The 55,539-nt window shown below is 69.1% G+C and carries 54 protein-coding genes and 4 tRNA genes (1 of these 58 only partly in view); 34 read left to right on the top strand and 24 right to left on the bottom strand.

Features of this window, described 5'->3' with window-relative positions; translation table 11 throughout:
- Positions 1 to 316, bottom strand: the 5' end (the start) of a protein-coding gene (locus ACIHFD_RS47300; protein WP_397372482.1) for a hypothetical protein. Its footprint begins 641 nt before the window's first position; the window shows 316 of its 957 coding nt (coding positions 1-316); it begins with the start codon at positions 314 to 316; its stop codon lies beyond the left edge, outside the window.
- A 706-nt stretch (positions 317 to 1,022) separates the two neighbouring features.
- On the opposite strand from ACIHFD_RS47300, the gene ACIHFD_RS47295 reads away from it, so the two are divergent.
- Positions 1,023 to 1,262 carry a hypothetical protein gene (locus tag ACIHFD_RS47295; protein ID WP_397372481.1) on the top strand — a complete coding sequence of 80 codons (240 nt, stop codon included), beginning with the start codon at positions 1,023 to 1,025 and terminating at the stop codon, positions 1,260 to 1,262.
- A gap of 487 nt (positions 1,263 to 1,749) precedes the next feature.
- Here ACIHFD_RS47295 and ACIHFD_RS47290 read toward each other — a convergent pair whose 3' ends face one another.
- Both ACIHFD_RS47290 and ACIHFD_RS47285 read right to left on the bottom strand, forming a co-directional pair.
- Complete coding sequence (locus ACIHFD_RS47290) at positions 1,750 to 2,859, bottom strand: hypothetical protein (protein WP_397372480.1); 1,110 nt, start codon at positions 2,857 to 2,859, stop codon at positions 1,750 to 1,752.
- Positions 2,860 to 3,043: 184 nt separating this feature from the next.
- Positions 3,044 to 3,574 (bottom strand): profilin, encoded by a 531-nt coding sequence (locus ACIHFD_RS47285; protein WP_397372479.1) that lies wholly within the window; start codon positions 3,572 to 3,574, stop codon positions 3,044 to 3,046.
- 289 nt (positions 3,575 to 3,863) lie between these two features.
- Here ACIHFD_RS47285 and ACIHFD_RS47280 point away from each other — a divergent pair, with 289 nt between their 5' ends.
- The gene (locus ACIHFD_RS47280) at positions 3,864 to 4,142 is read left to right on the top strand and encodes a hypothetical protein (RefSeq protein ID WP_397372478.1); all 279 of its coding nucleotides are present in this window, start codon (positions 3,864 to 3,866) and stop codon (positions 4,140 to 4,142) included.
- A gap of 76 nt (positions 4,143 to 4,218) precedes the next feature.
- Here the strand turns inward: ACIHFD_RS47280 and ACIHFD_RS47275 are convergent.
- From ACIHFD_RS47275 to ACIHFD_RS47260, 4 genes are all read right to left on the bottom strand, one after another.
- Positions 4,219 to 4,295 (bottom strand) — tRNA-Phe (locus ACIHFD_RS47275).
- Between the two features lie 5 nt (positions 4,296 to 4,300).
- Positions 4,301 to 4,375: transfer RNA gene (locus ACIHFD_RS47270), tRNA-Asp, on the bottom strand.
- A gap of 98 nt (positions 4,376 to 4,473) precedes the next feature.
- Positions 4,474 to 4,546, bottom strand: a tRNA-Glu gene (locus tag ACIHFD_RS47265).
- Positions 4,547 to 6,064, bottom strand: coding sequence for a metallophosphoesterase (locus tag ACIHFD_RS47260; protein WP_397372477.1), 1,518 nt, complete (start codon positions 6,062 to 6,064; stop codon positions 4,547 to 4,549).
- A gap of 75 nt (positions 6,065 to 6,139) precedes the next feature.
- Here ACIHFD_RS47260 and ACIHFD_RS47255 point away from each other — a divergent pair, with 75 nt between their 5' ends.
- Both ACIHFD_RS47255 and ACIHFD_RS47250 read left to right on the top strand, forming a co-directional pair.
- On the top strand, positions 6,140 to 6,490 hold the full coding sequence (locus ACIHFD_RS47255; RefSeq protein WP_397372476.1) for a metallopeptidase family protein: 351 nt from the start codon (positions 6,140 to 6,142) through the stop codon (positions 6,488 to 6,490).
- 110 nt (positions 6,491 to 6,600) lie between these two features.
- Positions 6,601 to 7,881 (top strand): MFS transporter, encoded by a 1,281-nt coding sequence (locus ACIHFD_RS47250; RefSeq protein ID WP_397372475.1) that lies wholly within the window; start codon positions 6,601 to 6,603, stop codon positions 7,879 to 7,881.
- Here ACIHFD_RS47250 and ACIHFD_RS47245 read toward each other — a convergent pair whose 3' ends face one another.
- Entirely contained in the window at positions 7,882 to 8,166 is a 285-nt protein-coding gene (locus tag ACIHFD_RS47245) for a PspC domain-containing protein (RefSeq protein WP_350737558.1), read from the bottom strand.
- Positions 8,167 to 8,257: 91 nt separating this feature from the next.
- Here ACIHFD_RS47245 and ACIHFD_RS47240 point away from each other — a divergent pair, with 91 nt between their 5' ends.
- Positions 8,258 to 9,412: an acyl-CoA dehydrogenase family protein gene (locus ACIHFD_RS47240; RefSeq protein WP_397372474.1), complete on the top strand. Its 1,155-nt coding sequence runs from the start codon at positions 8,258 to 8,260 to the stop codon at positions 9,410 to 9,412.
- Positions 9,413 to 9,461: 49 nt separating this feature from the next.
- A tRNA-Lys gene (locus tag ACIHFD_RS47235) sits at positions 9,462 to 9,537 on the top strand.
- Positions 9,538 to 9,823: 286 nt separating this feature from the next.
- On the opposite strand, the gene ACIHFD_RS47230 is transcribed toward ACIHFD_RS47235, so the two are convergent.
- The 3 genes from ACIHFD_RS47230 to ACIHFD_RS47220 are packed head-to-tail and all read right to left on the bottom strand — an operon-like array spanning position 9,824 to position 11,835.
- Positions 9,824 to 10,849 (bottom strand): hypothetical protein, encoded by a 1,026-nt coding sequence (locus tag ACIHFD_RS47230; protein ID WP_397372473.1) that lies wholly within the window; start codon positions 10,847 to 10,849, stop codon positions 9,824 to 9,826.
- 13 nt (positions 10,850 to 10,862) lie between these two features.
- Entirely contained in the window at positions 10,863 to 11,213 is a 351-nt protein-coding gene (locus tag ACIHFD_RS47225) for a hypothetical protein (protein ID WP_397372472.1), read from the bottom strand.
- Between the two features lie 13 nt (positions 11,214 to 11,226).
- Positions 11,227 to 11,835 carry a TetR/AcrR family transcriptional regulator gene (locus tag ACIHFD_RS47220; RefSeq protein WP_397372471.1) on the bottom strand — a complete coding sequence of 203 codons (609 nt, stop codon included), beginning with the start codon at positions 11,833 to 11,835 and terminating at the stop codon, positions 11,227 to 11,229.
- A 192-nt stretch (positions 11,836 to 12,027) separates the two neighbouring features.
- Between ACIHFD_RS47220 and ACIHFD_RS47215 the strand changes: the two genes are divergently transcribed.
- On the top strand, positions 12,028 to 12,243 hold the full coding sequence (locus ACIHFD_RS47215; RefSeq protein ID WP_397372470.1) for a helix-turn-helix domain-containing protein: 216 nt from the start codon (positions 12,028 to 12,030) through the stop codon (positions 12,241 to 12,243).
- Positions 12,227 to 12,427, top strand: coding sequence for a hypothetical protein (locus ACIHFD_RS47210; RefSeq protein WP_397372469.1), 201 nt, complete (start codon positions 12,227 to 12,229; stop codon positions 12,425 to 12,427). The genes ACIHFD_RS47215 and ACIHFD_RS47210 overlap by 17 nt, the downstream gene beginning before the upstream one ends.
- Here the strand turns inward: ACIHFD_RS47210 and ACIHFD_RS47205 are convergent.
- Positions 12,409 to 13,263: a helix-turn-helix transcriptional regulator gene (locus ACIHFD_RS47205; protein ID WP_397372468.1), complete on the bottom strand. Its 855-nt coding sequence runs from the start codon at positions 13,261 to 13,263 to the stop codon at positions 12,409 to 12,411. The two genes, ACIHFD_RS47210 and ACIHFD_RS47205, sit on opposite strands and share 19 nt — an antisense overlap.
- 93 nt (positions 13,264 to 13,356) lie before the next feature.
- On the opposite strand from ACIHFD_RS47205, the gene ACIHFD_RS47200 reads away from it, so the two are divergent.
- Positions 13,357 to 14,298, top strand: a complete 942-nt coding sequence (locus ACIHFD_RS47200; RefSeq protein WP_397372467.1) for an SDR family NAD(P)-dependent oxidoreductase — start codon at positions 13,357 to 13,359, stop codon at positions 14,296 to 14,298.
- 124 nt (positions 14,299 to 14,422) lie between these two features.
- On the opposite strand, the gene ACIHFD_RS47195 is transcribed toward ACIHFD_RS47200, so the two are convergent.
- From ACIHFD_RS47195 to ACIHFD_RS47180, 4 genes are all read right to left on the bottom strand, one after another.
- On the bottom strand, positions 14,423 to 14,914 hold the full coding sequence (locus tag ACIHFD_RS47195) for an SDR family oxidoreductase (protein ID WP_397372466.1): 492 nt from the start codon (positions 14,912 to 14,914) through the stop codon (positions 14,423 to 14,425).
- A gap of 327 nt (positions 14,915 to 15,241) precedes the next feature.
- Entirely contained in the window at positions 15,242 to 16,453 is a 1,212-nt protein-coding gene (locus ACIHFD_RS47190; RefSeq protein ID WP_397372465.1) for a cytochrome P450, read from the bottom strand.
- Between the two features lie 95 nt (positions 16,454 to 16,548).
- A complete protein-coding gene (locus ACIHFD_RS47185; RefSeq protein WP_397372464.1) occupies positions 16,549 to 17,751 on the bottom strand; it encodes an NAD(P)/FAD-dependent oxidoreductase in 1,203 nt (400 codons plus the stop codon).
- Positions 17,748 to 17,945 (bottom strand): ferredoxin, encoded by a 198-nt coding sequence (locus ACIHFD_RS47180; protein ID WP_355207470.1) that lies wholly within the window; start codon positions 17,943 to 17,945, stop codon positions 17,748 to 17,750. The genes ACIHFD_RS47185 and ACIHFD_RS47180 overlap by 4 nt, the downstream gene beginning before the upstream one ends.
- 149 nt (positions 17,946 to 18,094) lie before the next feature.
- On the opposite strand from ACIHFD_RS47180, the gene ACIHFD_RS47175 reads away from it, so the two are divergent.
- Positions 18,095 to 18,715, top strand: a complete 621-nt coding sequence (locus ACIHFD_RS47175; RefSeq protein WP_397372463.1) for a TetR/AcrR family transcriptional regulator — start codon at positions 18,095 to 18,097, stop codon at positions 18,713 to 18,715.
- 144 nt (positions 18,716 to 18,859) lie between these two features.
- The gene (locus tag ACIHFD_RS47170) at positions 18,860 to 21,571 is read left to right on the top strand and encodes an ATP-binding protein (RefSeq protein ID WP_397372462.1); all 2,712 of its coding nucleotides are present in this window, start codon (positions 18,860 to 18,862) and stop codon (positions 21,569 to 21,571) included.
- Positions 21,572 to 21,594: 23 nt separating this feature from the next.
- Here ACIHFD_RS47170 and ACIHFD_RS47165 read toward each other — a convergent pair whose 3' ends face one another.
- Positions 21,595 to 22,629, bottom strand: a complete 1,035-nt coding sequence (locus ACIHFD_RS47165; protein WP_397372461.1) for a medium chain dehydrogenase/reductase family protein — start codon at positions 22,627 to 22,629, stop codon at positions 21,595 to 21,597.
- Positions 22,630 to 22,661: 32 nt separating this feature from the next.
- Positions 22,662 to 23,597 carry a helix-turn-helix domain-containing protein gene (locus ACIHFD_RS47160; protein ID WP_397372460.1) on the bottom strand — a complete coding sequence of 312 codons (936 nt, stop codon included), beginning with the start codon at positions 23,595 to 23,597 and terminating at the stop codon, positions 22,662 to 22,664.
- Positions 23,598 to 23,713: 116 nt separating this feature from the next.
- On the opposite strand from ACIHFD_RS47160, the gene ACIHFD_RS47155 reads away from it, so the two are divergent.
- Positions 23,714 to 24,355 (top strand): TetR/AcrR family transcriptional regulator, encoded by a 642-nt coding sequence (locus tag ACIHFD_RS47155; RefSeq protein ID WP_397372459.1) that lies wholly within the window; start codon positions 23,714 to 23,716, stop codon positions 24,353 to 24,355.
- Here the strand turns inward: ACIHFD_RS47155 and ACIHFD_RS47150 are convergent.
- Positions 24,341 to 25,042 carry a DUF2306 domain-containing protein gene (locus ACIHFD_RS47150; protein ID WP_397372458.1) on the bottom strand — a complete coding sequence of 234 codons (702 nt, stop codon included), beginning with the start codon at positions 25,040 to 25,042 and terminating at the stop codon, positions 24,341 to 24,343. The two genes, ACIHFD_RS47155 and ACIHFD_RS47150, sit on opposite strands and share 15 nt — an antisense overlap.
- A 338-nt stretch (positions 25,043 to 25,380) precedes the next feature.
- Here ACIHFD_RS47150 and ACIHFD_RS47145 point away from each other — a divergent pair, with 338 nt between their 5' ends.
- From ACIHFD_RS47145 to ACIHFD_RS47070, 16 genes are all read left to right on the top strand, one after another.
- Positions 25,381 to 25,758: a Dabb family protein gene (locus ACIHFD_RS47145; protein WP_397372457.1), complete on the top strand. Its 378-nt coding sequence runs from the start codon at positions 25,381 to 25,383 to the stop codon at positions 25,756 to 25,758.
- A gap of 249 nt (positions 25,759 to 26,007) precedes the next feature.
- On the top strand, positions 26,008 to 27,150 hold the full coding sequence (locus ACIHFD_RS47140; protein WP_397372456.1) for a hypothetical protein: 1,143 nt from the start codon (positions 26,008 to 26,010) through the stop codon (positions 27,148 to 27,150).
- A 172-nt stretch (positions 27,151 to 27,322) separates the two neighbouring features.
- Complete coding sequence (locus tag ACIHFD_RS47135; protein WP_397372455.1) at positions 27,323 to 27,514, top strand: hypothetical protein; 192 nt, start codon at positions 27,323 to 27,325, stop codon at positions 27,512 to 27,514.
- Positions 27,515 to 27,574: 60 nt separating this feature from the next.
- Positions 27,575 to 29,077 carry a PucR family transcriptional regulator ligand-binding domain-containing protein gene (locus ACIHFD_RS47130; RefSeq protein ID WP_397372454.1) on the top strand — a complete coding sequence of 501 codons (1,503 nt, stop codon included), beginning with the start codon at positions 27,575 to 27,577 and terminating at the stop codon, positions 29,075 to 29,077.
- Between the two features lie 130 nt (positions 29,078 to 29,207).
- Complete coding sequence (locus ACIHFD_RS47125) at positions 29,208 to 30,770, top strand: purine-cytosine permease family protein (RefSeq protein ID WP_397372453.1); 1,563 nt, start codon at positions 29,208 to 29,210, stop codon at positions 30,768 to 30,770.
- 10 nt (positions 30,771 to 30,780) lie between these two features.
- Positions 30,781 to 31,743, top strand: coding sequence for a carboxyltransferase domain-containing protein (locus ACIHFD_RS47120; RefSeq protein WP_397372452.1), 963 nt, complete (start codon positions 30,781 to 30,783; stop codon positions 31,741 to 31,743).
- Complete coding sequence (locus tag ACIHFD_RS47115) at positions 31,743 to 32,738, top strand: biotin-dependent carboxyltransferase family protein (RefSeq protein WP_397372451.1); 996 nt, start codon at positions 31,743 to 31,745, stop codon at positions 32,736 to 32,738. The genes ACIHFD_RS47120 and ACIHFD_RS47115 overlap by 1 nt, the downstream gene beginning before the upstream one ends.
- Positions 32,738 to 33,523, top strand: a complete 786-nt coding sequence (locus ACIHFD_RS47110; protein ID WP_397372450.1) for a LamB/YcsF family protein — start codon at positions 32,738 to 32,740, stop codon at positions 33,521 to 33,523. Before ACIHFD_RS47115 ends, ACIHFD_RS47110 begins: the two co-directional genes overlap by 1 nt.
- Positions 33,523 to 34,884 carry an acetyl/propionyl/methylcrotonyl-CoA carboxylase subunit alpha gene (locus ACIHFD_RS47105; protein ID WP_397372542.1) on the top strand — a complete coding sequence of 454 codons (1,362 nt, stop codon included), beginning with the start codon at positions 33,523 to 33,525 and terminating at the stop codon, positions 34,882 to 34,884. Before ACIHFD_RS47110 ends, ACIHFD_RS47105 begins: the two co-directional genes overlap by 1 nt.
- 1 nt (position 34,885) lies before the next feature.
- The gene (locus ACIHFD_RS47100) at positions 34,886 to 35,101 is read left to right on the top strand and encodes a biotin/lipoyl-binding carrier protein (RefSeq protein WP_350737593.1); all 216 of its coding nucleotides are present in this window, start codon (positions 34,886 to 34,888) and stop codon (positions 35,099 to 35,101) included.
- 63 nt (positions 35,102 to 35,164) lie between these two features.
- Positions 35,165 to 38,218: an NACHT domain-containing protein gene (locus ACIHFD_RS47095; protein ID WP_397372449.1), complete on the top strand. Its 3,054-nt coding sequence runs from the start codon at positions 35,165 to 35,167 to the stop codon at positions 38,216 to 38,218.
- Positions 38,219 to 38,321: 103 nt separating this feature from the next.
- Positions 38,322 to 39,143 carry a patatin-like phospholipase family protein gene (locus tag ACIHFD_RS47090; protein WP_397372448.1) on the top strand — a complete coding sequence of 274 codons (822 nt, stop codon included), beginning with the start codon at positions 38,322 to 38,324 and terminating at the stop codon, positions 39,141 to 39,143.
- A gap of 259 nt (positions 39,144 to 39,402) precedes the next feature.
- A complete protein-coding gene (locus ACIHFD_RS47085) occupies positions 39,403 to 41,418 on the top strand; it encodes an exo-alpha-sialidase (protein WP_397372447.1) in 2,016 nt (671 codons plus the stop codon).
- A gap of 112 nt (positions 41,419 to 41,530) precedes the next feature.
- Positions 41,531 to 42,073: a pyridoxamine 5'-phosphate oxidase family protein gene (locus ACIHFD_RS47080; RefSeq protein WP_397372446.1), complete on the top strand. Its 543-nt coding sequence runs from the start codon at positions 41,531 to 41,533 to the stop codon at positions 42,071 to 42,073.
- Positions 42,070 to 44,559 carry an excinuclease ABC subunit UvrA gene (locus ACIHFD_RS47075; protein ID WP_397372445.1) on the top strand — a complete coding sequence of 830 codons (2,490 nt, stop codon included), beginning with the start codon at positions 42,070 to 42,072 and terminating at the stop codon, positions 44,557 to 44,559. Before ACIHFD_RS47080 ends, ACIHFD_RS47075 begins: the two co-directional genes overlap by 4 nt.
- Before the next feature lie 169 nt (positions 44,560 to 44,728).
- The gene (locus ACIHFD_RS47070) at positions 44,729 to 45,892 is read left to right on the top strand and encodes an SRPBCC family protein (RefSeq protein WP_397372444.1); all 1,164 of its coding nucleotides are present in this window, start codon (positions 44,729 to 44,731) and stop codon (positions 45,890 to 45,892) included.
- Here ACIHFD_RS47070 and ACIHFD_RS47065 read toward each other — a convergent pair.
- Positions 45,882 to 46,589: an SDR family oxidoreductase gene (locus ACIHFD_RS47065; RefSeq protein WP_397372443.1), complete on the bottom strand. Its 708-nt coding sequence runs from the start codon at positions 46,587 to 46,589 to the stop codon at positions 45,882 to 45,884. The two genes, ACIHFD_RS47070 and ACIHFD_RS47065, sit on opposite strands and share 11 nt — an antisense overlap.
- 59 nt (positions 46,590 to 46,648) lie before the next feature.
- Here ACIHFD_RS47065 and ACIHFD_RS47060 point away from each other — a divergent pair, with 59 nt between their 5' ends.
- Positions 46,649 to 47,056, top strand: coding sequence for a MerR family transcriptional regulator (locus ACIHFD_RS47060; RefSeq protein WP_397372442.1), 408 nt, complete (start codon positions 46,649 to 46,651; stop codon positions 47,054 to 47,056).
- 28 nt (positions 47,057 to 47,084) lie between these two features.
- Here ACIHFD_RS47060 and ACIHFD_RS47055 read toward each other — a convergent pair whose 3' ends face one another.
- Entirely contained in the window at positions 47,085 to 47,561 is a 477-nt protein-coding gene (locus ACIHFD_RS47055) for a DUF488 family protein (RefSeq protein WP_397372441.1), read from the bottom strand.
- A gap of 82 nt (positions 47,562 to 47,643) precedes the next feature.
- Positions 47,644 to 48,039, bottom strand: a complete 396-nt coding sequence (locus ACIHFD_RS47050) for a RidA family protein (protein WP_350737651.1) — start codon at positions 48,037 to 48,039, stop codon at positions 47,644 to 47,646.
- A gap of 118 nt (positions 48,040 to 48,157) precedes the next feature.
- Between ACIHFD_RS47050 and ACIHFD_RS47045 the strand changes: the two genes are divergently transcribed.
- Positions 48,158 to 49,132: a helix-turn-helix transcriptional regulator gene (locus ACIHFD_RS47045; protein ID WP_397372440.1), complete on the top strand. Its 975-nt coding sequence runs from the start codon at positions 48,158 to 48,160 to the stop codon at positions 49,130 to 49,132.
- A gap of 66 nt (positions 49,133 to 49,198) precedes the next feature.
- On the opposite strand, the gene ACIHFD_RS47040 is transcribed toward ACIHFD_RS47045, so the two are convergent.
- Positions 49,199 to 49,945, bottom strand: a complete 747-nt coding sequence (locus tag ACIHFD_RS47040; protein ID WP_350737654.1) for a VOC family protein — start codon at positions 49,943 to 49,945, stop codon at positions 49,199 to 49,201.
- Positions 49,946 to 50,305: 360 nt separating this feature from the next.
- Here ACIHFD_RS47040 and ACIHFD_RS47035 point away from each other — a divergent pair, with 360 nt between their 5' ends.
- The 3 genes from ACIHFD_RS47035 to ACIHFD_RS47025 are packed head-to-tail and all read left to right on the top strand — an operon-like array spanning position 50,306 to position 53,094.
- A complete protein-coding gene (locus ACIHFD_RS47035; protein WP_397372439.1) occupies positions 50,306 to 51,154 on the top strand; it encodes a peptidoglycan-binding protein in 849 nt (282 codons plus the stop codon).
- 47 nt (positions 51,155 to 51,201) lie between these two features.
- Complete coding sequence (locus ACIHFD_RS47030; RefSeq protein WP_397372438.1) at positions 51,202 to 52,095, top strand: peptidase inhibitor family I36 protein; 894 nt, start codon at positions 51,202 to 51,204, stop codon at positions 52,093 to 52,095.
- Positions 52,096 to 52,131: 36 nt separating this feature from the next.
- Positions 52,132 to 53,094 carry a SpoIID/LytB domain-containing protein gene (locus ACIHFD_RS47025; RefSeq protein ID WP_397372437.1) on the top strand — a complete coding sequence of 321 codons (963 nt, stop codon included), beginning with the start codon at positions 52,132 to 52,134 and terminating at the stop codon, positions 53,092 to 53,094.
- A gap of 54 nt (positions 53,095 to 53,148) precedes the next feature.
- Here ACIHFD_RS47025 and ACIHFD_RS47020 read toward each other — a convergent pair whose 3' ends face one another.
- Positions 53,149 to 54,177, bottom strand: a complete 1,029-nt coding sequence (locus tag ACIHFD_RS47020) for an NBR1-Ig-like domain-containing protein (protein ID WP_397372436.1) — start codon at positions 54,175 to 54,177, stop codon at positions 53,149 to 53,151.
- Between the two features lie 825 nt (positions 54,178 to 55,002).
- Between ACIHFD_RS47020 and ACIHFD_RS47015 the strand changes: the two genes are divergently transcribed.
- On the top strand, positions 55,003 to 55,539 hold a 537-nt coding region (locus ACIHFD_RS47015; protein WP_397372435.1), incomplete at its 3' end, for a M23 family metallopeptidase.

Raw genomic sequence — 55,539 nt, 5'->3', positions numbered from 1 at the left:
GGAATTTACTGAGATCCGCGTTTCCCGACCCGTTCTTGTACGACAGGAGGTACGGCTCGCCGTATAGCTCGAACGGAGTGAGTGTCGTCCACCCCGCGGTCCACCCCTGCTGCCATATCCCGCTGTATGAGCCGTCCTTGTGGAACTTGCTGAGATCCGCGTTTCCCGACCCGTTCTTGTACGACAGGAGATAATACTCGCCGTATAGCTCAGACGGAGTGAGCGTTGTCCAGCCGGTCGTCCACTGTTCTTCCCAAACTTGGGTTATTTGCATAATGGGAGTCTTCTTGATGGCCGGACGGGTGTCAACCGGCATGAGCGAACGGCATGATCCGCCTTTCCCGACCGAGCGAATCCGATGAAAGCATTCACGTCGTGCACAGGCCCGCGGAGGAGGTCTGTGAGACTCCCCGACGCCACCCGGCCGTGCTCACCAGTTGTGATCACGACCGGGTGGCCTTACAGCAGTCTTGCAGACTCCCCAGGTCACAGCAGGTGACTTGAGCCCAGCGCAGACACGAGTTTCGGTCAGGACAGTCGGGGGATGAGTGCGGCGGTCGCGGCCGTGACAACGCTGCGGGGCGCGTTTTCCCACGTCGCGTTGCCCGCTAAGTGCTTTATGTCAAGCCGTCCCGGAGCTCCCGGTCACGCACTGTCGCTTTGGGCCGTGTGCCTTGATTCTTACCGGTACCCCTACTCGTGGGCGTGCGCTTGGCACAGGCGCTCCGAACCGGCCGGTTCCACGACCCCTTCACATTGAGAAACGGGCATCGGAGAGCACTTCTAAGCGCTCCGAGGAGCTTTGCGACCCCATCCCCGGCGCGCGACGCGCGATTGGAAGCGCTCGCGCGCGATTCTGGCCACGCGTAGACGCAAGCCAGAGCGCTCGCATCAGCGCGGTCACGGGCGGAGATCGTGCGAGTCCGGCGAGGTCGTCAGAGGGGTGCCGGCAGCAGTAGCCGCGCGACATTTTAGTTTGAGTACTACAGCGACCCCTCAGAAGAAAAGGACGGGTGACAATCATGACGCTGGCAGAAGAGCGCGCCGAGAAGCTGTTTGAGGATTTCGAGCAGTTTGACAACGACGGCGAGGGCTATTTGACGCGCGTGGCGTATCTCCAGCTCCTCAAGGGTAGTAGCGAGAGGAAGCACAACCGCGTGGAACAACCCCCTCGACGTCGTCGCGGTACTCCCGCTGTAGGGGTGGCGCTGGAATACGGCAGACGTGGGCTGCGCCGGAGCACTGACCGGACAGAACTTTGACGCTGTCCCGTTCCCGGAATGACGTACTCCCAGGTCTGCGCCGTAGGCCAGCCGTGGAAGGCAGTCCGACCCCATGCCGGGCACGGTCATCCAGAAGAGAAACTTCGGCGTCCGGCCCCGTCGCCTGACTTGCAGTTTCCGGTGAACGCGGCCCCTTTCAGTCGTATTCGAGCGGTCCTGCGGCGGGGCCTGCCGCGCCGCACTGCGGTTCGCGCTCCCGCCGCGCCCGAGGCACCGCCTGCAACCGAGCCTTCTCCCCCGCGTCGGCAAGCTCAAAGGCAAGCAACCCAAACTGCCCGAACCCGCCCGGTGCTCCATCCGCCGCCGCTACGCCGAGGGCGAGGTCTCCCTCACAGACCTCGCCACCGACTACAGCATGGGCCGCTCCACCATCCATCGCATCATCCACGACCCCACGAACTGACCGGCCCAGGCTCCGCAACCGGTCAGTTCGTGGGGTCGTGGTCCGGGGCGAGGACGCCTGGGATCAGGCGATGGTGAGAGGTCCGTCGGCCAGGTACGCCGCCAGCGGACCGGTCATCCGGTCCCGTGTCGGCGGATGCAGGTCCAGCCCGTTGGCGTAGGTGGCGAGGTGGCCGACCTCGTCGGAGGCCATGGAGTCGAGGTCGCCGAGCAGTTCGACCGCGCGCGGAACCACCCGGGAGAGGGTGTCCTGCACGCAGTACCGGACGTACAGCGAGTCGGCGAGCGTCGACTCGTCCGGGCCGCCGTCGTCGATCCGGCGGGCGACGCCCTCCGCGGCCGACATCGCGCCCTCGGCCTCCATCAGCAGCTGGACCCGCTCGGACTCGGGCAGCCGGTTGTCGAGCAGCACCCGCTCGACCAGTGCGCTGGCGGCCCCGAGGTAGCTGCCCGTCATCAGCAGCTGGAACCAGGCGAAGCCCGCGGTCAGCATGACCTCCGGCCGCCCGTCGGGGGCCGAGGCCTGCGCCAGCAGCTCCGGCGGCACCAGGACGTCGTCGAGAGTGACCTGCTCGCTGTCCGCCCCCGCCCCGCCGACGCTTACACCCTCGCTTTCTGCGGACACCAGCGCCACCGCCGGTACCTCGCCGCCGTCGTCGCCCCAGCCGGGGACCATGACACTGACGGCGAGCAGGTCCATCGACCGGGCCAGACTGCACGGGCGCGTCCTCCCGCTGACCGACAGCCCGTCGGGCCCCGCCGTGGCGGTCATCGGGGAGAGGATTCCGGCGCCGGGGCGCTCCTCGGCGAAGCCGAACGCCACGAGTTGGTTGCCGGCGGCCACCCCCGCGACAAGCATCGACTCCTGGCCATCGTCGGGGGTGGCCAGACCGACCAGGGTGGCCATCGAGAAGTGGTGCAAGATGGTGGCCACGGCCAGCGACGGTGTCCTGCTGCCCAGCGCACGCTGCACCCGCAGAGCGTCCAAGGCGGTGGCTCCCAGCCCGCGCTGGGCAATCGGCGCCAGCAGCCCGGGACCGCCGCTGTCACGGAACAGCTGGATGCCGGGACTGTCCGGGCCCTCCAGCTCCATGAGGGATACCGCCCGCAGGCTCTCGTCCAGCCCCGGCAGCAGCTTCGCCATAGTGGCGCGTTCCCGCTCCAGAAACCGCATATCCTCTCCCACTTTCCCTGGGACGACCAACAAGGATGGGCAACAAGCCGATCAAGCTCACCCACAACGCAGCGCCGAGGAGGTCGCTGGGCCCATGACACGGGCCCCAGTGGAGAGCGCAAGGGGGCCAGCACGCCTGAACAGAGCAGGCGGCAGATCCAGCCACAGGGGCCCACTCTGGTGATCAGTACCCGGCGTTGATCAGTTCGTCGGCAAGAGACTCGACGACGGGAATCGATTCCGCCATTTGGAGTGGGGCGTCATACTCCGCGACGATGATGCACTGTTTCGTCTGCACCACGATCGCACCGGCGTGTCTGGGATCGTAGTTGATGGAGTGAGTGGCCTTGAGGAAGAGGGAGCGCTCGTCGCCCCCAGAGGTGAGGAACTTGTTGCCGGCCAGCACAAGACCGCCGACCTGGTCCTCTCCGCCGCTGAACACGGCCCTGCACTCCTTGCTGAGCTGACTCTGCTCGGCAGCACTGAGCTTATATCCCTCGGACGCAGCCAAGATTCCGCCGTCCAGCCCGACGATTGCCGCCCGGTTGACCTTGCCGGAGCCGATCAGATTGTCGTCCACATAGCGCTGCCACTCGCCCATACACAGTCCCCCAGTTGCAGCCCGGCCATGCCAGGCGATCCAGTATTTGTCATCGTCCAGTAGCTCGAACGCGTGATCAAGGCCCTCCATTCGGGTCAGTGCGATGAGCCGCAAAGTAGATGTGTTGCCGCAGGCCAGAAGGGCCTATCACGGGTGGGGCAATTCGTCTCTACGAGGGAGCACCGCGCCTCGCGGTGCTGATGTACGTCGGCGACTTCGACTGTCCCGAAGACGACATCGAACGCGACTGGGTGACCCGGACGGGCTGCTGGCCCCACGCCGAGCGGGCCCTGCTCACCCGCGACCAAGCGCTCGCCACGGGCTGCCCTCCGCCGAGGGCGAACGCGACGACCCCCGCTGGCCGGGCTTCGCCGCACGCCACGGCTTCAACGCCAACCGCCCGGTGCACTGCCATGACTGCGGAGAACGTCGGCGGGACTTCCGGATCGCCCTCAACGGCGCTGAGGGCATCAACCCGGCGGAATGGACTCCCCGGGAACTGCGGCACAGCTTCGTCTCGCTGCTCTCAGCTCATGACGTCCCGATCGAGCACATCTCACGGCTGGTCGGCCACACGAACACCCTCGTGATCGAGATGGTCTACCGCAAGCAGATCCGACCCGTCATGCAGGAAGGCGCGACGGTGATGGATGAGATCTTCCCGCTCGCTCCGGAACCGTAGTCATGCAGTTAGACACGCAGACACAAATAAGCCCCGTCCATGTGATCATGGGCGGGGCATTCTTGCTGGTAAATAATGGTGGTCAGGGGCAGGGTCGAACTGCCGACCTTCCGCTTTTCAGGCGGACGCTCGTACCAACTGAGCTACCTGACCCAGAGCGGTCCTGACGGGACTTGAACCCGCGACCTCCACCTTGACAGGGTGGCGAGCACTCCAAACTGCTCTACAGGACCTTGCGTTTCTTGCTGTTCTTTCCGTTTGCGCTCGTTTAGCTTACCAGCTTTTCGGTGGTCTTCGACCAGCCGTTTTCCGGTGCGCTAACCGCTCGCAGTGCCCCCAACGGGATTCGAACCCGTGCCGCCGCCTTGAAAGGGCGGTGTCCTAGGCCGCTAGACGATGGGGGCTCAGGATTCCCTGTCGCCTTCCGTCGGAGACCTCTGAAGCATAGGGGACGATTGCCCCTGATGCCAAAGTGGCTTACCGGCGGACGGCGATTGTGTGCCAGAGATCGGTCCCGTTGGCGACGGGGCGTTCGTTGGCTCCGGGGAAATCATACGTTGTGGGTCGGGCTCCACGTGACGCTGGATGTACACCGACTGCTCCCCCAGCCCGCCCAGCGTGATGTCGTCCCATGCCTGCATGCGCTTCGTCTCCCTGTCGAAGTACAGGACAGAGGCCTGGACGGGCGTGGGCTGGGCGTGTTCGAGGGCGCGCAGGCCGGCGCCGCCGGTCGATCCCTGGACGAGGAGGCGGGTGCCCGAGGGGAGCATGGACGTCTTCCGGGCGTGGGTGTGGCCGGCGAGGATCATGGGGGTCGCGCCGGAGAAGCCCTTGCCGACGTCCGGGTCGTGTACGGCGATCACGTCCGGCTTGTTCACCTTGGCGAGGTGGGAGCGGGCGTAGTCGCCGAGCACGGTCGGGTCCGAGTCGGCGGCCACGGATTTGTCCGGGGTGAAGCGGGGGTCGCCCAGGCCGTAGATCTTCAGGCCTGCCACGGTCTCGGTGGTGTCGTCCAGGACGATGGAGTTCTTCTGCTTCTCGACCGCTTTCTGGGTGGTCATCGAGTCGTGGTTGCCGCGTACGTACACGTACGGGACCCCGAGGCGGCCGATCTCGTCCACGAACTTGTTCTCGGCCTTGGTGCCGTGGTCGGAAATGTCGCCCGTGTCGATGACCATGTCCACGCTGAACTGGTCTTTGAGGGAGCGGATGACGTTCCAGGCGATGGGGTTGATGTGGATGTCGGAGACGTGCAGGACCCGGATGGTCTTGGGGTTGGCGTCGTACAACGGCAGGGTGGAGACCGTGTCGTACAGCTTGGAGACGTTCGTGACGAGTTTGGTGAGTTGCGACCGGTACGACTCGAAACGGGAGACGATCGACTCGGCGCTGCCCACGAGCGACGGCGCGGCGGCGACGAGGCCCGAGTAGCGGGGCTCGACGAGAGAGCTGGGGCGGAACGTCAGGGCCGCGAGGACCCCCGTGCCCGCCAGCGCCACGGAGGCGGCCAGAAGGCCCATCAGGGCCACTCTGGGGCGCCTGAAGACCATCAGGACCGCGATCAGCGCCCCGGCGCCCGCACAGAGCAGCGAGCGGATCACCAGCGCGCGTACGCCGTCGAGGAGGTCGTCCTCGATGAGCCCCGGCAGGCGGTCGGCCAGGCGCGGGTCCTCTATGAGGGCTTTGGCGCGTTCCTGGTCGATGTTCTCGAGCGTGATGCGCAACCGCAGCGGCGCGTCGTGCGTGCGGAACGTGAGCGTGCCGAGCGGGCTGGCGTCCACGATCGTCTCGCCGCTCCAGGCCGGCCGGAGCGACATGCCGGTCTCCACGGGCCCGATCTGAGCTCGTACGGTGCCGCTGAGGAAGATGCCCAGCCAAGCACCCACCGCGGCCACGAGGAGCACCGCCGCGCCCTTCGCCACCCTGGACTGAATGACTGCCTTTGACCTGTGAACGAACTTCATACGCTTTCTTGCCTACCCGAAGGACGGGGCAGAATGGCAAGTGTGATCGAGGTTACGCGGGAGAAGTTCGAGGAACTCGTGGCCGAGGCATTGGACACGATCCCCCCGGACCTCACGCGCGCCATGAGCAATGTCGTCGTCACGGTCGTCGATGACCCGCCGGAGCCCCGCCTGCTCGGCCTGTACACCGGTGTCCCCCTCACGGAACGCGGCGACTGGTACTCAGGGGTCCTGCCCGACCGCATCGAGATCTACCGCAATCCGATATGCCAGATTTGCGATACGGAGGAAGACGTCGTCGCCGAGGTGCGCATCACGGTCATCCACGAGGTCGGCCATCACTTCGGCATCGACGACGCTAGACTTCACGAGCTGGGCTGGTAACCCTTTGCTTTTGGTTGACTTCTTTGGGTTGCGGCTTGCCATAATGATCGGGCACCTTAGGTGACGTAGCGAACACTGTAAGTCAGGCACAGCGGAGTCCAATGGGGGCCATGCGGGCAGGTCGTCCGCCGGGACGGCATCGCCGTGCTGAAGGGCACGCCACATATCGGGAAGTCATCGCACTCAGGGAGTTCAGAGCACTCTGGTACGGGCAGGGCCTTTCCCTCCTTGGCGACCAGCTCGCCCAGGTGGCACTCGCCGTACTCGTCTATGACCGCACGCAGTCACCGCTGGCCACGGCGGCCGTCTACGCGCTGACGTACCTCCCGTCCATCGTGGGCGGGCCGTTGCTGGCCGGGCTGGCGGACCGGTTCGCGCGCAGGGCCGTGATGCTGACCTGCGACCTGATCCGGGCCGCGCTGGTGGCCGCGATGGCGGTGCCGGGCATGCCGTTCTGGGCGCTGTGCGCGCTGGTGTTCCTGGTGGTGCTGCTCAGCGCGCCGTTCTCGGCCGCGCGGGCGGCGCTGCTGCCCGAGGTGCTCGAAGGCGACCGGTACGTCATCGGCTCGGCGATTCAGAACATGACGAATCAGGCCGTACAGATGCTCGGTTTCGCGGCGGGCGGAGCGGCGATCGCGACCATGGGCCCCTACCGGGCGCTCGCTCTGGACGCGGCGACGTTCCTCGGCTCCGCGCTGATCCTCGTGTCAGGGGTACGGCGCCGGCCCTCCGCGAGCCACGACGGCTCGAAACCGTCCATGTGGACGATGACCGCGGCGGGAGCCCGGCTCGTGTTCGGGTCGCGGAAGCTGCGGACGCTCGTCCTGTTCGCGTGGTTGTGCGGCTTCTACATCCTGCCTGAGGGCATCGCCGTGCCGTACGCGGCCAAGCTGTCCACGGGGACCCTGTTCGCCACGTGGACACTGCCGGTTCCGGTGATCACCGGGCTGCTGATGGCGGCGATGCCGACCGGGACGGTGCTGGGGGCGTTCCTTTTCAGCAGGTTCGTGCCACCGCCGCGGCGGCTGCGGCTCATGGGGTGGCTGGCCATGCTGAGCTGCGCGCCCCTGATCGTGACAGCGCTGTATCCGCCGCTGGAGGTGGTGCTCGCCGCATGGGTGCTGTCGGGGGTCGGCGGGGCGTACCAGCTCGCGGCCAATGCCGCCTTCGTCCAGCAGGTGCCGGCCGAACGTCGCGGCCAGGCGTTCGGCCTCGTGCAGTCGGGGCTGATGTCCGTACAGGGGATCGGGATCTTGGTGGGCGGGTTCGCGGCGGAGAGACTCGGTCCTGAGCCGGTGGTCGCGCTGGCCGGATTCACCGGCCTGATCTGCGCGGCCGTGCTGGCCCTGTTCTGGACCGAGCCTCGCGAACGCGTGCCCGCCGCGGCTTGATCACGACTGAGGCTTCTGCTCGCCGCTCCAGTCCGTCCTGCTACGGTCCTGCTGCTTGTGGATGAGGTCCTGCACGATGGAGGTGTCGCTGTCCTCTTCGGGCATGAGGAGCCAGCCGATCGCGTACACGCCGACGCCCAGCCCGCCGAACAGCGTGGCGATCGCAAGCGCGATGCGCACCAGGTTGGCGTCGATCCCGACGAACTCGCCGATACCGGAGCAGACGCCCGCGATGATCCTGCCCTTGTGGGTCCGACGCAGCTTCTTGACGTTGTATTCGCTCATGTCTCAAGACTGCCCGTGGGCCCGGTGTTAGCACATCAGGATTCCCCCTGGTAGAACCCTGGTAGCCCCCTATGTGATGAAGGGACCCGCGATGGACGACCTGCTCCGCCTGGACGACCGGCTCGACGCCGACCAGCGGCTGATCCGCGACACGGTCAAGTCGTTCGTCTCCGACCGCGTCCTGCCGCACGTGGGCGACTGGTTCGAGGAGGCGGTCTTCCCGGCGCGCGAGCTCGCGCCCGAGCTCGGCGCCCTCGGGCTGCTGGGGATGCATCTGCAGGGGTACGGCTGCGCCGGGACGGACGCGGTGTCGTACGGGGTGGCGTGCCGCGAGCTCGAGGCCGGGGACTCGGGACTGCGCTCCTTCGTGTCGGTGCAGGGCTCGCTGGCCATGTTCCCCATCTGGCGGTACGGCTCCGACGAGCAGAAAGAGGAGTGGCTGCCGCGGATGGCGGCCGGTTCGGCCATCGGCTGCTTCGGCCTGACGGAGCCGGACTACGGCTCCGATCCCGCCAATATGCGGACTTATGCCAAGAAAGACGGATCCGACTGGATCCTCAACGGCTCCAAGATGTGGATCACCAACGGCTCCATCGCCGACGTCGCCGTGGTCTGGGCGCAGACCGACGAAGGCATCCGCGGCTTCGTCGTACCGACCTCCACCCCCGGCTTCTCCGCCCCTGAGATCCACAAGAAACTGTCCCTTAGGGCCTCGGTCACCTCGTCCCTCTATTTCGACGACGTACGCCTGCCCGCCTCCGCCGCCCTCCCGGGCGTCACCGGCCTCCGCGGCCCCCTCTCCTGCCTCTCAGAGGCCCGCTTCGGCATCGTCTGGGGCGTCGTGGGCGCCGCCCGCGCCTGCCTGGAGGCCGCGGTGATCTACGCGAAGACCAGGGTCCAGTTCGACAAGCCGATCGGGGCGTTCCAGCTGACACAGGAGAAACTCGCCTGGATGTACGTCGGCGCCGCCCAGGCCCAGCTCACGGCCCTCCATCTGGGCATGCTGAAGGACGCCGGCCAACTGGAGCCCCGGCAGATCAGCTTCGGCAAGCTGGCCAACGTACGCGCCGCCCTGGACATCGCCCGCCAGGCCCGCTCAATCCTGGGCGGGAACGGAATCACCCTGGAGTACCCTGTGATCAGGCACATGAACAACCTGGAGTCTGTGCTGACGTACGAGGGCACCCAAGAGATTCACACGCTGGTGCTGGGGGAGGCGCTGACGGGTCTGGCCGCTTACCGGTGATGTAGGCGTCGCGGGTTGGGCGGTAATCTCTGTACCCTTGCTGTTGCGAGGGGCGTTAGCTCAATTGGCAGAGCTGCGGACTTTTAATCCGTAGGTTCCGGGTTCGAGCCCCGGGCGCCCTACCACTTTCCCACCTGGGGAAATACCCCCTCCAGTGATCGCCCGCGGGCGCGCGTTGACAGCACAGAATGACAGCGCAGACCATTTGCGACCCTCGCGGAGCGGCGAAGACTGCGCCGTCACCGTGGGTGTCTCGCCGTCGCGCTGCGCGCCCGGTCTCTCGGGTCGCCTACTATCAGCGTTCGGCCCGCTCCTCTATGCTGTCGCCCAGGGCTCCCGGTCGGCGTCCGGAGGAGCACCGTCGATCGGGGAAGGAGCGGCCCCGCCTGCGGCTTTCGTCCTCGGTCTACCTCAGCGCCCCGCGAACCGGTGCAAGGCGTCGAGCACAGCCGGGGCGGGGGTATTCGGGTGGTCGGCGTCGTGCAGCAGGTGGTCCACTCCGAGCAGTGGCACCCGGCCCGGTCCGCCGACGTGCGCGCGGCGTAGGGCGGCGGTCAGGGCATCCGTTGTAGCGCAAGGGACTTGGGCGTCGTTCGTGCCGCAGGTCAGCAGCACCCTGGTCCCCGGCCGCAGGGCCGCGGCGGAGTCAGGCGGGTAGACGGCGTCGTCGCTGATCACAAACCGGCCGCTCGCCCCTTGGAAGGCCTCGAAGAGCTTGGCGATGGCGGGCGGCAGGTTGGTGGTGTCGACCGGTCGGTGTTCGCGCAGAGCGGTGACGGCGGCGTCGATCGCCGCGTCGATCGCGCGCTGCTGCTCCGGGGTGAACTGACCCTGCCGGGTCGCCTCGGCGATCTGGGCGTGCAGTTGCAGCGCGACCAGGTCCAGCATGCGGATCGCCTGCGGTTGCAGCAGTGCCAGGCCGGTCGGGCGCGGGTGGACGGTGCCGCCGAGCAGCAGCGCGGTCATCGCGCCCTCGCTGTGCCCGACGACCATCAGCGTGTGCGGGTCGGTCTCCGGCTGATCGCGCAACGACTCGTAGGCGGCCTTTGCCTGACGGACGAACGCCGGGTAGTCGAGTTTTTCCGGGTGGTCATGATAGGCGCCGAGCCCGGTGCGGCCGGTGCCGTACTTGTCGAATCGCAGCGTGGCGACCCGGTCGCTGTCGAGCACGTCGGCCACCTGCGCCAGGGTGTTCGGGGACGTGCGTGGTTGGTTGCCGTCGCGGTCGGTGGGTCCGCTGCCGGGCAGCAGCAGCGCGGCGCGCAATCGTTGCCCGGCACGGTGCGCGGGAACGTGCAGGGTGCCGTACGTCGCCGTCCCATCGACGGTGAAGACGACCTCGCGGTCGGCGGCGGGCACGAGACGGGGTGTCGCCTCGGCCGGGGTGGCGGTCACGACGGCCAGCGACATCACGATCGCGGCGGCCTGGGGGAACATCGGTCTGCCTCTTTCAGCGCAGGGCGTTCTCGACCAGCGCGACGGTCGCGCGCGGGTTGTCGACTTGGAGGACCAGGCGGGCGTAGCGCTCGTCGGCGAGTTCGATCACGACGGTCTTCGACGGATCCTTGATGTCCCAGAAGACCTTCTCGCCGTCGAGGTGGAACGTGCCCGCCGTGATCACGCCGGGCACGTGGGCACCCGGCGCTCGGATTCCCTTGGGGTCGGCGGCGATGCCGGGATCCTCGGTCGCGCCGCGGACGTTGACCAGCGGGATGGTCAGGCTGCTCTTCAGGGCCCAGAGCTTGTCGAGACCCTCGATCACGACAACGAGGTCGTCGCCGTCGATGTGGACCAGTGCCATGTCTGTTTCCTTGTCAGTTGAGAGGATCGAGGCGTTGGGTCAGCGCGGTGCCGACACCGTCGGGGTTGCCGCGCAGGAGGATGCCCAGTGCGGCAGCCGTGAGGGCGGCGGCCAGGGCGGTGGAAATGCCGAGCGCGTCGGCGATCGCCTGGTCGACGGCGGCCAACGCCGCGGCCACCTCGGCGGCCACCTCCTCGTCGACCGGTGCCCGTTCGACCGCCGCGAGCAGCAGCAGACCGAGGTCGGCCGACACGACGAGCCGCAGCGCGGTCGCGGCATCCGTTGCCGCGGCGAGCGCTTCGACCAAGGGGCGAACGTCGTCGGCGAGGTGGCGACGCAAGGCGACCAGGTAGAGGCCGCGCTTGCTGCCGAACGTCTTGTACAGGCTGTTGCGGTGCACGCCGAGGTGGGTGACGAGGTCGTCGATGGACACCCCGTCGTACGCGCGGCCACCGAACAACCCCACGGCGGCGCGCACCACCTCGTCCTCGTCGAACGCCCTTCGCCTGCCCATGCCACGACGATAGACTTTTGAGGAACGATCAGTCAAGAACAATCGTTCCTCAAAAGTCCTCAGTCGCCGCAGGCTCTCGACGACGAACTCGAAGAAGTCGTCGTGCACGCCCGCCCACCCTCCTGGAGGGCGAGCAGGGCCGCCAGGAGCCTGGCCTCAACCGCCATGGACCGCCCCCGGCGCAGGTTCGACCCACATGAAGCTCCAGATGACCCCCCTCGACCCAGCAAAACCACAGCTCAAGACACATGGAGGGGATTCCGCTGGTGCAGAGCCGCCTCTTGCCGGGGCACACAAAACATGTCGAACGACGCGGTCAGCAACATCCTCCACCGGCACGGCGTGCCGATGCGCCGCCGCGGCCTCTCCCCCGACCAGGTCGACGACGCCATCCACCTCTACAACCTCGGCTGGTCCCTGGCACGAGTCGGCGCCCACCTGGGCGTCAACCACACCACCGTGCTGAACGAACTGCGCGAACGCGGCATCCCCACCCGAGATGAGCCTGCCCGATGACGTCCGGCACGCCTTGTGGGAGGCCGCCGTCACCGGAGCCCGCGCCATCGCGCTGCGCAACATCGGCACCTTCGGGTTCTTCATGGAGACGAACGCCCGCCTCCAGGTCGAGCACCCGGTGACTTCACTGCACCAAGCAGGCCGACACACCCCAAACATTCGTGGTCAGAGCTGTAGTGACTGAGTGCCCAGGACGATGGCGAGGGCCAGGCGGTCGGCGTCCTCGGTGCCGGGTTCGGCGGTGTAGACGGTGATGCGCAGGTCGTCCAGGGCGACGAACAGCGTGTCGCAGTCGAGGGTGATCGGGCCGACCGCCGGGTGGTTAATGGTCTTTTGTCTGGACGCGTCGGTCAGGGGTGGTGGTGTCTCGGCGTCCCAGAGTTCGGCGAAGCGCGGGCTGCCGGAGGCCAGGTCGGTGATCAAGCGTCGCAGGGTACGGTCGGCGGGGTAGCGCGAGGCCGTTAGGCGCAGGTCGGCCACGAGCCGGGCTTCGTGCTCGGCCTGCTCCTGCGGGGTGTGGACGACCCGCGAGGGCAGGCGGGCGACGTTGCGCCAGACGGCGTTGCGTTCCAGGCCGCGCCAGGTGGCCGTCTCGCCCATGAGCGCGTCGTAGGGCTCGTTGGCCAGCACGAGTGTCCAGCTGGCGTCGTACACGACGACCGGGGTGTGCGACAGCCGGTCGAGCAGACGTTGCACGCTCGGGGTGACCCGCGACGGCACGATGTCCGGGCCGGGCGCGGCGTGCCCGGCCAGCCGGTAGAGCAGGTCGCGTTCGGTGTCGGACAAGCGCAGCGCTCGGGCCAGCGACTCCACGACCTGCGCCGACGGCGCGGTCGCTCGCCCCTGCTCGAGGCGGGTCAGGTAGTCGGCCGAGATGCCGGCGAGCGCGGCCAACTCCTCGCGGCGCAACCCGCTGGCCCGGCGTCGGCGGCCCACCTGCAGACCAACGGCCTCGGGTGCCACCCGGTCGCGCCAGCGGCGCACCGTCCGGCCGAACTCCCACGCTTCCACGCTCTCCATTCTGCGCATCTCTGCATGGGTTGTCCTGGCCCTGGCAGTCCTACGAAAACCGGACGAATGGCTGCGGCCCGACCGGTCCCGCAGGCTGGGGCCATGACCGAACCCGGAACCGTTCTGATCACCGGCCCGACCCGCAACCTGGGCCGTCACGCCGTGCTGGCCATGGCCGACCGCCCGGACGGGCGGCGACCCGACCTGCTGCTGGTCGGCCGCGCCGGGCGGGACCTGACAGCGGTCGCCGACGAGGCCCGCAGCCGCGGCGCCGGCGTCCACGAGATCGGCTGCGACCTGTCGCGCCTGGCCGACGTCCGTGCCGCCGCTGCCACCGTGCGCGCCCTGCTCGCCGACGGTGCCGTACGGCCGCTGCGCGCGCTGGTCGCCAACGCCGGCACCATGTCGGCCGACACCCGGCGGGCCTCGCCCGATGGCTACGAGATGACGTTCGCCGTCAACTACCTCGCCCACGCCCAGCTCATCGGCGACCTGCTTGGTTCGTTCACCGCCCCGGCGCGGGTCGTGCTGCTCGGCTCGAACACCTATCACGCCAATTTCTGGCGCAACCTGCTGGGTGTGGCCGAGGCCAAGTGGGCCGATCCCGTCGAGCTCGCCCGCCCGGCCACCGGTGAGCAGGTCCCGGGGATGGCCGCGTCCGGCGTCGCCTACTCCAACGCCAAGTTGGCGATCCTGTACTACGCCCATGAGCTGCAGCGTCGCGCCGGCGCCGGGATCAACGTGTCGGTGTTCGAACCGGGCTGGATGCCCGGCACCGCGCTGGGCCGCGGCGCCCCCGAGGCGGTTCAGGCGATGAGCCGCGCCTTGGGCCGGGTACCCGGCGTGTCGACGCCGCAACGCTCGGGGCCACTGCTGGCTGCGATGGCCCTCGACGACAAGTGGGCGCACCTGCGCGGGGGCGCGTTCGTGGTGAAGACCAAGCTGATCGAGGTGCAGCCGGTCGCCCACGACCGCGACCGGGAGCGGCGCCTGTGGGAGGCGACCACCGAGCTGTTGGAACGCGCAGGCGCGTCGCGTCAGTAAGTACCGCCCGGGCCGTGCCGCACCGGGCTGTCTGCATCGCCGTGACCAAGATCCCCCGCGTCGCCCCAACTGCAACCCGCACACGCGAGGAGGGCACCGACCGGATCCTGCTGTTCAACCGCGGTCACGCCGGGGACGGGTTCTGTATGTCGGAGAGCAGGCCGGGCTGAAGCGCCTTCTCCAGGTCAGCCGATGTCCAGGCATCGCCCTTCGTGATGGAACGGTAGGGCCGTTCCGGGAAGGCGCGTTGTACGAGGCCGCCCATCAGGTGAAACACCTCACCGTTGATCCGGGCCGCTTCGTCCGTGCAAAGGTAGGTGATGGCCGGCACGATGAATTCCGGGTCGGGCAAGGAGTGGGCTTTGCCGCCGGTCTGCTCGGCCCCGGATTTGTCGCGCATTTCGTTGACGCGGCGACCGTAGCCGAGGGTCACCCGCGTCTCGGCGGCAGGCGCTATGGCGTTGACCGTGACCCCGTACCTGCCGACGTCTCGGCAGACCACGCGGGTGAATCCGGCGATGCCGGCCTGCGCCGCCACGAAATTCGCCTGCCCGCCGGCCCCTGGAGGCCCTCCTCGGAGGCGACGTTGACGATGCGGCCGGCCCTCTTCTCGCACATGAGCGCGGTCGCCGCTCTGCTACAGGTGAAGAGCGCGCGAATGGGGCGGGACGTGTTCACCAGCAGATCCACGCCGCCCAGGCGATCCACGGCCGCCTGGATGAGCCGTTCCGCCCCCAGGGTCGTCGTGACGTCCTCGTCAGCGGAGACCAGCGTCCCGCCATCCTCTTCGACGGGCGCGAGCCTGTTCGCCACGACTCCACCCCCTGCTTGCGCAGCCCGGATGGCAATGGCTCGTCCCAGGGCTGTGCCCGCGTCCGTCACGACGACGGCCTTGCCGTTCAGTGCATCCATCGGTCCTGACTTCCTGCCGGTAGCGGGGTTGTCACCAGGCGACCGGCAGTTCGTGGACGCCGTAGGCGGACATGTCATGCCGGAACTTCACGTCCTCCAACGGCACGGCCAGGCGCAGCCCCGGCAGCCTGCGCAGCAGTGCGGGCAGCGCGACCTGCAGTTCCACGCGCGCCAGGTTCTGCCCCAGGCACTGGTGGATGCCGTAGCCGAAGGCCAGATGCCCGCGGGTGTTGCGGCCGAGGTCCACGGTGTCGGGCTGGTCGAGGAACGCCGTGTCCCGGTTGGCGGCGGGCAGGTTGACGGTCACCGCCTCGCCGGCCCGGACGAGTTGCCCGCCGATGGTGAGGTCCTCGGTGGCCACCCGTACGATCATGTCCTGGGCGATGGACAGATAACGCAGCAGTTCCTCGACGGCGTTCGCCACCACGGCGGGGTCGTCGGTGTCGCGGATCCGGGCGGCCTGATCCGGATGCTGCAGCAGCGCCAGCGTGCCCAGGCCGATCATGTTGGCCGTGGTCTCGTGCCCGGCGAACAGCAGGATCATGCCGTTCATCGCGGCTTCTTCGCGGCTGAGCTCGCCCGTGGCGACCCGCTCGGTGAGCAGGCGGCTGATGAGGTCCTCTCCCGGCTCGCGTTCCTTCTGCTCCACCAGGCCGAGCAGGTAGCCGAACAGCGCCCCACTGGCCTGCGCCTTGTCCTGCGGCGAGGCGTCCGCGTGGTTCATGGTGGCGCTGTGCTGCTGGAAGAACTCGTGGTCGTCGTACGGCACTCCGAGCAGGAGCGAGATCACCAACGACGGGATGGGCAGTGCGTATTCGCGAACCAGGTCCGCCGGCTGCCCCTTGCCGATCATTTCGTCGAGGAATCGCTCGGCCATCTCGTGGATCTGCGGACGCATCGCCTCCACGCGCTTGACCGTGAAGTCGGCGGTGAGCATGCGGCGCAGCCGGGCATGATCGGGATCGTCCATCCGCGGGAACGCCGGGACCTGCGTGTGCGGGAGCACGGACGGATAGCGCTGGGCGTCCGCGCTGAGCCGCGGGTCGCTCAAGACCGCGCGGACGTCCTCGTACCGGGTCACCACCCAGGCGGTGTGGCCGTTCCACATCCGGACGTGCTGCAGGCCGTCGGCCTGGCGCCAGCCGGCGTATTCGGCGGGCGGGTCCAGGGGGCAGCGCTGGGAGCGTATGCCGGGGAAGACCGGAAGGCCGGCGTTGTCGTGAGTGTCGGTCGTGATGCTCATGCAGAACTCCAGAAGGGTGTCGTGTGCGGGGTCGGCGATGCCACGGTGCGAGTCACGCGGCTGTCGTGCCGGCGTGGGCGACGCCACGGTGCGAGTTACGCGGCTGTCGTGCCGGCGATGGCGGTGGCCCATGGGGTCCGGGCCGCGATGAGGGCGCGCCAGGCGCGCAGGATCCTGGGTGACAGGCCGGCGGCGAGCACTCCGGCCAGCCGGTCGCCGGTGCGGTAGGCGATCAGGAGACGGCGTTGGGAGACGTCGCCGTCCAGGACGAGTGCTTCGTCGTGGTCGCGCAGGTGACCGTAGGCCTGGATTCTCATGCCGTACTGGTCGGACCAGAAGTACGGCACCGGCGCGAACGGCCGCCGCGCCTGCGGGTGGAGCAGGTTATGGGCGACGGCCAGGCCCTGCTCGGCTGCATTGGTGCGGTGCTCGATGCGCATCGCCGTGCCGAACGGCGGGTTGTGCCAGCGGGCCACGTCCCCGACCCCGTACACGCCGGGGGCGGCGGCGCTGAACTCGTCACACACCAGCCCGTCGCCCAGGGTCAGCCCGCTGCCTTCCAGCCATCCGGTGTTCGGCACCGAACCGATGGCCACCAGCACGTCGTCCGCCGGCAGGACCGTCTCATCGGCCAGCCGTACCCCCGTGACCGCCCCGCCCGCGCTGACGATCTCGGCGACGGCGGCGTGCGTGCGCAGTTCGACGCCGTGATCGCGGTGGGTCTGGGCCAGCACGTGGCCGGCCTGCTCGCCGAGGGCCTGCGCCAGCGGAAGCGGGCCCGCCTCCAACAGCGTCACCTTCACACCCAGCCCGCCGGCGACGGCGGCGACTTCGGCGCCCACGAACCCGGCACCGACGATCACCAGCCGCCGCCCCGGAACCAGCCGCGCCTTCAGCGATACGGCGTCGTCCAGGGTGCGCAGCGTGTGCACCCCCGGCACGATCTCGCTGCCCGGCAGGTGACGGGGACGCACGCCGGTCGCGATGACCAGCGCGTCGTAGGGCACTTCGGCGCCATCGGCCAGCGCCACACTCCCGCCGCTCAGGTCCAGCCCGATCGCGGGCACGCCCAGACGCAGTTCCAGGCCCAGCGCGTCCAGCTCCGCCTTGCCGCGCAGGGCGAGCCGGTCCGGCTCCCACTCGCCGGTCAAGACCTGTTTCGACAGGGGCGGGCGGTCGTAGGGCAGCTGCGGCTCCTCGCCGAGCAGCGTGATCGCTCCCCCGTACCCGGCCCTGCGTAGCGCCTCCGCGGTGGCCAGCCCGCCCGCGGACCCACCGACGATCACTATCCGATTCACGACTCGGCCAGATGGATGGCGGCCGCCGGGCAGACCGCGGCCGACTCGCGGACCGCGCCGTGCACCTCAGGTGCGGGCGTCTCGTCCAGCAGCACCACGATGCCGTCCTCGTCACGCTGGTCGAACACCTCGGGCGCGATCAGCACGCACTGCCCGGCGGCCACACATTTGTCGGCCTCGACTGCCACCTTCATCTGACTCTCCTTGGTTGAGCTCCGGCGACGCGCTCCTCGCAGCAGGCAACGGCAGACAGCGGCCGGTAATCGATAGCCAACTATTACTTATTGCGCCAAAGGAAGTCAACAGCAATCGATAGCCAACTATCGGTTGCTATCCTTGCCTGGTGACCACCGACAGCTCACGGCCGCTGCGTGCCGACGCCATACGCAACAGCGAGAAGCTGCTGCGAGCCGCCCGGCAGGTCTGGGCCGAACAAGGGCCTGACGCACCCCTCGAAGAGATCGCCCGCCGCGCGGGGGTAGGCATCGCCACCCTTTACCGCCGCTTCCCGGACAAAGCGGTGCTCGCCCGGAACGCTCTCGACCAGAGCTTCACCGAGGACATCGCTCCCGCCATCGAGCAGGCCATGAACGACGAGGACCCCAAGCGTGGCCTGGTCACCGTGCTCGAGGCGACGCTGTCCGTCGCGGCCTGCGAGCACAACACCGTGGCCGCCGCGAGGGACTCCGGCGCCATCACCCGCGAAGCCGGGACCCGCTCCTTCGAGTCACTCACCCTGCTGGCCCGCCGGGCACAGGAGGCCGGCCTCATCCGCGCCGACCTCGTGCCCGACGACATGCCCCGCATCATGGTCATGCTCGTGGGGCTGATGTGGACCATGGACCCCCACAGCGACGGCTGGCGGCGCTACCTCTCGCTCATCCTCGACGCCCTGGCTCCCGACGCAGCCACCCCTTTGCCGGCCGCGGTGCCGCTGCAGCAGCCGGACAACTGGCTCCTTTGACACGCCACAGCCTGCGGTGCCGACGGCATCGATGCACCGGTTCGGCGGGATGCCGCACGAACGGAACGGCACGCGGCGAGACGTTGACCGCGCTCCTGAGGGAAGCCCGTGCCCAGTAAGCGGCGATCACCTACGGTTCCCGTTATGCGGACTCCTGCGCTCACAACCGACGTGCTCGTTGGCAGGCACGAGTTACAGCAACGCGTCGACGAACTGACCGGCGCTGCTCGTACGGGACAGGGCGGCGCGCTGGTGCTGGAAGGCGAGGCGGGCATCGGCAAGAGCGCCCTGCTGGAATACGCCCGAAATGCGGCGCCCGGGTTCCGGGTGGTCCGGACGTCCGGGTCGGAGTTCGAACAGGAACTGCCGTACTCCGCGCTGCACCAGCTGTGTGTGCCGATGCTGAAGCACCTCGTCGAGCTACCGGACCGGCATCACGACGCTTTGCGGGTGGCCTTCGGGCTGGCCGAGGGCACACCCGACCCGTTCCGGATCGGTCTGGCGGCTCTGGGGCTGGTGACAGCGGCGGCCCGGGAGCGGCCCCTGTTGTGCTTGATCGATGACGCGCAGTGGGTCGATACCGCCTCGGCGAGGGCGATGGTCTTCCTCGCCCGCCGGGTCGCCGCCGATCCCGCGGCGATGATCTTCGCGGTGCGGCCGACGTACGCGGCGCATGGATTCGGCGAGCTGCCGCAACTGGCCGTCCGCGGTCTGAGCGACGAGGACGCCAAGGTTCTGCTGACGACGCGAAGCCCGTTCCCCCTCGATGATCAGGTCCGGGACCGGCTCGTCGCCGAGGCCCACGGGAACCCGTTGGCACTGCTGGAGCTGCCCCGCGCCGGTGGCTTCGTCCCGCCTGACGGGTCCTCGGTGCCGACCCGGATCGAGTACGGCTTCCGAGCCCGGCTGGCCGGTCTGTCCGCCGAGGCCAGGCTGCTGCTGATCGTGGCGAGCGCGGACCCGACGGGCGACCCTAACCTGCTCTGGCCGGCCGCCGGTCAGCTGAACCTCGATGTGACACCGGCCAGCGCGGAGGCGGACGCGACGGGACTGGTCGAGTTCGGTGCCCGTATCCGCTTCTGCCACCCGTTGGCACGTTCGGCGGTCTACCGCGCCGCCGACGCCGGCGAACGCCGCGCGGCGCACGAGGCGCTGGCGGCGGTCACCGACCCGGTCACGGCGCCGGACCGCCGGGCCTGGCACCGCGCCCAGGCCGGCCCCGGCCCCGACGACGACATCGCCGACGAGCTGGAGCGGTGCGCGACGCGTGCTCAGGGACGCGGGGGCGTGGCAGCCGCGGCGGCCTTCCTCGAGCGCTCTGTGGCGCTGTCGCTGGATCCAGAACGCCGGATCGTACGAACTCTGCACGCCGCCCAGGCCAGCTTCGACGCGGGGGCGTCCGGCAAGGCGGCGAGCCTGCTCGCGATCCTCGAGACCAGCCCGCTGGACGAGTTCCAGCACGCTGACGTCGACCTGCTGCAGGGCCGGATCGCCTTCACCCGGCACGGCGACGGCTCCGGACCGATGTTGATGGTGCGTGCCGCCCAACGGCTGGCGGGTCTGGATCCGGACCGGGCACGTGACTGTTTCCTCGATGCCGTCGAGATGAGCCTGTCCGTCGGCCGCGGCGGTGTCGTCATCGATCGGGTCCTCACCGCAGCCCGGTCCACGGCGCCGGCGCCGAGCTCGCCGGACGCCCTTGACGCCTTGATCGTGCTGGCCACCGACGGGTACGAGGCCGCGGTTCCGCTGCTTCGCCACGCCCTCTACGACATGGGCGAGCTGTTCTGGACGCGCCGTCCCGCGCTCGCCACGATGATCGCCGTCGAGCTGTGGGACCCGGACACCCTGGCCGCCATCGCCGCATGGCTGGTGAAGGCGGGCCGGGCGTCGGGCTCGCCGCTGCTGCTCAGGCTCGGCCTCGCGCAGAAGGCGGTCGAGGCCATCCTGATCGGCGACATCGGGCAGGCGATCGCCACCACCGCGGAGGAGGCGGCGATCGCCGACGCGACCGGCGCTCCCCCGCTGCTCCATCACCGGCTGCATCTCGCCGCGCTCCGCGGCCGCCGCGACGAGGCTCTCGAGCTGTGCGAGGCGGCCACCGCCGCACCGACCACCGGATGGCCCGGGCAGGTCACGAACCTGCACTGGACCACAGCCATGCTTCACAACGGGCTGGCCGACTACCCGGCCGCGCTGGCCGCGGCCCGCAAGGCCACCGAGCACGGCGACCTGTTCCTCACCGGAGCGGCCCTGCCGGAGCTGATCGAAGCCGCGGTCCGTTGTGACGACCGCATCACCGCAGCACAGGCGCTGGACTCCCTCACCGAACGCACACAGGCCGGCGGAACCATCACCGGCCGGGGAGTCGCGGCCTACTCACGAGGGCTGGTGACCGGCATCGAGGACCACTACCGCGAAGCCGTCGACCTGCTCGCCGAGGGCCCGCTGCTCACCTACCTGGCCCGGGCGCACCTCCTGTACGGGGAATGGCTGCGGCGCGAAGGGCGACGGCGTGACTGCCGCGAGCACCTGCGCACCGCCCACGAGCTGCTGTCCGGAGCCGGAGCGGAGGCATTCGCCCGGCGGGCCGCCGACGAGCTGCGCGCCACCGGCGAGAAGGTCCCGGCCCGGTCCGAGCGAACGTACGGGAAGCTGTCCATGCAGGAGGTCGCCGTCGCCCGCCTCGTGGCCTCGGGCGCCACCTCGAACGAGGTCGCCGTCCAGCTCTACATCAGCAAACGCACCGTGGACGCCCACCTGCGCAACATCTTCCGCAAGCTCGGCATCAACTCACGCAGGCAGCTCAAGGATCACCCCGACCTCGCCGTCCAGGACAGACCCGACGGCCGGTGAGACCGCTCCCCGGAAGGGAACCGCTATCCGGCGTCGGGCACGAGGACGACCTTGCCGGTCACGGTTCGCGACTCGGCGAGGGTCATCGCCGCCGCGGCGTCGGAGAGCGGGAGCCTCGCGGCGATCTGCGGGGCGAGAGTGCCGTCGGCCAGCAGGCGCAGCACCTCGGTGAGGTCGTCGCGCAGGCGGGTACGGAAGGCGTCCGCGTGCCGGCGACCGGCCCAGAAGTCGTAGAAGCAGGCGTTGCGGCCGTTGGGGAGGTAGTTCCAGAGCATCAGCCGGAAATACGACTTGAGGACCGGAAGCCGGGCATTGCCCTCGCCGTCCTTGGTGGCCGCGGTCCCGTACGACACCAGGGTTCCGCCGCGGCGCAGCAACTGCCACGACTGCCGCAGCCCGGTGCCGCCGACGTGGTCGAACACCGCGTCCACGCCGTTCGGGGCGAGTTGCCGGATCCGGTCGTACATGCCGGGGTCGCGGTAGTCGACCGGGGTCGCACCCAGCTTCCGCACCGTCTCATGGTGACGTGCCGACGCGGTGCCGATCACCGTGATCCCGGCGTGGCGGGCCAGTTGCACCAGCGTCGTGCCGACGCCGCCGTTGGCACCGAGGACCACGATCGTCCCGCCGCGGCGAACCTTGGCCATCCGGTGCAGCATCTGCCAGGCAGTGATCCCGTTGACGACGACGGTCTCCACCTCGGCCGCGTCCAGGCCGTCCGGCACGGGCACCAGGTCGGCGGCGTCCACCTGGACGTGGCTGGCCCAGGCGCCGATCTTGGTCACGGCGGCGTACCGCTTGCCGATCATCGTGGCGTCCACGCCGGGGCCCGCCGCGACCGCCGTGCCGACCACGTCGTAGCCGGGCACGAAGGGGAAGCTCGGCTGGTCGTAATACCTGCCACGGCGCATCTGCTGCTCGGCGAACGAGATGCCGGTCGCCTCCATCCGCAGCAGGATGTTGCCGGCGGCCGGTGTCGGCAGCGGCCGGGTGCGGATCTGCAACCCGTCCGGGTCGACCTTGCCGGGCATGACGATCTCAAGGGCTGTGCCGGTCATCGAAAGCTCCTCGGTTGGATTGTTGTCACGTGCTACCTGGCCAGCACCGCTGAGGGCCGTACACCGGTCTCCCGCAGGAACGCCGACGACAGGTGCCCGGCACTGCTGAAACCACAACGCCGAGCCACCTGGCTCACCGTCATTCCCTTCTCCAGAAGGTGCGTCGCGTGCGCGATACGCAGCCGGGTGAGGTACCGGCCCGGGGTCTCTCCCGTCGCCTGCTTGAACACCCGCAGGAAGTGATAGGGGCTCAACCGCACTTCCTCGGCCAGCTCCGCCAGGCGCACCGGCTCGCTCAACCGGTCGCGCATGTACGCGATGGCCTTGCGCACGCGAACGTCCTCACGCCTCGTACGATCAGCCGAGCCTCGCCAGCCGTCGCGGACCGCCAGGTGCACCACCAGAAATCGCGCGGCCGCATCGGCATAGAGCTCGTCCGCACCCGCCGCGGTGGCGGTGGCCAGCGACTTGAGCACCGCGCCGATCAGTTCGCCGCTGCCCGAGGCCGGATCCCGCACCGGGGGTGCCGGGCCACCGAGCTCGGCAGCCGTCCGGCCGACCACCTCAGCGGGGAGATGGACGTGGATGGAGTGCATCGGCGCCGTCGTCTCGTACCGCAGGCGAGTCGGTACGCCCGGTGTGGCCATGCCGATCTCGCCCGGCGTGATGGGTGTGGTCCGCCAGCCTTCGCCGGTGTCGATGTGCAGCTTGCCGGCGCCGCCGGTGATCAGCCACAGGTGCGTGTCGGCCGAGGCCGGCATGACCATCTCACCGGCGGCCTCGAGGTGCTCGAACTTCTGGACGAGCAGCGAGCGCCATCCGGGCCGTTCCCAGCTGCACAACGATCGGCGGACGAACCGGTCCAGGTCCAGGCCGGCGTAGCCGCCCATGTCGAAGCGCGATTCCCTCTGCATCAGCGAGACCACTTCTCCGGTACGGGTGACGAGCAGCGGCGCACGCACAACCATTGCGTTACGCTGACTCGCTTCTGTTACACCATATAACTGGCTCTCCATTTTCGTCAATCACGATGGTGATAGCCTCTAACTCCAGTTAGTCGCACGGGAATCGGAGAGGCTGACCCATGGACAGCGATGTGGTGAGCCCGCGCGAGCGCTACCGGGCGCAGGTGCAAGCCGAGATCAAGCAACACGCCTGGCAGCAGATCGCCACCACGGGCGTGTCGGCGTTGTCCCTCAAGGCGATCGCCAAGCACCTGGGCATGAGCGGCCCGGCCCTCTACCGGTACTTCGCCAGTCGCGACGATCTGATCACGGCGCTCATCAGGGATGCCTACCGCAGCCTCGCCGACGCCGTTCGCGAGGCGTACGACTCCGGCGCCGACATCACCGCGCTGGCTCAGGTTGTACGCGCGTGGGCCCTGAGCGATCCCCACCGGTACCTGCTGATCTACGGCACCCCGGTGCCCGGGTACCAGGCGCCCGCCGACACCGTCGCAATGTCGCAGGAGATCATGTCCGTGCTGATCGCCGCTTACCGCAAGGCGGACATCCCGTCGCCGGAAACCCCTTTTGCCGCTCACCTCGACAGCCACCGGCACTGGTCGCCTGATCCCACGGCGCCGGCGGCCGTCCTGCGCCAGGCCATGACGTTCTGGACCCGGCTGCACGGCGTGCTGTCCCTCGAACTCGCCGGCCACTTCACCGGCATGGGCATCGACGTCGCGCTGCTGTACGCCGACGAAGTCGATTCACTGCGGCAGTAGAACCTCCTCGGCCGGTTGTTCCGATGGCTGCCGCCGCGCCAGCGGTGCCAGCGTGCGCTGGACGATGAAGTACTCCGCGACCAGCACATTGCCCAGCAGGGACAGCCACGCGGCCGACTCGTAGACAGAGCTGTATTCCAGTGACGGCATGACGTTCATCAGCGGCAGCAGGGCCAGCTGGTAGAGCCGCAGGGTCACGGCGGCGAACGTGAACGCGTAGTTGCGGACCATCCAGATCCGGTGCAACTGCACCTCACGGCGCCGGATCGCCCGGTACGCCTTGGCGGCCGTGTACAACCACACCACGACCAGCCCGAAGAACGCGACCTGCAGGGTGAAGCCGCTCGGCGTCACCGCGGCGGAGTAGAGCGCCGCCATCGCGGCGGCCAGGACCGAGATCAGGTACACCCGCCCCGCTATCCGGTGCGCCCTGGGGAAACGGGCCCGCAACCGCGGCACGAACTGCCACGGCCCGATGAGAAGTGCCAGGCCGGCAGGCACCCCATGGATCACGAGACTCGTGTAGTACCCCGGGATGCTCATGTCGAGATTCGGAATGTTCGTACTTCCGACCAGGTACGGCGGAACGAAGTAGGCCGTGATGCCGATCGCCAGCACGGTGAGAAGACTCCACAGGGTCCACCACCAGCGGCGGCGAACGGCCCGTGACATGGTCGCAGTGGACACGCGAACTCCAATACCTGCGCGGGAACGAGAAGGAAGGGGCGCAATGCGCGAAGTCGGCGGCAGCGGGCGTTCGCCTCGCCACAAGCGATGCCGATCAAGCGGCAACCGTAGGCGCGGGTGGACCATGAAGTCGATGCGGGAGATTGCGGAACAGCGAGCTTGAATTGCGGTCGGCCGGGCGGACCTTCGCCGACGGGCGCGTGCCTACGCGCCGTTGCCGTCGAATAGGCAACTCGTGCCGATGCGACGAGAAACCAGGCCAGTTCATAGTCGGGTGCTCAGCACCGTACGCGCGGTGGGCGCGCGCCGTCGTCAAGGCACCTACGAAAAGGAGCACGATGATCTACCACAGCATCCGCATGAAGGCCAAGGCGGGCGTGACGCAGGAGCAGGTCGAGGAGGCACTGGAGAGCATGCGCAACCAGGGCCGGGTCATCTCTGCGGTGAAGTCGTTCGTCGTCGGCCGCGACTTCGGAGGCGATTTCGACTGGGGTGGCGTGTTCGTCATCGAGGACCTCGACGGCTACCGGGAGTACCTGACGCATTCGGCGCACGCGCGCACCGACCGGATCGGTATGCCTCTGGTCGAGAAGTATGAGTCGTACGACATCACCGACGATGACGACCCGCAGATGGGGGAGAAGATCGCCGACCTGCACCGGCGACGGTACGAGAGCGACCCCGAACTGGCGGCGCTGGTGGGCATGCTGCCGTAAGGCGACGTGTCGGCAGAGATCGTGGAGACGCCGGCGGCGGGACTTGAGGCGATCTTGCCGGATGGACGGCACGCGATCGGCCGGCCGCAGGTCGCCGGTCAGGATCCGGGTGCCCTCCGATTCTCTTGTGACTCGCGTAGACCTTGAGGCTTAGTGTCCTAGTTCACTTGCTAGTACACTAGAACACTTTTTCGCCTGCTCTGTCGAAGTTTGACATGGAGCCTCGGCCCGCCTTCATACGATGTACGCATGACACTTGATACGCCGTACGCACCCGGGCACAAGTTGACCGTCTCGCGTACCGGCATACGGTCATGGCACCGTCCCCTCGTGATCATGACGGCGGCCATGTCCGTGCTCGTCGTTGTGGCGGGCATCGGCCTGTTCGCCGACGGTCGCGAACTCATGCATCAGTCGGTGTGGGCCAAACCGTTGAAGTTCGGTGTGTCGTTCGTCATGTACGGTGCGACGCTCGCCTGGCTGATACCGCAACTGAGCCGGGCACGACGCACGATGTGGACCCTCGGGACGGTCTTCGCCATCGCCGGGATGATCGACGTCGGGTTCATCGCGGTGCAGGCCGCGCGCGGCACCTACAGCCACTTCAACGTCGGCACCGACCCGTTCGACCAGATCGGGCAGCAGATCTTCTCCGGCGGCGTGTTCGGGCTGTTCGGCGCGAGCCTGATCGTCGCCGTCATGCTGCTCTTCCAGCGCGTCGGCGACGCGGTGCTCACGTGGTCCCTGCGTGCCGGGCTCGGCCTGGCCGTCGCCGGCATGGCGCTGGCGTCCTTCATCACCGGGTGGACGTCATCGGCCGGGCCTCGCACGGTCGAGGACGCCTACGGCCGCCCGGTCCCGCTGGTGGGCGGACACGGCGTCGGGGCACCGGACGGCGACGGCATGCCGATCACGAACTGGAGCACCACCGGCGGCGACCTGCGCGTCCCGCACTTCATCGGCCTGCACTCCATTCAGGCGTTCGTGCTCACGGCGCTGGTCCTCACCGCCCTCGCGACCCGGGTGGGCTGGCTGCGCAGCGAACGCGTCCGCGCCCAGTCGGCCGGAGTCGTCATCTTCGGCTACGGCGCCCTGTTCGCCATCACTGCCTGGCAGGCGCTGCGCGGCCAGTCGCTGATCCACCCCGACGCGGCCACAGGCATCGCATTCGCGGTGGCAGCCACCATCACCGCGCTGCTGGCGGTTCTGGTCGTCACGGCGGCCCGTCGCGGCCATTCGGCCCTTCGCGCCGAAGCGGCACGCCGCAGCGAACGCGTCCGCCGGAGCAGGGCGGCGCACCGCGATGAGCGCGCGCACGGCGGCGGGTTGGCGAGCACGAGCCAGGTCTCGCTCCTGACCGATCCGACCGCGCGAGCCAGGGGGGAGTCCTAGCGCGACTCAGCCATGCGCCGGGGTCGCGGACGCGGGAGGCTTCAAGGCGGATGAAGCGCTGGAAGATGACCTCCCGCTGCTCGGGGGCGATCCCCTCACCGTCATCACTCACCTCCAGCGACACGACGCCGGCATGTCGCGTACCACTGCGTGGGAGTGGCGCCCGTGGAGCATGGTGTTTCCGGTCGGCATGTACGGCGTCGCGACCCGGGAACTCGGACGCTCCACCGGAAGGTGGTGGATGACCGCGCTGGGCGACGGCGAGGTCTGGCCGGCCGCCGCCGTCTGGCTGATCGTCTTCAGTGTCATGATCAAAGCCTTGTTCCGCCTCCTGAGTGAGAATCGCGCGCCGCGGCTGCCGTGACAGCATCGGGCGGGGCCGACGCCCTGTCTGGCCAGGTCGTCGAGCCGTTAACCTGGGCAGATGCCCGAGACGCTCGCCAGTCTGGTCGCCAGGCGCGATCTCGGCCTGACCCTGCGCGCCGGGCGCGGCGACGTCATCGTGCGCTGGGCGCACATCAGCGAGCTTCTCGACCCCACCCCATATCTTGACGAGGGCACCCTGCTGCTGACGACCGGGCTGAGCCTGGGGCGCACCAGCAGCCAGTGGCCCGAGTACGTCGAGCGGCTGGTGCGCGTGGGAGTGCCCGCGCTGGGGTTCGGGGTGGGGCTGCGGCACGCGATCGTCCCGCCGACGCTGGTCGAGGCGGCCGACCGGCTCGGGGTGAGCGTGGTGGAGGTGTCGGAGCCGACGCGGTTCAGCTCCGTGGTGCGCGCCGTGACCGACGGGATCGCCGCCGCCGAGCGGGCCGCGCAGACCTCGGCGATGGAGCGCTACCGGACCCTGGTGAAGGCGGCCCTGACGGCTCCCGCGCACCGATCGATCGTCACCAGCCTGGCGGCGCACCTCGACGCGTGGGTGCTGCTGCTCTCGCGCGAGGGTCACGTGCTCGCGGGCGCTCCCGACCACGCCCGGCGCAACGCCGAACGCGTACGGCTGGAGGTCTCGCGCACCGGCTCCTGGCATTCGGCGATGTTCGACCTCGGTGACACCCGGGTCACCCTGCTGCCGGTGAGCGAGCCGACCCGGCCCGCGGGCGTGCTCGCGGTCGGCAGGCCGGCTCCGCTGTCCGGGCACGATCGCGGCGTGGTCGACATCGCCGTCGATCTGCTCTCGCTGGAGGTCGCGCGGGCGGCGGAGCTGCTCGCCAGCGAACGCAGAGAGCGGGCGACGGTGCTCGCCCTGGTCCTGGCCGGCCGGTACGCCGCCGCCGAGCAGGCGGCCGAATCGCTGGGCATCCCGCTGCCCGAGGGGCTCGTGCGCATCGCCGTCGTCACCGCCGACCCGGGGCACCCCGGCGACCTGCTGGTGGCGCTGGAGAACGAGCGCAGCCTGCAGATCGTGTCGGCGCTGGTCGCCAGCGATCCGCGGGGCCGCATGGTGGTGGTGCTGCCCGCCGTGGAGGGGCACGTGGGGGTGCTGCAATCGGTGCTCAGCTCCGTCAACGGCGGCCGGGGCGTGATCGGCGCGGCCGTCGACTGGACCGACCTGGCTCGGGTCTGGCCGCGGGTGGCCGCGCTCGCCGACACGGTGCCGGCCTCCGCGCCGTACACGTTGCTGACCACCAGGGACGTCGCCGACGTCGGGCTGCTGGCGCACGTCGGCCCGGCCGAGGCGGACGGATGGGCGATCGCGATGCTGGCCCCGCTGGAGAGCGAGGAGGCCCGCAGGATCGACCTGCTCGGCACCGTACGCACCTTCCTGACGCACAACGGCAACACGGAGGCCGCCTCGGCTGCGCTCGGCGTCCACCGCCGGACGCTCACCTACCGGCTCGGACGCGCCGAGAAGCTGCTGGGGAGGCGCTTCTCCGACCCGGGACTGCGCGCGGAACTGTGGATGGCGTTCACCGTACGAGACAGGTGAATGAACGGCGGATTACGCGAATGGCGCAAACAGCTCGCGCGGTTGCCCGAATCGCGGATGGGGCCGGCGTGCCGTCGTGACACATCCTGACCTGAGCCGACGTCACCCCCAACGCTCGCAGGAGACCCGCATGTCCCTCACCTCCGCGCGCCCCCCGGCGCTGGAGGTCTCCTTCACCGACGACCCGAAGGTCGTCAAGGAGGCCGCCACCGAGGACTACTCGAACCATGTCGTGCCCAGGTCCTGGCGATCTGGCCGGTGGTCGCTCGCCATGGCCTGGTGGGCGCTCTTCTCGGCCATGTTCTGGCTCTACGTCGCCGTGGCCGCGGCGGACGCCGTCGGCACCCCGGCGACCATCGTCGGCATGGTGCTGACGGTGGCCACCTTCGGCGTCGTGAACCTGGTCCTGTCCAGGTACGCCGCCCGCACCGGCCTGACCGTCGCGCTACTGTCGCGGCGGCTGTTCGGCATGCTGGGCTCGGCCCTCGCACCGCTCATCTTCGCCGCGACCGCGCTGTACTACGCGGTGTTCGAAGGCTCGATCGTCGCCGTGGCCTTCCAGCAGTACTTCGGCGGCGCCATCGAGATCTGGTACCTCGTGGTCGTGGTGTACGCGCTGCCGCTGGTCATCGGCGGCGTGCGGACCTGGCTGGACAAGCTCAACGGCGTGCTCCTGCCGCTGTACGTGGTCGGCCTGGTCGCCGTGGTGATCGCGGCGACGGTCCAGCGGGGCTACCCGCAGGACTGGCTCCAGTCGGCGGCGCCGAGCGGCCCGCTGCCCGGCTGGCTCACCGCGTACCTGATCTACATGGGTGTCTACATCATGATGATGTACACCGTGGACTACGCCCGCTTCGGCCGGGCGGAGGACCAGAAATTCCACGGCACGGTCACCTTCGGCTGGGTCTTCTACGCCTTCACCTTCGCCGTCAACGGCCTGATCGGCATCTATCTGCTGCGCGCCTGGGACATCGCGGGCACCGAGACGGGTGTGGTCACCGCGTTCATCAGGTCGCTGGGCTTCGCCGGCGTACTGGTGATCTTCGTCTCCCAGACGCGGATCAACACCGCCAACTACTACCTCGCCTCCACCAACCTGGACGCGTTCGCCACGCGGGTGCTCCGGCTGAGGCTGCCGCGGGCCGTCTGGACCGTCGTGGCAGGCGTGCTCGCCTACCTGTTCATGCTGACCGACGTGCTGAGCTACCTGCTGCGCGCGCTCGCCTGGCAGGGCGTCTTCGTGACCGCGTGGGTCGCGATCGCGATGGTGCACATCGCGGTGCGGGGCGCGGACCGTGACGGCCTGCCCGAGTTCCGGCCACGGCGGCTCAAGCCGGTGACCGCGGGCGCCGGGGCCTGGCTCGCGGCCTCCGCCGTGGGGATCGTGCTCACCGAGCAGTCGGCCAGCCCCGTGCTCGCCCAGCTCGCGCCGCTGATCACCGTCGCCGTCGCCGCGGGCCTCTACTACGCCGCCCTGGTCACCGCCCCCGGCGCCGTACGGCCTGCCGGGGAGGACCCGCGAGACGAGGTCGAGGACATCTGGGAGGCCCGCATCAGGTGCCACACCTGCGACCGGTCCTACGTGGCCGTGGAGATGGACCGCGACCCGAACGCGGGGGGAGCCGCCGTCTGCTCCGCCTGCGCCGCCGACTCGACCGCTCCGGCCGGTGCCACCGCGCCGGCCGGCCGCTGAGAGAGGAACCATGACCGCCATCATCAACCGCCGTCCGGCCGAAGGAGACCGGCCGGCCATCGTCTACCGGGCCGCCGGTGACCGCCACGTCCTCGTCGAGTACGGCGAGATGGCGCTCGACCTGGAGCTGAACTTCTTCGTGACCGCCGTCACGGCCCATCTCGCCGAGCATCCGGTGCCGGGGCTGGTGGAGGCCGCGCCGGGCTTCCGCTCGCTGCTGCTGCACCACGAGCCCGCGATCATCGACCGTAAGGCGCTCATCGACGCGATCGATGAGGCGCACCGGGCGCAGCGGTCGGTACGCTCGCTCGTCCTGCCCAGCCGGTTGATCACGCTGCCGATCGCGTTCGACGACTCCGAGAGCCGCGAAGCGGTCCGCCGCTACGCGACGACCATCCGGCAGGAGGCGCCCAACATCCGCGACAACTCCAACATCGACTACATCGTCGAGTACAACGGCCTGCCCGGCAGGGAAGCCCTGTACGCGACGGTCACCGGCACGGAGTGGTGGAACGCGTACACCGGCTTCTTCCCCGGCCTGCCGTTCATGTTCCCGCTCGATCCGCGCAACGCCATCACCGTGCCGAAGTACAACCCGACCCGCACCTGGACGGCGGAGGGGGCGGTCGGCATCGGGGGCCCCTGCGTGGCGATCTACCCGGTGGAAGCGCCGGGCGGCTACCAGCTGTTCGGCCGGACCGTACCCGTCTACGACGTCCTGGCCAGGCACGAGGTGTTCCGCGACGATCCGATCCTGATTCGGCCGGGCGACCGGGTGCGCTTCGAGCCCGTGAGCGAGGACCAGCTCCTGGCGGCCCGCAGGGACGTCCTGGAGAACCGCTACGAGTACGTGATCGAGAACGACCAGTTCTCGGTCACCGACTACCTCGCCCGCGCCGCCGAGGTGCGCGCCGAGGCCGACACGCTGCGGTCCGCCCGCGAGGCCGCCGCAGCCAGGACGGAGGTGCCGTGATGACCGACACGCACGCGGTCTTCGACATCGTCATGCCGGGGCTGCAGACCCTGATCCAGGACTACCCCGGCCGCCGCGGCCTGCAGTCCAAGGGCTTCTTCCCCTCCGGGCCGATGGACCACGTGTCCTTCCGCATCGCCAACGCGCTGGTCGGCAACGAACCGGGGGCGCCCGCGCTGGAGATCCCGATGGGCCGGCTCGCGTTGCGCGCTCTCGCCGAGACCTGGGTCGCCGTCACCGGAGCCGAGGGCTCGGGCCTCCGGCTGAACTCCGCGCCCATGCCGCTGGGCGAGACCGTCCGGGTGGTGCCCGGAGACGAGATCACCTGCTCGATCGTCAAGGGGCCGGGGTTCCGGCTGTACCTGGCGGTGGCGGGCGGCATCGATGTCCCGATGGTGATGGGGTTGCGGGCGACGTACACCATGGGCGGCATCGGCGGCGTCGAGGGCCGGGCTCTGGTGAAGGGCGACGTCCTGCGGGCGCGGGCGGTGACCGCGCCGCCACCGCGGCTACGGGTGCCGGCGTCGCTGCGGCCCGCGCTGGCCAACGTCTGGGAGGTGGAGGTGATGCGCGGCCCGCACGCGGACCCCGACTTCCTCACCGAGCAGGACTGGAAGGATCTGGTCGGCCGGGAGTGGAAGGTCGACCTCAACTCCAACCGCGTCGGCACCCGGCTGGAGTCGCATCGCTTCCAGTGGGCCAGGCCGTCCGGCGGGGTCGCGGGCGGGCACCCGTCCAACGTGCTGGACGGGAGCTACCCGATCGGCGGCATCAACACCAACGGGGACGTGCCTGTCATCCTCGGGCCCGACGGCCCGACCGCGGGCGGCTTCACCGTGATCGCCACCGTCGTCCAGGCCGGGCTGTGGAAGGTCGGCCAGCTCCGTCCCGGCCGCGACCTGATCCGCTTCCGGGAGGTGTCGCTGGACGAGGCGCTGGCGCTCGCCGCCCGCGTCGACTACACGACCGACCCCCACCACTACGAGGAGCTGTGATGCCGCGCGTGGACCTCAACTGCGACATGGGCGAGAGCTTCGGTCGCTGGAGCCTCGGCGACGACCTCGGCATGATGCCGTACCTGACCTCGGTCAACATCGCCACCGGCTACCACGCGGGTGACCCGCCGACGATCCGGCGCACAGTGGACGCCGCGGTGCGGCAGGGGCTGGCCATCGGCGCGCACCTGGCCTTCCCCGACCTGATGGGCTTCGGCCGCCGCCGCATGGTGATCCCCGCCGAGGACCTGGAGGACTACTGCCTCTACCAGCTCGGCGCTCTGCAGGCGTTCGTGCGGGCCGCCGGCGGCCGGCTGGCGCACGTCAAACCGCACGGCGCGCTGTACGTGATGGCCTCGGAGGACGCCGCCGTCGCGACCGCGATCGCCCGGGCGGTGGCCAAGGTGGACGCGTCGCTGCCGCTGATGCTGCTCACCTCCGCCACGGCGGACGCCGTGGCCGCCGAAGGGGTGCGGCTGGTCGTGGAGGCGTTCCCCGACCTGCACTACGACCGTACGGGGAAGCTCGTCATCGAGCCGGTCAAGAAGGCGTGGGACCCCGAGCTGGTCGCCGGCCGCGCGGTCCGCATGGTGCTGGAGCGCAAGGTCGCCGCCGACGACGGCACCGAACTCGACGTGGACGCGGTGTCCCTGTGCCTGCACGGTGACGCGCCGAACGGCCCGGAGATCGCCGAGGCGGTGCACAGGGCGCTGACCGGCCACGGGATCGAGCTGGCCCCGCTGGCCGTGCTGCTCGGCAGCTCAGCGGAGGGAGGCCGCCGGTGATGGAGTCTCTGCTGGTCGCCAACCGCGGCGAGATCGCCCGGAGGATCATCCGCACGGCGCGACGGCTCGGCCTGCGCACCATCACGGTGTACAGCGACGCCGACGCCGACCTGCCGTTCGTCCGGGAGGCCGACGAGGCGGTGGAGCTCGGCCCCGCGGCTCCCGCCGAGTCCTACCGCAACGCCGAAAAGGTGCTGGCGGCAGCCCGCCGTACCGGCGCCGAGGCCATTCATCCCGGCTACGGTTTCCTGTCGGAGAACGCCGGCTTCGCCCGTGCCGTCCAGGAGGCGGGGCTGGTCTGGGTCGGTCCCGCGCCGGACGTCATCGAGCTGATGGGCGACAAGATCAACGCCCGGAACGCGGTCGCCGCCGCCGGGGTCCCGGTCGCGCCCGGCACCCCGGAGCCGGTGGCGGGCGAGGCCGCCGCGCTCGACGCCGCGGCGGCCATCGGCTACCCCCTGATGGTCAAGGCCGCGGCGGGCGGCGGCGGCATGGGCATGGCCGTCGCCCACGACGAGGACGACCTGCGCAAGCAGTACGCGGCCGTGTCCGGATTCGCCGAGCGGTTGTTCGGCGATCCGGCGATCCTGCTGGAGCGCTACTACGCCGGCGCACGGCACATCGAGGTGCAGATCCTGGGTCTCGCCGACGGCGACGTCATCGCCCTCGGCGAGCGCAACTGCTCGGTGCAACGGCGCAACCAGAAGCTCGTCGAGGAGAGCCCGTCCCCCTGCCTCGACGCGGACCTGCGCGAGCAGATGCTCACCGCGGCCGTGCAGGTGGGCAAGGCCGTCGGTTACCGCAACGCGGGCACCGTCGAGTGCCTGGTGTACGGCGAACCGGGCGCCCAGGGGTTCGTCTTCCTGGAGATGAACACGCGACTGCAGGTCGAGCACCCGGTCACCGAGGCGGTGTGGGGCCTCGACCTGGTCGAGGAACAGCTTCGCGTCGCGGCGGGCGAGCCGCCGTCGGCGGACCTCACCGCGCTGCGCCCGCGCGGGCACGCCATCGAGTTCCGCGTGAACGCCGAGGATCCGGTGCGGTTCCTGCCCGGCCCGGGGACGATCAACGCCTGGAACGAGCCGTCCGGCGACGGCATCCGCGTCGACGCCGCCTACCGGCAGGGCAATCGGGTCACCCCCGCGTACGACTCCCTCATGGCCAAGCTGGTCGTGCACGCGGGCACCCGGGAGGACGCGATCGCCAGGGCACGGGAGGCGCTGGCCGCCTTCACGATCGCGGGTCCGAAGCAGAACCTGCCCTTCTTCACCGAGCTCCTCGACGAGCCCGAGTTCGCCGACGGCTCGTACAGCACCGCGCTGGTCGCGCGGATGCGGGCCACACCAAGGAAAGGAAGCTGAGATGGGCCGGCAGATCACGTCCGACCTGGCGGCCAACGTCTGGAAGGTGCTCGTCTCCACGGGCGACAGCGTCGCCGCCGGCGACACGCTGGTGATCCTCGAATCCATGAAGATGGAGATCCCTGTCGAGGCCGAGACGTCCGGCGTCGTCACCGCGCTGCCTGTCAGCGAAGGCGACGTCCTGGATGAAGGGGATCTGATCGCGGAGATCTCCTGACCCTTCGAACCGTGGTTTCCGCTGAGTGTTGCGTTGGTGACGCCTGGTAGCGATGCTGGCAGCATGGGCAGTGGAGGTCGGGGCCGCTGGGTGGTGTCGCCGGTCGCGCTCGCGGTGGTGCCGGTCGGGATCGGGCTGGTGGGGAATCTGGCGACCGGCACCGTTGAGGTGAAGGCCTGGTGGTGGACCCCGGCCACGTGGGTGTTGACCGGCGTGCTGGTCATGGTCGCCACCGCGTCGCAGATCGTGCAGTCGCGCGCTGTGCCGCAGAGCCGGGAGGCGGCGATGCGTAGCGCTGCGGCGGGTTTGCGACGGATGGTCCGGGAGCAGTGGGAGCACGAGACGGTGCTGCGGGGCGTTCGGCAGCCGGTGCCGTTGCGGGTGCGGTGGTCCTCGACCGATCGAGAGGTCGCGGAGAAACGTCAGGTGGTGCTGGACGAGCCGGAGACCACGTGGCAGGACAGGCCGTTGGAAGGCGACGTCACGCAGGTCGTCGAGAAGTTCTGCGAGCTGCCCCATCGGCAGTTGGTGGTGCTCGGAGAGGCGGGCGCGGGCAAGAGCGTCCTGGCGATGCTGCTCACCCTCGGGCTGATCGAGCGGTCGGTGGAGGACGACCCGGTGCCGGTGCTCCTGTCGATCACTTCCTGGAACCCGCAGGACGAGTCGGTACGCCGGTTCGCGGCTCGGCGGATGGCTGAGGATTATCCGATGCCGGCCGGTTTGTCGGAGGGCCGCTGCGTGGCGGAGCTGCTGATGAGCGAAGGCCGGATACTGCTGGTGCTGGATGGACTGGACGAGCTCCCGGCCGAGTCGCAGGAGCGGGCGCTGCGGAGGCTGGATGAGTTCGCCGCGACAGGACGGCCGCTGGTGGTGACCTGCCGGGCCCGCGAATACCAGCGAGCCGTGGACGCCAGTCGTTCGATCATCTCCCGGGCCGCGGTCGTGGAGATCATGCCGGTCGATGTGGAACAGGCGATCGCGTTCCTGTCCCACCCCGAGCCGTTCCGGCATCGCTGGGAACCGGTTTTCACCCATCTCCGCCACGACAGCGAGGGTCCGCTGGCGCGGGTGTTGTCCACGCCGTTGATGGTCTCACTGGCCCGTACCGCCTACAGGCCCTCGAACACCGACCCCATCGCCTTGACGCGCCTCGACAGCCAGGACGCCATCGCCGCGACGCTTCTGGACACCTTCGTGACCAGTGTTCATGACCCCGACCGGCCGACGCCGCCCGAAGGCCGACCGGTGCGCCGCTACAGTCCCGCCGCCGCCCAGCGCTGGCTCGGCTGCCTGGCCCTGCACCTGCAGCTGGTGGGCAGGACGGAACTGGTGTGGTGGCAGTTGTCCCCCGACCTCTTCACCTTCAATGCGGAGGTGATCAGGACCCGCACGGTGCTGGCTGTCGCAGTCGGCGTGGGTGCCGGTGTCAGTGCCGCGGCCGGGCCCGTGTCGGGGGGCGCAGCAGCGCTCACCGTGTCCGCCGCGGCCTTGGCCGCGGCGGCGGGCCTGCTGCGGCCGCTGTGGCCCCACGCTTACCCGGCGTACACCCCCACCTCCTACTCGCTGGCTCGCGAACGTCGTCGCCGGGTCCTGGCGCTGCGGGCCGGATTCGGTGTCGCGCCGGGGCTGCTGACCGGGGTCATTCTCGGCAATCCGCTGATCGGAGCGGCCGGTGCCCTGGTCACCGGGCTACTCGCGTCGGTCATGCCCACCCTGCCCTCCAGGACCCGGCCTCGGGGCACCACTCCACGCGCCACGCTGAACGCCAATCACCACGCCACCGCCATCGCCGCCGCCCAGCACGGCATCACCGGCGCATTGGTGTTCACCGCCTCTGTCGCAGTGCTCGCCCCAGCATCGACCCTCTGGATCCCCGCCGTCACCGCGGCCGCCGTCTACGGATGGGTCGCAGCCTGCGGTGCGGGCCTGTGGACCTGGATCGATTACAAGATCACCCATCTTCGTCTTGCCACCAAGGGCCGGCTCCCCTGGAGACTGTGGACATTCCTCGAAGACCAGCACCAACGCCAAACATTGCGCCAATCTGGAACTGCCTGGCAATTTCGCCACGCCTTGCTTCAACACCACCTCGCCGCCACCCCGTACACCCAGCACCTGTATGCCTGCGCCCGCCAAGGTGACGCGGGCGCGCTTGGACGCATCGCCGACCGGCTGGTCGAAGAGGACCGGCTTGATGAGGCCATCACCATGCTCGGCGCCTGGGCCGACCACGACACCTCCGGCACCGCCGCGTCGGCCAGCCTGAAACTGGCCGACCTGCTGGTCAAACACGACCGTGTCGAGGAACTGCGCACCCGTGCCGACGCGGGCGACGGGCATGCCGTCGCGATACTGGCCTACCTGCTGGAACGACAGGGCCGGATCGAGGAGGCCATCACCGTACTCCGTCCCCACACGGACCGAGGCTCCGCCCCGCAGCTGGCTCGGCTCCTCGCCCGCCACGATGGCGCTCAGGAGGCCATCGACCTGCTCAACGCCCACCCCGACCAGGACGACAACTGGACTCTCATGATGGCCGAGCTGCTGGCTCAGCAGGGCCGGACTGAAGAGCTGCGCGTCCGTGCCGACCAAGGCGACCGGGCCGCCGGCGACCAACTGGCCAAACTGCTCGCCGAACAGGGACGCGTAGAAGAACTGCAGGCCCGCGCCACAGCAGGCGACCCCGACGCCGCCTTCCGGCTCGCCCTGCAGAGCTGCGTGGAGGACGCCATCACCCTGCTGCGCCCCCACGCCGACCAGGGCGACTGGGCCGCCGGCGACCGGCTGGCCCGGCTGCTGGCCGAACAGGGGCGCGTGGAAGAACTGCGGGCCCGCGCCACGGCAGGCGACCCGCACGCGGCCCACAGCCTCGCCCGACTGCTTGCCCGACAGGGGCGGTTGGAGGATGCGGTCACCCTGCTCCTGCACCACGCTGTCCCAGCGGTTCAATCCGTCGAAGCGTATGCCGTCCTGCCGTTGCTCAGCCATCTCCTGACGAGGCTGGGGCGGGAGGAGGAGGCCATCACCGTGCTCCGCGCCCACGCCCATTTGGGCAACACCGTCGCCGTCAGCCTGCTGGCCGACCGCGATCTCACGCCTGAGCGCGCAGAAGGGTGATCGAAGGGAGTCTGCCGGCCGTTTGAACGCGGTACAGGGTCGGCGCCACCGGAGCCGCCCGGCGCGTTGACCTCAATCAAGGTTGAGGGGACAGGATGACGGCATGACCTCCCCTCAGTACGGAAAAGCGCTGGTCCTCGGTGCCGGCGGAGTTGTCGGCACGGCGTGGCTGTCGGGCCTCGCCGCAGGGCTGCGCCGCGAGGGCATCGACCTCGCCGAGGCCGACCTCATCGTGGGCACCTCTGCCGGCGCGATCGTCGCGGCCATGCTCACCACCGGCCGGGCCCTGGCCGATGTGGAGACGCTGCCGTCCACGGGCGCCGGACGTTCCGGGCCACCGGACCTGGCCGCGATGTCACAGGCGTTCGCCACGCTGGTCGACCCGACCCTGGAACCGGACGACAGACGCCGTCGAGCCGGGCGCATCGCGCTCGCTGCCGAGGCCCCGTCCGAGGACGGACACCTGACCGGGATTTCCTCCCTGGTCGAGACCGAGAAGTGGCCCGATCGCCCCTTGCTGATCACCGCAGTGGATGCCGAGACCGGCGAACCGAAGGTATGGGACCGCGACGGCGCGGCGACCCTGGTCGAGGCCGCGGCGTCGAGCTCCGCGTTTCCTGGAACGACCGCTCCGATCACCGTCAACGGCCGCCGCTACATGGACGGCGCTCTGCGCAACGGCGTGAACGCCGACCTCGCCGCCACCGCCGTGACCCGCGTTTTCATCGAGCCGATGGCCGACCGTTTCCCGGCGAGCGACCCTCGGGACGTGCGCATCGGCCCGGATGCCGAGGCGTTGGCGGCGTTCGGCCCCGACCTCGGAAACCGGGAGGCATGGACGCCTGTCTACCAGGCCGGAGTCCGGCAGGCCCCGCAGGTCGCCGTGGTGCTGCGTCCTGTCTGGGACGCGGCCCCCGTCACCTGATCGGCAACAGCCGACACCATGCTCGTCGGCAGCGCCGTTGTGATCGTCATCTCATCCCTCCGGTGAGATGATCTCCGCGGACGCGCGGCGAACCTCAGGCTCCCGCCCCCGTACCTGCTCGTGACGGATCGCCGGCCCCCACCCCCCACTCCGGAGGCAGCACATGCCACAGCCAGATCCTCATCACCCCCTCATCGGGCGCAGAGCCTTCGGCCTCGGAGTCGCCGCGGCCTCGTTGACCGTCGCACTCGGTCCCGCCTTGTCCGCGAACGCGACGACGTCCCGGCGGCGGGCGACACTGTCCGACAGCACGGCCTTCGACGAGACGACGCTGTGGGACAACACCGTGGATCCGCTGGAGAGCTACCACGTCCACGGGCTGGCCGTGCTGCCGGACGACACCATCCTGGTCGTCACGGAAGGCCGCCACGAGGTGTGCGACGCGGGCCCCCGAGACCTGCTCGTACGCCGTAGCCCCGACGGCGGCGACACCTGGCAACCGACCCGAACGCTGGTCGCCTCGGTCGGAGGCCAGTCGTGGGGAAACCCGACCTTCGTGGTCGACCGGCTCACCGGCGGCATCTTCCTGTTCTACATGCTCTCCACCCGGCTGCCGGAGAACACCGGTTGCTCCGGCGACAAGGGCGACCTCTTCATGATCTCCAGTGAGGACGGCGGTCTCACCTGGAGCGCGCCGCGCGATATGTCAGGCCTGTTCAGCCAGTTCCCCTACGAATGGACCCTGCACGGTCCCGGCCCCGGCCACGGCATCCAGCTGGACAACGGCCGGCTGCTGCTCAACTGCGCCCACCGCCGCGAGGTCACCGGCAACACCGTCGCCGAACGCCGCTACGGCGTCGCGTCGATCTACAGCGACGACCACGGCCGGACCTGGCACGCCACCGGGGAGGTGCCTGTCTCCGCCGCCTATCCCATCAACGAGGCCAGGCTGATCCAGAGGTCCGACGGCACGGTGCTGATCAACGGCCGGGCCGCGGCGGGCGGCAACCGGCAGCGGATCGTGTCGGTCAGCGCCGATCGTGGGCTCAGCTGGTCGCCGCCGCAGCTCGACGGGGCCACCGGTACGTTCAACGCCGTGGACGCCAGCCTGCTGCGCTACACGGGCGGGCCGGGCACGTCCGAAGTGAGCCGGGTGTTGTTCAGCCGCCCCGACTCCCCCGTCCGTACCAACCTGACCGTGTCGATCAGCTACGACGACGCGCACTCCTTCCGCTACAGCCGGGTGATCAACGAGGGCCGGTCGTACTACTCCGAGCTCGGCCGGCTCTCCGACGGCAGGATCCTGCTCCTCTACGGCCGTGACGGCGACGACCCGAGCTTCCCCCGCCGCGTGGTCATGAGCCGGTTCTCGCTCGAATGGCTGAGCGGCGGCCGCGACAGCCTGTCCGACGGCCCCGGCTACACCGAACGTCTCATCGATCTCACCACCGGCGCCGCCACGTCCGGCGGCACCATGTCCGCCGTCCAGGACCCCATGGCCCGCGGCGGGAAACGGGTGGCGTTCACCACTTCCCAGACCGGCACGTACTTCGAATACACCGTGAACGTCCCGGCACCGGGAACCTATGAGCTGCTGCTGCGCTACTTCCGTACCGCTGACGGAGGTCTGGTCACCGTCTCGGTCGACGGCGTCAAACCCCGGGCCGCGCTGGTGGACACCACCGCCGACCGGGCTGACGGCCACGACGTCGCGCAACTCGGCAGCCTCGATCTGACGGCCGGGTCGCACAAGATCCGGTTCACCGCTTCCGGGGTGGGCCGCGGCGGCGGCAGGCTGGTCTCGCTGGACACGCTGAGCCTGATCGACGCGCTCTCCCAACCCGACGTACGGGAAGAGGTGGTGGTCGACAACGACGAACTCGGCTACGAAATCATCAGCGGCACCTGGTCTGCCAGCTCGAGCGTGCCCGGCTACCGGGGCGGCAACTACCACTACGCCCCCGCCGGCACGGGCGGACACGTCGTCCGGTGGCGGCCCGTGGTCCCGCTCACCGGCGACTACGAGGTGCAGGTCTCGTACAGCGCGCACGAGAACCGCGCGAGCAACGCTCCCTTCACGGTCCGTCATGCCAGTGGGACAACGCTCGTACGTGTCGATCAGCGCAGGAGCGGAGCGACGGAGCCGCGCGGCGGTTCCTGGGTCTCGCTCGGCACGTACCGCATCAGCGAGGGGGTGGGCAGGGTCGAGCTGAGCAACAACGCGAACGGCGTGGTCATCGCCGACGCCGTCCGGCTGCTCCGCGCACCTGGATGACATGGCGTCCGCAGAACGCCGGAAAATGCGACAGAAGGTGTCGGGTTTTTGGTCGAGGATCGTGTCACCGGTCGGCGGACGTGGACCGGACCCACGGATAGACAGGACCTCGATGCGCGAAACGCCAGAAGATCTCGAAAGGCTCCAGGCCCTCCTGGACGCCTCCCTCTCCCGCTCCACCTCGCACCTCCGTTCGATCATCAACACCGAGAGGACACTGACCGCAGAGCAGCTCACCAAAGTCCTCACCGGCATGTGCACCCTTGCCCTGTCCACCGTGACGGCCAAGGGCGAGCCGCGGATCAGTGGCGCGGACGGGCATTTCCTGCACGGCAAGTGGCACTTCGGCACGGCACCCGGCGCCGCAAAGGCCCGCCACCTGGCCGCCCGCCCCGCCGTCAGCGTCGCGCACATGCGCGGGGAGGACCTGGGCGTGTTCACGCACGGCACGGTGGAGATCCTCAACCCCCAGAACGGCGAGCCGGCCGCGGACTGGCCGGACCTGCTCGCGTACTTCAAGGACTTCTACGGCGACGACGCCTTCGACTGGGACAACGACGTGGTCTACTACCGGCTGCATCCGCACTGGATGACCGCCTACGCCCCCGACATCGCCAAGCTCACTGCGGCGTCGCACGAGGGGGACGAAGGTTGACCGCATTCGTACGGGAGACCATCGAGGTGGTGGGGGCTCGTACCAACAATCTGCGGGACGTGTCGGTGAGCATCCCCAAAGGGCAGCTTGTCGCCTTCACCGGAGTGAGCGGCAGCGGCAAGACCTCGCTGGCCGTCGACACCCTGCACAACGAGGCGCAACTGCGGTATCTGGAGGGGCTTTCGCCGTTCGTACGCCAGTACATCACCCAGCGCAACCGGCCGAAGGTCGACCGCATCCTGGGACTCGGCGCGACGCTCGCCGTCGACCAGCGCCGCCTGAACCGCAACCCCCGCTCCACGGTCGCGACGATCACCGGTATCGACGGGCACCTGGGGCTGCTGTACTCGCGCCTTCCGGGAATCGGCGCCGACCCGGCGGCGGAGAGTGGAGACGGGCATCTGACGACCGCTCACTTCGACCGCAACACGCCGGAAGGGAGCTGTGCGGACTGCCACGGCGTGGGCGGGCGCTGGCAGGCGCAGGAGGACCTGGTCATCACCCACCCGGAGCTTCCGCTCTTCGAGGGGGCCTCGCCCTGGTACGCGAAGTGGCGGTCGGGGGAGCACACGTTCGTACCGGCGCTCGCCGAGAAACGCGGCGTGGACCTCAGCCGGCCGTGGCGGTCGCTGCCTGAGGAGTTCCGCCACTGTGTGCTGTACGGCACGGGTGACGAGAAGGTCGAGGCGACCGTCGACATGACCAGCAAAAAGGAGACGGTCTCGGTCACCTACACCTCGAGCCAGCCGCTGCGGGGCGCGCTCGCCGAGGTGGAGCGGGTGTTCGTGAACGCCCAGACCTCCAGCGCCAAGCAGCGCTACCTGCCGTACATGCGCAAGCAGCCGTGTGGCACCTGCGGCGGCAGCGGGTACGACCACGTGGCCCGGTCCGTGCGGCTCGGCGGGCTGGCCTTCCCCGACCTGCTCGAGGTGGACGTACGGGAGGTGCGCGGCTGGGCGAAGCGGGTGGCCGGCGACCTGGGCGCCCGGCAGCGCGAGGTGGGTGAGCCGCTGCTGCAGGACCTGGGCCGCAGACTCGCGATCCTTGACCGGCTCGGCCTCTCCCATCTCCAGCTGTCCCGGAGCGCGGCGACGCTGTCCGGGGGTGAGTTGCAGCGGACCCGGCTCGCCGCGCAGCTCAGCACCGAGTTGAGCGGCATCATCTTCGTCCTGGACGAACCCGGTACCGGGCTGCATCCGGCGGACAAGGCGCACCTGCTCGACATCGCCCTGGAGTTGCGCGCGGCCGGCAACACGGTGCTCCTGGTCGAGCACGACCCTGAGCTGATCGCCCGGGCCGACTGGGTGATCGACATGGGGCCCGGCGCGGGCCGCCTCGGCGGTGAGGTCCTGGTGTCGGGGCCGCCCGCCGACGCGGCCGCCCACCCGACGTCGCTGACCGGCCGCTATCTGGCCGGCGAGGGGCCTCGGCTGCGCCGGACCCGCCGCCCGGTCGGGGATGGCACCGGCTGGGTGGAGCTGCACGGCCTGCGTGCGCAGAACGTGGCCGCTGACCTGGTACGTTTCCCCGCCGGTCGGCTCACCTGCCTGACCGGGGTGAGCGGCAGCGGCAAGAGCAGCCTGCTCGGCGCGCTCGGGACGAGCGTGGAGGCCGCCCTGAACGGGACGGCGACCGACAGGGTGCGGGAGGTGACCGGCCTCGCGGGGTTCGGCTGGGTCGCCGTCGTCGATCAGGAGCCGCTCGGGCGAACGCCGCGGTCCAACCCGGCTACCTACAGCAAGGCGTTCGACATCGTCCGCAGGCTGTTCGCCGAAACCGGTGCGGCACGCGGGCGCGGGGTCGATGCCTCCTGGTTCAGCTTCAACACCGCGGGTGGTGGGCGCTGCGAGATCTGCACCGGCTATGGCCGCAAGCTGGTTGACATGCACTTCCTGCCGGATGTGTGGGTGGTCTGCGACGCGTGCGAGGGCCGGCGCTACAAGCCGGAGGCTTTGGACATCAGGTATCAGGGGCTGGCCATCGATCAGGTGCTGGAGCTGACCGTCGCCGAGGCCGTGGAGCAGTTCTCCGAGCCCCGGCAGCTCGCGGAGACCCTGGGAGCCTTGAACCAGGTCGGGCTTGGCTATCTCCAACTCGGCCAGAGTGCCACAGAGCTGTCCGGCGGCGAGGCGCAGCGGCTGAAGCTGGCGTCCGCGATCCAGCGCGGTGCGGCGAGCCGCAGGGCCGGCCTCGTCGTTCTCGACGAGCCCGTCTCGGGCCTGCACCCGTCTGACATCCAGCGGGTGGTGGACGCGCTCGATGTGCTGCTCGAATCGGGCAACACCGTCGTCGTGGCCGAGCATGACATCCCCGTGGCCGCGTCCGCGGACTGGGTGATCGACCTGGGGCCGGGGGCCGGCCCGAATGGAGGTGCGGTGATCGCGGAAGGCACCCCGGACGTCGTCGCGACGGCGGGCACCCCGACCGCCGGCTTCTTCCGCCGGTACGCGGCGGGCCTGCCGCTCCTGGAGGCGCGATCCTGTTAGGTATCCCCGGCCGCTCGTCGTGATCGGGTGGTTGTTGTCGGCTCCGTCGGCCCGCGATGAGGCCGCATACGTGACCGGCGCGACGATGTCGGCGTTGCGGGGCTGGGAGCCTTGAATCCTCATCGGAAGGATCATTAGGCTCTCATTTGGTGCCTGCATGGGAGGTACGGTGGCCCCGGACTCAGCCTCCGAAATCGACCATATTTCGGCCGGGTACGACCCGGATCCCGCGCTGTCGATGTCCTTGCATGCCGACGCATACACCGATGTGAAGTGGTTCGACGTCGACCAGCGGGCGATCTTCGCGCGTACGTGGCAGTGGCTGTGCCATGTGGAGAAGCTGCGGGAGGCAGGCAGCTACGTGACGGGCACGGTGGCCGGCATGCCGATCGTCGCCGTCCGGGACGAGGCCGGCACGCTGCGGGCGTTCTACAACGTGTGCAAGCACCGGGCGCACGAGCTACTGTCCGGTTCCGGCGTCCGGCGCAGCATCGTGTGCCCGTACCACGCCTGGAACTTCGACCTGACCGGCCGGCTGAGGCGAGCACGCAACACTGGTGCCATGCCGGGCTTCGACCCCTCTGCGGTGTGCCTGGATCAGATCCAGGTTGCCGAGTTCGGCGGCATGGTCTACGTCAACCTCGACCCCGGGGCGACCCCGCTGCCGGAGCAGGCCGGAGGCCTGAAGGCGGAGATCGAAGCGCGGGCGCCGGACGTGGCCAAGCTGACCCTCGCCCGCCGGCTCACTTACGACATCGCCTCCAACTGGAAGAACGTCGTCGACAACTTCCTGGAGTGCTACCACTGCCACGTGGCCCACAAGGACTTTGTGTCCCTGGTCGACATGAGCACCTACAAGGTCACCACGTACGGGATCTACTCCAGTCATATGGCCCAGGCGGGGAAAGCGGAGAACACCGCCTACGACGTGTCGGGGGCAACCGTCACCGAGCACGCGGTCTGGTGGCTGTGGCCCAACACCTGCCTGCTGCGCTATCCCGGCCGCGGAAACTTCATGGTGCTGCAGATCGTCCCTGACGGCCCGGAACGCACTCGCGAGATCTGGGACTTCTACCTGGAGACCGCGGAGCCGAACGAGGCCGAGCTGGACGGCATCCGCTACATCGACGAGGTTCTCCAGGTGGAGGACATCGCCTTGGTGGAGAGCGTCCAGCGCGGGATGCGCACTCCTGCCTTCACCCAGGGGAAGATCGTCTATAACCCCCAGGAGTCCGGGTTGTCCGAGCACGCGGTCCACCATTTTCACGGCCTCGTCCTCGACGCCTACCGACATGAGCTGGACCGAATCAGCTCACCACAGGTCACGCCGTGAGGGCGGCCGCGGCTTCCCGGTAGATGACGCTCGGGTCCTCGGACAGCCACGCCTTCACCTGGTGGCTCCAGGCGTCGGCGAGCACCTCTGCCCGGTGCGCCTCGATGCCGTCGAGGGCTGCCGCGACGATCGTCTCGGGGGCGGTCTTGTCGCCGTCGTACCAGGCCATCATGTCGGTGTCCGCGGCGCCGAGGTGCAGGCCCGTCACCAGAGTGCGCTGGTCGGCCAGCTCCAGGCGGACGCTGTTGGTGAGCGCCCACTCGGCGGCCTTGGCCGCGTGGTAGGCGCCCGCGCCGTTGAAGGCGAGCCACGAGATCGCCGACAGGACGTTGAGGATCGCGCCGTCGGCCAGTTGGGGCGCGAAGGCGCGGATCACGTTGAGGGTGCCGTAGAAGTGGGTGTCCATCTCGCGGCGGATCGTGTCGAGGTCGCCGGTGATGAGGTTCGCGCCGGTGGAGATGCCCGCGTTGTTGATGACGATCTTGACGTCGGATGCCGCGGCGGCCGCGGCGGCGACCGACGCCGGGTCGGTGATGTCCAGGCGCAGCGGGATGACTCCTGGTACGTCGATGAGGTCGGGACGGCGGGCGGTGGCGTACACCTTGCCGGCGCCGCGGTCGAGGAGGGAAAGGACGAATTGCCGGCCCAGGCCCCGGTTGGCGCCGGTGACCAGCACATGTGCTCCGTTGATCTGCATACCGGATAGGCTAAAACCTGACGTTGACGTCAGAGGCAAGTGTTGTGATGGAGGTCACGATGCGTATCGGCGAGTTGGCGGCGCGGTCGGGCGTCAGCGTGCGGGCCTTGCGTTACTACGAGGAGCAGGGACTGCTGGAGGCGGGCCGGAGCGGCTCCGGGCAGCGTCACTATCCCGAGTCGGCGGCCGACCGCGTTCAGCTGATCCAGACGCTCTACTCCGCCGGCCTGTCCAGCCGGACCATCGCCGAGCTGCTGCCCTGCGTCGATGCCAGGGCCAGCACCCCCGAATCGCGTGCCCGGCTGGCCGCCGAGCGTGATCGCATCGACGCCCAGATCGCCGCTTTGACCCATACCCGTGACAACCTGGACGCGGTCATCGCCTCCACCGAAAGCCCGGCCAGCGGCTGCGCATGGATCGCGGACGGAGACGTCGCCGCGCAGGTGAGCCACTCCGCGGCGTCATGATCGTACGGGCGCTCCTGCGCTGCACGCGTCACAACGGGCGCAGGTGCTCGATCGTGACGCGGTGCCGCTCGGTCAGCCGCTGGGCGATCAACGAGCGGTGGCAGGCCTCGGCGTCGCGCTCGACACAGAGCAGCGCCGCGGTCCCGCTGCTCGGCAGCGCCGACACGATCGGTGTGAGGTCGGCGCGGTCGAGGATCTCGGTGATGTAGCGGCGGGTGTACTCGGCGGCGAGCTCGCGGCGCGAGCGCTTGCCGACCCCTTGGCGGTCGTCCTCGGCGTACTGGAGCCGGCGTAACTCGGTGGTTGGGGCGAGCTCAAGGTGGTGCTCGTAGGTGATCCCGGCATGCGCGAGGGCCGCCTGCAGCCGGAGTGAGTTCGCCCAGGCGTACTCGGGTCCGCGGACACCGCGGCGCTGGCGTACATCGAGCAGCAGGCGGACGTCCGCGTGCCGCAGTCGTTGCAGGAAGGACGCGCCGTCGAAGCCGTACACGCCGATTGTCACCATTCTGAACACCGGAAATCACCCACCTGCCTGCCAGCTCGTGCCGCCTCCGGCAGTGCGGCCCTGCCGGAGGCGGCGAGGCCCATCACGCGACGGCGGTCCCCTCAAGCTCGACCATCAGGTCGGGGATCGCCAGCCGCGTCACCCCGAGCATCGTGGTGGACGGCGCCACCCCGGCGGCGCCCAACCGCGACGCCAGCACGCCGTAGTGCTCGAAGAGCCGATCGACGTCGGTGGTGTAGACGTTGAGCCGGACGAGGTTCGCGAGGGACATGCCGGCCTCGCCGAGCACGGCCTCCAGGTTGTCGAGGCTCAGCGCCAGCTGCGCCGCCATGTCCTCGGCATGCTGGGGCTTGCCTTCGCCGCTCATCGCGGTCTGCCCGGAGCAGTACAGGGTCCGGGTGTGCCCGGAGACGATCTCACCCTGGTTGTAGCCCATCTCCACCGACCACGCCCACGGGTTGACCGCCGTTCGCTCCATTGCCACATCAGCTCCATTCGATTTATGCACGTAGATCGCGTCATCTTCTTGGTCGCGCTGATGAGCCTCCCAACAAATCACGACATCCTGTGTCGTGTATTGCTTGTAATGTTTCCGTGTGCGTGCCGACCGGTTGGTCTCGCTGGTGCTGCTGCTGCGGCAGCACGGTCGGCTGTCCGCGGTCGCGCTGGCCCGCGAGCTGGAGGTATCCACCCGCACCGTGCTGCGCGACATCGAGGCGCTGTCCTCAGCCGGCGTCCCGGTCTACGCCGAACGCGGCCGGCACGGCGGTTTCGCGTTGTTGCCCGGTTTCCGTACCGAGCTCACCGGACTGAACCACGACGAGGCCCTTGCCCTGCTGATCGCCGGATCGCGGCGCGGCGCGCAGGCGTTCGGCCTCGGCTCGGCGCTCGCTTCGGCGATGCTCAAGGTGGTTGACGCGCTGCCCGAAAGCTATCGGGACACCGCGGCCGGCGCGGCCGAGCGGTTGCTCATCGACCCGGAGACCGACCTCCTCTCGCGTCGGCTGGTCGCCGAGGAGGTGCCTGACACCGTGGTGGCCGAGGTCCGGCGCGCGGTGCTCGCCGGACACAAGCTGCGCATCCACTACGCGGCTCTGGACCAGAGCCCGAAGTGGCGCACGGTGGACCCGATCGGCCTGGTCACCGTACGCGACCAGGGCTACCTGTTGGCCACGAGGTCTGGCGAGGACCGCACCTACCGGCTGTCCCGGGTCCTGGCCGCCCAGGAACTCGCCGAACCCGCGCAGCGACCGGACCGGGTCGATCTGGACCGGGCCTGGCAGGAACGCAGCACGCGGTTCCGGACCGGCGGCGACCAGGTCACCGTGCTGCTACGGGTGAACCCGGCGCGGCGGGAGGACCTGCTGGGCACCGCGCTGGCCGTTCGCGCCGAGGAACCCGACTCGGACGGCTGGCTGCGGATGGAGGTGGCCTTCCAAGATTCGAGACACGCCGAGTGGGCGCTGTGGCAGCTCAGCACGAACGCGGAAGCCCTGTCCCCGCAGTGGTTGCGCGACTCCCTGCGTAGCCGCGCCACCGCGCTCGCCACCCGCTACGAAGTGTCGTCCTGAGAGCCGGCCGGTCTCCGACGCGATTACGTCGAGCGGCTCGCCGCTCTCCGGCACGCGGGCTTCGCGTCAGGCTGCTGCCGGACGGAGGACGCAGAACTCGTTGCCCTCCGGGTCGGCGAGGACCATCCACGGGACGTCGCCCTGGCCGACGTCGGCGAGCGTCGCGCCGAGGGTCTGCAGCCGGGCCACCTCCGCCGCCTGATCCTCACCGCGGTACGGCAGCAGGTCGAGATGGACGCGGTTCCACACGGTCTTCGCACCGGGCGCTGTGCGGAGGAACTCAAGATACGGCCCGACACCCTTGGCGGAGCGCAGCCGCGCGTGATCGTCGGTCACCTCGTGCACGGTCCAGTCCATCGCCTCGCCCCAGAACCGGGCCATGGCCCGCGGGTCCGCGCAGTCGACCACCACCGCGGCGATCGGCCCGGTGTCCCGGTAGATCTCCCGAGGCTCCAGCACGCAGAACACGTTGCCCTCCGGGTCGGCCAGCACCGTCCACGGGACGTCACCCTGGCCCACATCGGCGGGCGTCGCACCGAGCTCCTTCAGGCGCGCGACCAACTCCGCCTGATGGGCAGCAGAGGTGGTGGCGAGATCGATGTGCACGCGGTACTTCACCGATTCGGGGTCCGGGACGGTGACGACATCGACGCAGACGGCGGTGGGGTCCGGCCAGACGAAACCCATGGGCTCGACGTTGGTCACACCGGGTCCCTCGCTGGAAACACCCCAGCCGAGCGCCTCCGCCCAGAACCGGCCGAGCGCCGAGTCATCCCGAGCCTTGAAATTCACCTGAACGAATTGCAGCCCCATGGCGCCCACCCTATGCCCAACAAATACCGGCGGTAGCGGGCAGGCCGGGGACTTCTCCGAGCGGCCGAAGGCTCTGGGCGGGCGGCAACGGGGACCCGCGGAGCGTTCGGGAACCGAGCCGCCCGCGTAAGTGGGCGCCTCAGACGACCTTGGCCGTACGTGAGCTCATGTACCGCCTCATAACCCGGTCTGAGCTGGTGTTTCCCGCCATCGGATCACCTGTCAAACGGCGCGTACGCCCGTACGGAAAAGCCCGTCGAACAGGCTGACAACACCGATCTTCTACCGGACACGCGAGCGAACCGGAACGTTGGATCCCGCCAGACCGGAATCGCCCCAGCCCCTGAACCAGGAGTAACGATGAAGCTGCCCGCACGCGCCGCCGCCCTCATGGCGGCCGTCCTGTTCACTTCGCTGACGGGAGTGTACGAGGCGTCGGCGGCGACACAGACGGCTGACGCTGAGGCCCTTCCGAGCGTGAACATGGAAGCCACCGTCAAGGCGGCCCAGATCGACCCGCGGCGTCCCGACAATACGCTGACTCCGGGCGCCAAGGCCAGCGTGCTCCTCGTCGAGGAGGCGCTGCGTGACGGACGCTTTCTCGACGCGAAGTGGGTGGACGGCTACTTCGGCTCCACAACGGTCACCGCCTACGCGAAGTACCAGAAGTCGCTCGGCCTCAGTGGTCTCGACGCCAACGGCCTGCCGGGCAAGACGTCGCTCACCAAGCTCGGCGCCGGCCGCTTCAAGGTCACCGATGTCATCGACCCGGGCGCCCGGGTGTCCACCGGCGGTTTCGTCATCAACGCTCGCACACGAAACATGCTGGCGGCGGCCAAGCGGCTGCTCGGTCGCGACCTCAAGCTGGATCAGGGCTCGTACAACCCCGGCGGCGACCCCACATCCGCGGGCACCCACGACGGCGGGGGCGTCGTCGACATCTCGGTCAAGGGGATGAACTCCGCCACCCGCACCGCGACCGTCCGCGCGTTGCGCCTCGTCGGCTTCGCCGCATGGCTGCGTAACCCCCAGCAGGACGACTGGCCGTGGCACATCCACGCCACCGCCATCAACGACACCAGCCTCTCCGGCCAGGCCCAGCACCAGATCGGTGACTACTACCTCGGCCTGAACGGGCTCGCCGGCCGCGGCCCGGACGACGGCCCGAAGGTGACCATCCGTACCTGGGAGGAGTACCAGCGCCGCTGACTCCTCCATCCGAAACCCAGACTCCGCACATAGAAAAGGAACAGCACATGAGAACGCTCGCCAGGATCCTCACCGCGACGACCGCAGCGATGGCACTCAGCGGGACGGTCCTCGCCACCGCATCGCCCGCCTCGGCCGCGAACCGCGACGGCGTCTGCGATACCGGCGAATTCTGCTACTACTTCAACAGCAACAACCAAGGGTCGGTCTCCGACTTCACCGGATCGATCGACGACTACGCCACCACCCAGCCCACCTGCTACGACTTCAAGGGCCCCGGCGAGGGCAAGGGCAAATGCATCAAGAACGCCGCCGCCTCCGTCTGGAACCGCAGCAGCAAAACCGTCCGCGTCTACTTCAACAGCGGCCACACCGGCACCTACCAGGACTTCGCCGCAGGCGCCAAGGGCAACCTGAACGCCACCCTCAAGAACCAGAACGCCTCGCACCAGTTCAGCCCTTCGTCGTCACCGTCGCGCAGCAACATGTCGACCTCGCTCTACAAGGCCAGCGCCACGATCACCTGCGGCTTCGACGGTTACACCTCCACCTCCGGCCGGCACGAAGGCATCGACATCGCCCGCGGCATCGGCTCGAATGTTTACAACCTGGTGGCCGGCAAGGTCATCAACGTCGTACGCGGCTCCACCGGCAGGGCGGGACTTTCCACGATCGCCGTCTACAACGCCGCAGCGAACAAGACGGTGATCTACCTGCACTCCGCTCCGCTGTCCTCCCTGCGCGTGGGCCAGCAGGTCAGCCGCGGCCAGGTCATCGCCACCGAGTCGTGGCACGGGGTGTCGAGCCGTTCATCCGCGCACACCCACGTCGAGATGCGTCTCGGACAGCAGACGCGTGCGGCCAAGAGCGTCGGCGACCCGCACCTGGAGAACCCGAACCCGACCTCGTTCTGGAACTCCCAGGGCTACACCGTCCGATAACGCTTCGCGGCCACCGACAAGATGAGGAAGACCACTGTGCCTTTACGAACTGTCCGGCTGATCTCGCGGCTCGCGGCCGCGGCGACCGCCGTGATGGCGCTCGGCGGGACGGTCCTCGCCACCGCATCGCCCGCCTCGGCCGCAAGCCGCGACGGCGTCTGTGACACCGGCGAATTCTGCTACTACTTCAACAGCAACAACCAGGGATCGCTCTCCGACTTCACCGGATCGATCGACGACTACGCCACCACCCAGCCCACCTGCTACGACTTCAAGGGCCCCGGCGAGGGCAAGGGCAAATGCATCAAGAACGCCGCCGCCTCCGTCTGGAACCGCAGCAGCAAAACCGTCCGCGTCTACTTCAACAGCGGCCACACCGGCACCTACCAGGACTTCGCCGCAGGCGCCAAGGGCAACCTGAACGCCACCCTCAAGAACCAGAACGCCTCACACCAGTTCCTGAGCTCCACAACGCCGACGCCGACGCCGACCGGGTGCAAGACCGACGGCACGGACACCAAGCTGCCCACGACGATCCTCGTGTACCGCAAGTCCCTCGATCGCGTGGAGCGGGTGGAGTTCAAGACCTACGTCAAGAACGTCCTGCCCAACGAGTGGGTGTCGAGCTGGCCGAGCGAGTCCCTCAAGGCCGGGGCGATGGCCGTGAAGAACTTCGGCTGGTACTGGGCGCTGCACTCCAACCGCAAGACGGCAGACGGCCGGTGCTTCGACGTCTACGACCACACGTCGAGCCAGGTGTACAAGCCCGGCTCCGCGAAGGCGGTGACGAGTGCCGCGGTGGACGCGACCTGGGGCACCCGGCTGACCCGCAGCGGGAAGATCTTCCGAGCCCAGTACTGCTCCACGACGACGGCGTGCGGAAATTGGGTCGACGGCGACTGGATGTCGCAGTACGGCTCTCGCGATAAGGCCAGAGCGGGCTGGAGCTACTCCAGGATCCTCCAGAACTACTACACAGGGATCGTTCTCGGCTCCTGACTCCCCTGAGACCGTCCGACTCCGGTTCCCCGGCGTGCCACGCACGTCGGGGAATCAGAGTGCGTCGACGATGATCTGGAAGTTGATCGGCCGGCTTCCGGGGAACACGACCGCTCCCGAAGCGTCCACCATCTTGAATCGCACGTAGCACAAGCCCGGCTTCTTGGGCGTGGTGATGTCGGTCCGGATGTCGACCGTCTCGCCAGGTTGCGTGTCCTTGATCGGCACGTCGGAGATGGTCTGGCAATGGTCAGCCTGCTGCGTGGGGTCGAGGCGCCGCAGCGAATATCCCTTCCACGGCACGGTCCCGGCGTTCTTGAGCCGCCATACCTTGGTCATGGTCTTGCCGGGACCGACGCGCGTGCAGTCGGCCAGCGTGACGTCCTCGATGAACGCGGCCGCATCGCCCTTGTACAACGGCGGGGACCAAGGCGGGTTCGTCGAACGCACCGGGCAATCGGCCGGGGACAGCGCGGCGATCGATGGGCTGCCGGTCGGGTTCGAGCTGTTTCCCTCGGGCTCGGAGCCGCGATTGACGACGACCACGACGAGGACCGCCGCCCCCACGGTGACAGCCGCTGCCGCGAACGCGGCCGCGCCGGTCAGCCGTAATCGTCCTCTGCTCCTCGGCGCGGGGAGCAGAGGCTGGATGTTGCCCGCGAGCTCGTCGGACGGCGGCCGCGGCGTAGGCACGGATGCCGAGGTCTCGCCGACCAACCGGGGCGCTTGCATGGTACGAAGCTCCGTGGCGGACACCGCGAGTCCACCGGACAGACCGTCCACCGAGGTGTCCACGCGGATCGCGGGATCCCCGGCGCTCGTCGATCTGACCGCCTGGTTCGCCCTCTCCCAGAGTTCGCGGTACGCGGCCGGGTCCGCGTTACACACCTTGACGAATTCGACGGTGGTCTCCCAACTCGGGAGCCGGTTACCCTTCGTGGCTTCATGCAACGTCGTGTGAGAAATCGCCCCTGACCGGCCGGACATCTCACGGAATGGTGGGTTGCCGACCGCGTTGCGTAACTCCCGCAGCGTCGCCGCAAAGTCCTCGATTATCTCCGCCCGTGCACGCCTGTCGTCCACCGTGTGAAGGTAACAGCACTCACGGTCGTCACTCAACTCGAACCGGAATCGGTGCGAAGCCGGGCGAGATGAGCGTGCAAAAGGCCGTACGGCTCATCCCGCTGCGGCTTGAAGTGGCCTCTGACCAGGCCTTACAGGCCCGCATCCTGGTCGAACACGACGAAGGAGACCGGACCTTCGCCCCCACCCAATAATGCTGGATATAAGGACACCACGTTGACCGGAACGCCCTTAACCGAGCCGGTCTCGGCGGCGTATGTTCAGGTCGATGATTCACGCGGAGTCCATGGCCAGGGGCCGGAATATTACGCAACGGAGCGGCTCGGTCACGGCTTTAAATACGGTGTGGCAGGCCCGGGATAATTACTGTCGGCGTTTAATCCGCAGCCAGACTCTTTCCCTCTCTCCCGGAATCCGCAGGGCCGCCTTCGTGTCGGCACCGGCGGCGTGAGCGAGCGTGGCCGCGACCGAGCGGCTGGACTACGAGACCGAACTCGCCGTGGTTCCGCTGGGACGCCACTCCCGCAGTGAGGGTTACTCCGTCGTGAGCCGTTCGTGGCCGCCCCGGACAGGTGACGACCCGAGGCCTTGATTACGGACTGTTCAACCACCATGACCGCGCGTTCCCCTGAGCCGGACTTCGTGCGGGACCCCCGTTGAGCGAAGCGTCCAAGGTGGGAGGGCCTTTGTAGCTCTTTTGGATGTTCTTTGTACGCGGGGCTCCCAATCTTGATCACCGGCAAGGGCGCTACGCAAAGTCAACAGTCAAGATTTCGCGCACCGTCCGGGGCATCGGCCCTCCGGTGCGCGCAGAAAGGTATCCGCATGAGAACCAGAGGGGTGCTTACGGCCGGGCTCGCCCTGCTCTTCAGCCTCACGACCGGCCCGATCGCGACGGCCTGGGCCGCTCCGACGCCGACCCCGACGCCGACGTCCTCGTCGAAGGAGGACGAGGGGGAGATGGGCAACCCGGACAACCAGGTGGACGTCCCGCCGGTGTCCACGCTGGCGGCGCCGAGCTTCCAGCTGCCGTTCCCCTGTGGTCAGACGTGGACGGGCAACTCCAGCGGGAGCAGCGCGCACAAGTCGTACGAGATCGACTTCAACCGGGGCAGCACCGCCGACGCCGACCGTGGTGACACGGTGGTCGCCGCCGCGGCGGGCACCGTGGTCATCTCGGCTCACCAGGGTTCCACCAACGGTTACGGCAACCTGGTCAAGATCGACCACGGTGGCGGCTGGACGACGTACTACGCGCACCTGACCATGCGTTCGGTCTCCGCCGGCGCCCAGGTCAGCCAGGGCCAGAAGATCGGCACGGTCGGCAACACCAGCAAGCCCGGCAACAACATCAGCCCGCAC

The sequence above is a fragment of the Nonomuraea sp. NPDC051941 genome (genome assembly GCF_044593615.1).
The sequence above is the reverse complement of the archived record's forward strand: the minus strand, read 5'-3'. Positions and strand labels throughout refer to the sequence as shown.

What these genes read in the sequence shown, in the direction of transcription:
- ACIHFD_RS47050 (WP_350737651.1), bottom strand. Translation starts at nt 48,039, where the DNA reads ATGGAGCGAACGGCGGTCAACCCGTGGGCGTGGTCGGTGGAGATGGGC.
- ACIHFD_RS47090 (WP_397372448.1), top strand. Translation starts at nt 38,322, where the DNA reads ATGACCTCCCCTCAGTACGGAAAAGCGCTGGTCCTCGGTGCCGGCGGA.
- ACIHFD_RS47065 (WP_397372443.1), bottom strand. Translation starts at nt 46,589, where the DNA reads ATGCAGATCAACGGAGCACATGTGCTGGTCACCGGCGCCAACCGGGGC.
- ACIHFD_RS47240 (WP_397372474.1), top strand. Translation starts at nt 8,258, where the DNA reads ATGGACGACCTGCTCCGCCTGGACGACCGGCTCGACGCCGACCAGCGG.
- ACIHFD_RS47200 (WP_397372467.1), top strand. Translation starts at nt 13,357, where the DNA reads ATGACCGAACCCGGAACCGTTCTGATCACCGGCCCGACCCGCAACCTG.
- ACIHFD_RS47165 (WP_397372461.1), bottom strand. Translation starts at nt 22,629, where the DNA reads ATGACCGGCACAGCCCTTGAGATCGTCATGCCCGGCAAGGTCGACCCG.
- ACIHFD_RS47115 (WP_397372451.1), top strand. Translation starts at nt 31,743, where the DNA reads ATGACCGACACGCACGCGGTCTTCGACATCGTCATGCCGGGGCTGCAG.
- ACIHFD_RS47245 (WP_350737558.1), bottom strand. Translation starts at nt 8,166, where the DNA reads ATGAGCGAATACAACGTCAAGAAGCTGCGTCGGACCCACAAGGGCAGG.
- ACIHFD_RS47190 (WP_397372465.1), bottom strand. Translation starts at nt 16,453, where the DNA reads ATGAGCATCACGACCGACACTCACGACAACGCCGGCCTTCCGGTCTTC.
- ACIHFD_RS47295 (WP_397372481.1), top strand. Translation starts at nt 1,023, where the DNA reads ATGACGCTGGCAGAAGAGCGCGCCGAGAAGCTGTTTGAGGATTTCGAG.
- ACIHFD_RS47290 (WP_397372480.1), bottom strand. Translation starts at nt 2,859, where the DNA reads ATGCGGTTTCTGGAGCGGGAACGCGCCACTATGGCGAAGCTGCTGCCG.
- ACIHFD_RS47060 (WP_397372442.1), top strand. Translation starts at nt 46,649, where the DNA reads ATGCGTATCGGCGAGTTGGCGGCGCGGTCGGGCGTCAGCGTGCGGGCC.
- ACIHFD_RS47145 (WP_397372457.1), top strand. Translation starts at nt 25,381, where the DNA reads ATGATCTACCACAGCATCCGCATGAAGGCCAAGGCGGGCGTGACGCAG.
- ACIHFD_RS47120 (WP_397372452.1), top strand. Translation starts at nt 30,781, where the DNA reads ATGACCGCCATCATCAACCGCCGTCCGGCCGAAGGAGACCGGCCGGCC.
- ACIHFD_RS47095 (WP_397372449.1), top strand. Translation starts at nt 35,165, where the DNA reads ATGGGCAGTGGAGGTCGGGGCCGCTGGGTGGTGTCGCCGGTCGCGCTC.
- ACIHFD_RS47170 (WP_397372462.1), top strand. Translation starts at nt 18,860, where the DNA reads ATGCGGACTCCTGCGCTCACAACCGACGTGCTCGTTGGCAGGCACGAG.
- ACIHFD_RS47040 (WP_350737654.1), bottom strand. Translation starts at nt 49,945, where the DNA reads ATGGGGCTGCAATTCGTTCAGGTGAATTTCAAGGCTCGGGATGACTCG.
- ACIHFD_RS47250 (WP_397372475.1), top strand. Translation starts at nt 6,601, where the DNA reads ATGCGGGCAGGTCGTCCGCCGGGACGGCATCGCCGTGCTGAAGGGCAC.
- ACIHFD_RS47215 (WP_397372470.1), top strand. Translation starts at nt 12,028, where the DNA reads ATGTCGAACGACGCGGTCAGCAACATCCTCCACCGGCACGGCGTGCCG.
- ACIHFD_RS47205 (WP_397372468.1), bottom strand. Translation starts at nt 13,263, where the DNA reads ATGGAGAGCGTGGAAGCGTGGGAGTTCGGCCGGACGGTGCGCCGCTGG.
- ACIHFD_RS47135 (WP_397372455.1), top strand. Translation starts at nt 27,323, where the DNA reads ATGGTGTTTCCGGTCGGCATGTACGGCGTCGCGACCCGGGAACTCGGA.
- ACIHFD_RS47225 (WP_397372472.1), bottom strand. Translation starts at nt 11,213, where the DNA reads ATGGCACTGGTCCACATCGACGGCGACGACCTCGTTGTCGTGATCGAG.
- ACIHFD_RS47105 (WP_397372542.1), top strand. Translation starts at nt 33,523, where the DNA reads ATGGAGTCTCTGCTGGTCGCCAACCGCGGCGAGATCGCCCGGAGGATC.
- ACIHFD_RS47125 (WP_397372453.1), top strand. Translation starts at nt 29,208, where the DNA reads ATGTCCCTCACCTCCGCGCGCCCCCCGGCGCTGGAGGTCTCCTTCACC.
- ACIHFD_RS47035 (WP_397372439.1), top strand. Translation starts at nt 50,306, where the DNA reads ATGAAGCTGCCCGCACGCGCCGCCGCCCTCATGGCGGCCGTCCTGTTC.
- ACIHFD_RS47140 (WP_397372456.1), top strand. Translation starts at nt 26,008, where the DNA reads ATGACACTTGATACGCCGTACGCACCCGGGCACAAGTTGACCGTCTCG.
- ACIHFD_RS47155 (WP_397372459.1), top strand. Translation starts at nt 23,714, where the DNA reads ATGGACAGCGATGTGGTGAGCCCGCGCGAGCGCTACCGGGCGCAGGTG.
- ACIHFD_RS47100 (WP_350737593.1), top strand. Translation starts at nt 34,886, where the DNA reads ATGGGCCGGCAGATCACGTCCGACCTGGCGGCCAACGTCTGGAAGGTG.
- ACIHFD_RS47080 (WP_397372446.1), top strand. Translation starts at nt 41,531, where the DNA reads ATGCGCGAAACGCCAGAAGATCTCGAAAGGCTCCAGGCCCTCCTGGAC.
- ACIHFD_RS47255 (WP_397372476.1), top strand. Translation starts at nt 6,140, where the DNA reads ATGGCAAGTGTGATCGAGGTTACGCGGGAGAAGTTCGAGGAACTCGTG.
- ACIHFD_RS47030 (WP_397372438.1), top strand. Translation starts at nt 51,202, where the DNA reads ATGAGAACGCTCGCCAGGATCCTCACCGCGACGACCGCAGCGATGGCA.
- ACIHFD_RS47210 (WP_397372469.1), top strand. Translation starts at nt 12,227, where the DNA reads ATGAGCCTGCCCGATGACGTCCGGCACGCCTTGTGGGAGGCCGCCGTC.
- ACIHFD_RS47110 (WP_397372450.1), top strand. Translation starts at nt 32,738, where the DNA reads ATGCCGCGCGTGGACCTCAACTGCGACATGGGCGAGAGCTTCGGTCGC.
- ACIHFD_RS47180 (WP_355207470.1), bottom strand. Translation starts at nt 17,945, where the DNA reads ATGAAGGTGGCAGTCGAGGCCGACAAATGTGTGGCCGCCGGGCAGTGC.
- ACIHFD_RS47055 (WP_397372441.1), bottom strand. Translation starts at nt 47,561, where the DNA reads ATGGTGACAATCGGCGTGTACGGCTTCGACGGCGCGTCCTTCCTGCAA.
- ACIHFD_RS47160 (WP_397372460.1), bottom strand. Translation starts at nt 23,597, where the DNA reads ATGGTTGTGCGTGCGCCGCTGCTCGTCACCCGTACCGGAGAAGTGGTC.
- ACIHFD_RS47230 (WP_397372473.1), bottom strand. Translation starts at nt 10,849, where the DNA reads ATGTTCCCCCAGGCCGCCGCGATCGTGATGTCGCTGGCCGTCGTGACC.
- ACIHFD_RS47130 (WP_397372454.1), top strand. Translation starts at nt 27,575, where the DNA reads ATGCCCGAGACGCTCGCCAGTCTGGTCGCCAGGCGCGATCTCGGCCTG.